Here is a 54,869-nt window from a genome sequence, read left to right as displayed (position 1 = left end):
CCCCCGCTCGACTTGCATGTGTTAGGCACGCCGCCAGCGTTCGTCCTGAGCCAGGATCAAACTCTCAATTTAAAAGTTTGAATCTTTATGCTCATTTTTAATTCAAAAGAATTGCTGGTTTATCTTAATTATTCTCTGTTTAATTTTCAAAGACCAATTATTTTTCGCTGTCATCTGACAGCTTTTTTATTTTATCACTTATTTTATACATTGTCAACATTTTTTCTAAACATGTATTATTAAGTGATATTTTGTCGCTTTCAATCAGCGACGAGTTATATAATATCACATCTATAAAACGATATATTATTTACACTTCTATTTACATGAAAATAATCCGTTATTTCTCTTTATTTCTCTTTATATCTACAATTATAACATATTGATACACCAGGTATAGTTTTAATAGTATTACTTTCATACATATAAACAATAAAATAGATTTTTTAAGCATTATAAAACAAAAAAAATAAAAACGTACATATAACTGTACGTCATAATAAAACATATGCTATTTCCAATTTCTGTCTATAATATCCCACATCATCTTTCCTAGCTTAGATAAAGTTACAATTCCATATACATTGTTAGGAAGAGATTTAGATAAAACCACAAATACAAAATTACCTTTGTCTAGATTCAAAAGTGCAGCATCGTTTTCTATCCCATTCAAGCTTCCAGATATATTTGCAATTTTACTCCATACTCTTTCAGGCATATAGAAAGGCAATTTATCTCTACGTTGAAACTTGTCTAATATATTTATTATAAAATTACTATACTCCCTGTTTAAAAAGCTTCCATAATGAAGAATTTTCAGACATTGAGCCAAATCAAAGCTACTGCTTAGATTCTCAAGTCCTTTTTCCCGAGCAGTGAAATCCCTAAGCTTTCTCTTTAGAAACGTTTCCTTTAATCCCATTTCTTTAAAATATATATTTATTTTTTCCATTCCTAAAATATCAATAATTTTATTAGTTGCAGTACTATCACTTTGAATAAGCATTGCAATCAGCAGTTCCTTTATGGAGTAATCCTTATCATCAAATTCATGCAAAATACCACTGCCATATACTTTATCTTTACATTTTATTAAAACCTTTTCCTGTAAGCTTATATTATTATTTTCAACTTCTTTTAAAAGAGCTATAGCAATGGGTAATTTTATGCAGCTTGCAGCAGGCATTATTGCTCTCTCGTTTAAACTATATGTATAAGAACTATCTATATCTTCAAAATAAAAACTATATTCACCTATTCTTTCATCAAGATACCTTTTTAACTCCTTCATATTATTCCTCCACCTTGAACATTAAAACCCATATATAATATTAAATAGGCATGCAAAAATGCATGCCTAAACTCTAGTCACCAAATGATATTCCTATACTTCTTGCAACTCTCACTAATTCGCCATCAGGATCTACATTTTTATTTTTTCCAATAACATTTTCTAAACTATCATAAGATAACTTATTACCCTTTAGACAAACCATGTTTCCAAATTTACCTTCATGTATCAAATCAATAGCAGCAACACCATATTTTGTTGATAATACTCTATCAAAAGTTGATGTTGTTCCTCCCCTTTGAACATGACCTAAAACCGTACTTCTTATTTCATGATCCTTTATTACTCTCTCTAAATCCATTGCAAGTTTATTAGCAATTCCACCTAATCTTATTGGGTCTGGACTATCCTCAACTATCTTGCTTATAACAACATCTCCATCTTTTGACTTTGCACCTTCTGCTACAACTATAATACTAAATACTTTTCCGTGTTTTTTTCTTTCATAAATTTTTTCAATAACCTTATTAAGATCATATGGAATTTCAGGTATTAATATAACATCAGCAGAACCAGCTATACCAGATTCAAGAGCAATCCAACCTGCATTTCTACCCATAACTTCAAGTATCATTATTCTATGATGTGATTCAGCTGTAGTATGAAGTCTGTCTAATGCCTCAGTAGCTATCCCTACTGCAGTGTTAAATCCAAAAGTTATATCTGTAGATGCCAAATCGTTATCTATAGTCTTAGGTACCCCTATAACCTTTACACCTTTTCTTGCAAAGTCTCTGGCACTAGTTAAGGTTCCATCTCCACCTATAACTACAAGAACATCTACTCCTGCTTCCTTTAAGTTCTCAACTGCTACATCAGATACATCTTTTTTTACTATTTTACCATTTTCTTCAACTTGGTAATCAAAAAGGTTATCTTTGTTAGAACTATATAGTATAGTACCACCTTTATGTAATATACCTGAAACACTATCAAGGTCTAGGCGTATATAATCGTTGTTGTACAGTCCTCTATAACCAAATTTATAACCTATAACTTCATAACCATACTTTAGCATTGCTGTTCGAGTTGCCGCTCTAATTACTGCATTTAATCCAGGACAATCTCCACCGCCTGTTAGTAGAGCAATCTTTTTTATATTGTCTGCCATTTGCATATCCCTCCAAAATACTTTTAGTTCTATTATACAACGTAAAACTCTAAAATCAAACATAATTCTTAATATTTTTTTATTTTTTCTAAATATACATATTTTATCTTAAATATGATAAATATTCCTTAGTAATACTGGCAAATAGTGTATCATAATATTTTTATTGTGCACAATCTTAATTAGTATATATTTATTATTGCCATATTATCTCTAATATACTTAAAAGTAAAAATGAAGACGAAATGAATATTCAATCCCAAAAACTCATTAAATTTAATGATAAAAATTAAAATCTATTCTGCAACAACCTTATTCAATATATCATGCTTAACAGTTTCCATATCTGGCACATAACTCTTTAAAAGCTTAAGCTTACCCTTTATTTCATAATCTCCAAGAGCTGCAGGAATCATAAAACTGTCTCCCTTTTTAATTTTCTCAACTCCTCTTTTATATAAGATTTCTCCTTCTCCTTCTACAGCTGTAAAAATATAAAATCTTTCCCTATCACTGCTCTCCTTGACGCTTTCCTCAACATCATAAAGTTCAAGTGAAAAATGCTCACAAAGACAATAGTAAGTCTTACTGTAACCTTCCTCTTGAACCTTCAATCCTTTGCTCTTTTCTCCAACTAAACTTAAATCAACAACATCTAAAGCTTTTTCTAAATGTAATTCTCTACCTCTATTATAGTCGAATACTCTATAAGTAGTGTCACTGTTTTGCTGTATTTCAGCTATTATTACTCCTTCTCCTATTGCGTGCACCAATCCGCTTTTAACAAAATATACATCGCCTTTTTGTACATATACTTTGTTCATAAATTCATCAAAATGACCTGTTTCTATTGCATTTTTAAACTGCTCTTTTGTACAGTTCTTTGTTCCAACAACTAAATTGGCACCTTCAAAAGCTTCAACTACATACCATACTTCAGTTTTTCCCATTTCTCCTTCTGTTTCTTTGGCATACTTATCCTGAGGATGAACTTGAACTGAAAGCTTTTCCTTTGCATTAATTAATTTTACAAGCAGAGGAAACCTATCTAAAGAAATTTTAGTACCTATTACCTCCGCCCCTTTTAACTTAATAAGTTCATCCAGCTTCATGCCTTTGAATTTACCATTTGCAACTACACTTACACCGTGAGGATGACAAGACACATCCCAGCTTTCTCCTATATTCCCCTCTGGAAGATTATCTCTGAAAAGCTGAAAATCTCTTCCTCCCCAAATTTTATCAAAATATATATTTTCGAATTTTAAAACATACATAATAGAGTCCCCTTTCTTTATATAATCTCCCTTTATTAATGAATATAAGTATAAACAATTTATTACGGGATGAAAATTTATTGTATTTTAATAATTTAATAAAACAAAATAAACTCTGGCATTTTTATTTGATTTCCATTTCCATTATTATATTTGTCTATAAGTTCTTTAGCCTTTCTATAGTTTTCTTTAATAGTATCAGAAGTATATTTATCCGTAGAAGCATTTATTCCTTCTAATGCCTTTCTTAGATTGTATTCACCCTTTACAAAATTTACATCTTGAGTTATATAGTAGCATCCGGCATTATTTAATGTAAGTATATCACTTTCGTCAGAACCATAGGCATATCTTATTTCCTTTATCGCCTCTGCCGCATTACCATTTAATAAATAAATTGTTCCCAAAGTTCTATGATACTTAGCTATATCGTCAGACAATTTAATACATTCTTTAAGTAGTCTTATTGCATCCTCTGTATTATTATTGGATATATTTATTAAAGCCATATTATATTTAATTTCTGGTTCGTCAGGCTTTATGATTTCAGCAAAATTAAAATATTCTAGTGCCTTTACACTATCCTTAGTTGTATTCCAATAATAGTTTGCAGCTGTAAGCATTATATTGTAATTATAAGGTTCCTTATATATTGCTGTTCTAAAATAAGGATCTCCTTCTTTTGTTTTTCCTAATGCTTTAAGTATCTCAGGCATTAAAAATCCATAATTATCACTGTATTCTTTATTTTTCTTAATAGATTCCCTGCAATACTGCATAGCTGTATTTAAGTCTTTTTTATTTAAATAATACCAGCCTGCTGTATGAAATACTCTATAATCTTCCTTATTTTCTTCTATAACTTTTTTAATAAGCTCATCAGCTTTTTCAGACTGTTTAAGACTTTGCAGCACAGCGGCTTCAATAACCTTTACTTCAATACTGCCAACATCTTTTGTTTTTAATTCCTCAACAAGCTTGCTGCCTTGTTCGGCTGTAACTTCATCCGTTGAATATATCTTTGCAAGCCACATTTTATAAGCTAAGTCGTCAGGATTTTTTTCTGAAAGTGCTGTAATATCTTCAAGCAGCTTGTCTTTATTGTAAATTGAACTCTGTGCTAAAACATCATAAATTCTATACTCATCTTTATCTATATCCCAGGCTCTTCTTAATCTTTTATAACCTTCTTCCCAATTGCCATCAGCTATAAGCATTCTTGCATACTCTGCTAAATCACAGGCAGATTTTTCATCTACAGGATAATTGTCAACCAATGCTTTAGCTTTATCTAGCATATTATTAGCCATATAAACTGTAAACATTGTCTTAATTAAACTTTTATCTTTTGGAAATTGACCTAAGGCTTCTTCTCCATGCTGTAAGGCTTCTTTATAATCTTTATTCATTAACTCTGTAAAAACAACATAGTTTAAAACTTCCGCATTTTTACTTCCTAATGCCTTTGCTTTATCTATAAATTTTTTTGAATTTTCTTTATCTCCTTCCACTGAGTATATTTCTCCTATTTTTGCATCCCAAAGACCTTCTTTTAAATCTTTTTCCTGAAGTTTTTTATACTCTTCTATAGCCAGATCATACTGACTATTATAATAATAATCTTCAGCAGTATTACTTTCAAATACATATTTTTTACCTATTGTATCAGCACTTTTAGTATTCCTTAAAACTGTTGCTGTAAAAGCTGAAATTACTATCGCAAAAACAATAAAAGCGATAATATAAACTTTTTTATTTCCTTTAATAATCTCTTTAAAATTTTGAACACCTGTTTTAATCTTTCCCTTTTTAAAATTATATTTAGTTTTATCCAAAATTACTTCAATTTTCAAATGTTTAAATCGTTTTCTGATTTTATTCATTATATTTTTGATATATTTTATCATTTTTATATCTTTCATTATTACACCTCATTAGTCATAATGGTATATTTATAAACATTTTAACAAATGAATTTAAAAAAAGCCACAATAATAACTAATTAAAAACTTTAACTTTTTATTTAATTTGAAACATAAACTCTATTTATGATAAAATAAATATGATTTTGAAAAAAACTTTTAACTTAAAGGGCGTAAAAATTACTAAGAATACAAGGGGGATTAATTTTGAAAAAACAAATTAAAAATACAATCATTATAATTGCTACATTAGGAATATTATCTGTTTCTTCTTTTTCCATAACATATAAAATAGCTGAAAAAATGGATAAACAAACTTTCAATCAGAATACTCAAAAGGAAACCACAAAATTATCAGAGCAAAATTCCGATAATAAAGCTTTAGAAAACAAAGTTGTAACTACTGAAACTTCTAAGACTTTAAAGTTAAGCGAAATTACTTTAAGCAGTACAGGAAATTCTATTATTGGCTGGGATAGTAAGATTTCTTACAATGGTTCTTTAACTCAGGTTTTAGAGAAATATGATAAGGACTACTCCTATATATATAAAAATGTTGCTGATATTTTTAAGGAAGATGATATAACTACAACAAATTTAGAAACAACATTTACAAATGCTACTTTAAAAACTGGAAAGACCCCTATGTTTAAAGCTCCTCCTACTTATGCAAAAGCTTTAAATATAGGAAATATTGAAGCTGTTAATCTTTCAAATAATCATACAAAAGACTATTTAGACAAAGGATTTCAAGATACAAAAAATGCTTTAAAAACAGAAAATATTAACTTTTTCGGCGAAGGCGAAAAATGGGTAACGGAAGTAAAGGGAAATAAATTAGGATTTTTAGGTTATCAAGCTTACACTTATGATAATGCATTTATGTCTAAATTAAAAGAAGACATAGCTTCACTAAAAAGTGAAAATTGTACAGTTATAATAAATTTTCATTGGGGAACAGAGGGTGCTTCAACTCCTAACAATGCTCAAAAAAATTTAGCTCATTATGCTATTGATAATGGTGCAGATCTTATTATAGGTCATCATCCTAATGCAATACAAGGTATTGAAAAATATAAAGGAAAGATTATAGCCTACAGCTTAGGGAATTTTATTTACGGAAACAATAAAAATTTTACAGATAAAGATACTTTTATTCTTCAAACCAATTTTAAATTTGAAAATAATAAGCTTAAATCTTATGGAATAAAAATTATACCCTGCAGCATATCTTCAGTGAGCAATGCTAATGATTATTGTCCAACGCCACTTGAAGGAACTAAAAAGACTGCGTTTTTAACAAGACTGAACAAACTTTCAACAAATCTAGATTTTAAATTAGAGGATGATTTTTTCTATATAGATGTCAATAATAATTAAATGTATATATAATCTTAAACAAGGTGGTGTTTTAAAATTATACTTAAGTCATTTATAAGCATTATAGTTTCAAAAATTATTATAAAACTGTCTAAGTTTTTATTTAAAGGCGGCAGCAATTTCCCAGGAAAAATTGCATTAAAAATAGATAAAGACATATTGTTTAAAGCTGCAAAAGATTATAACGTAATTTTAATAACTGGTACTAATGGAAAAACAACTACTACAAGTTTAATATATAATATAATAAAGAATAATGGAGACTTTGTAATAACCAATAGTACTGGTGCCAATATGTTACCTGGTATTGTATCCTGTTTTATAGAAAATTTTAAATTTAAAAAAAGTCAACAAAGAAAATATGCTGTTATAGAAGTAGATGAAGCTAACTTAACTTTAATTACTGATTATATTAAACCAAAAATAATTACTGTTACAAATTTATTCAGAGACCAGCTTGATAGATACGGTGAAGTTTATACAACTTTAAAAAAGATTCTTTCTGGAATCGAAAAGACTCCTTATTCTACATTAGTACTGAATGGAGATGAATCTCTTCTTGGAGATTTAAGTTTCCCAAATGAAATAGTATATTACGGCTTCAATTCTTCAACTAATGGGAATAAAGCAATAGATATAAATGCAGATGCAAAGTTTTGTAAAAATTGCAAAAACCCCTACAGTTATGAATTTATAACATACAATCACTTAGGAAACTTTTACTGCAAAGAATGTGGCTATAAAAGACCTGAACTGAAATTTTCTGTAGAAAGTATAATCGAACAGACACCTACTTCATCCCTAGTTCAAATAGATGGCAATGAATATTTTATCAATCAGCCAGGAACCTATAATATTTATAATGCACTTTGTGCATATTCTATTGCTAATACCTTAGGTATAAGCAATTCTGTTATATTTAATGTATTAAAGAGTACCTCAAGCAGTTTTGGAAGACAGGAATCTCTAACTATTGATGACAAGGAGGTTAAGATTATACTTGTAAAAAATCCTGCTGGCTTTGATCAAGCAATAAATACTGTAAGCCTTGACACGAGAAAAATAAATACAGCATTTTTACTTAATGATAATTATGCTGACGGCAGAGATGTGTCTTGGATATGGGATGTTAACTTTGAAATGCTTCAAAATTTAGATATAAACAAGGTAATGTTATGCGGAATAAGACTCTATGATATGGCTGTTAGACTAAAGGTTGCAGGGCTTCCACAGGATAGATTCACCATAAATGAAACTTATGATTCTCTTTTACAAGAAATAAAAGACTGTAGTACGCCTACAGTGTATATACTTGCAACCTATACAGCAATGATTAATTTTAGAAAATACCTGCACGGTAAGGGCTACATTAAAAAACTTTGGTAAATCAATAAATGTATTAAACGAAGGTGAAAAATATGGAACTGAATATATGCCACTTATACCCCGACTTATTAAATGTATATGGAGACTATGGAAATATCCTTATCCTTAAATACAGAGCAAAGCAAAGAGGAATTAACGTTAATATTTTCAACGTATCAATGGGAGATGCCTTTGAAGGAAATAAATATGACATAACCTTTTTTGGAGGTGGACAGGATTATGAGCAGTCCATCGTGTCAAAGGATTTGATGGAAATAAAAAAACAAGCAATAACAGACTACGTAGAAGCTGAAAAGGTATTTCTGTGTATATGCGGAGGCTATCAGCTGCTAGGAAAATATTATACTACTCCTAATGGTGAAAAGCTGCAAGGATTAGGTATATTAGATATTTACACTGAAAGCGGAGAAAAAAGGTTTATAGGCAATACCATTATTTATAATGAAGATTTTAATGAGACCTATGTAGGTTTCGAGAACCATTCCGGAAGAACTTATATTGGCAGCTTAAAACCCTTAGGTAAAGTAAAAGTAGGTTATGGAAATAATGGCGAAGATGGTTATGAAGGCTGTATTTACAAAAATACTTACTGTACCTATTTTCACGGTTCTCTGCTTTCAAAAAATCCTGAGCTTGCTGATAGACTGTTAACAGAAGCACTTAGAAAAAAATATGGAAATATAACTTTAAAACCTCTAGATGACTCCTATGAGCTTAAGGCAAAGGAATTTATTATAAATAGAGAAATAAAAAAGATGTAATCTTAAACCTTACATCTTTTTTTCTATTGCCAGAGCTAAATTAAAATATTTAATAGCTTCCCCTACCTGAGATAAATTATAGTACATATATCCCATTTCCATATATCTTTTATATATATCATTTTGAGTTCCAAATTTTAAAAGAACATCTGTAGATAAATTCATGTACATTTCTGCTGAAGTAAAGTTATCTAACCTTTGGAGTATTCGCGCCTTTAGGTAGTAAGCTCTTTCAATATATTTAGCCTCATTTGATTTAATTGCGTAATTTAATACTTCATCGCTTATATCTTTAGCAAATTCTAATTTATTATATTTTATAAATTCATTAGTACAAAGAAGCATAAATCTTACCAATTTTCCTGTTTTACTCTTTGGGTATAATTTTATGGCTTCTTTTATATATTCTATAGCTTTTTCTTCCATACCCACATCAAACATTGCAGATGCATAGTTATAAATTGCTAAAGCCTTACATTCTAAGTTTTCATCATATAACTTATAAGACTTCTTTTCATATTTCTGAAACCTGCCTTTATCCGTGCTGATTGAAAGTATGGCAAGCATTTGATAAGCTTCTGCTTTTTTTATATTAGTATCAAAATACTTTATTAATTCTTCCAGTCTATTTGCTACTTCGTAAGCTCTTTCATAATTTTTCAGCATTATATAACATTCAGCCTCATTATAAGTAGCTTTTGCTAAAATATAAAAATTACTATTTTCTTTTGCTAAATTTCTTACATGATTATAATAATTTGCAGCTTCTAAAAACTCTTTTGTACAATATAAAAACCTTCCTATATCCATAAAATACGTTAAATAATTTTCCTGCTTATAATCTTTAGGACAACATTCATAATACTTGGAAATCATAGCCTGTGCTTTTTCAATTTCTCTTTTATCTAAATAATAATTATAAAGCAAATGATTTAAACTAAAACATAAATCATAATATAAATATTTTTCTGCGAACTTCAAATTATATAAAATTTTTTCTTCATATTTATCAATATCATTATTTTCTTTAATAATTTTTATATTTTCAATTAATTGTTCTCTAATTCCCTTTTTTAAATAATCTATTTCTAATCCTAATATATGTCCTACTTGTTCTAGTATCCAATCTTCAGCTTCTATTTTATCATTTTCAATACAGCTCATTTTAGATACTGAAATTTTATCTCCTGATATGTTTTTTAATGTTAATCCTTTATAAATTCTTGCTCTTTTTATTTTTTCACCAGTTGATAAAATCTCCAAAATCTATCACCGCCTTGTAATGCTTGCACTCCTAGTTAATATCCTCAAAAACACCTAGCTGCTTAAGAGTTTCAACTCCTTCTGAAAGAAACCTAGCAGCTTCCTTATCTTGTCCATTTTCTATATAAAATTTTCCTAATAATAATGATATCTCAGCTTGATGCTTTCTATATCCCATATTGTTTACAAAATTCAGTGCCATAATTAATGTATTCTCTGCCTCTTTTAAATCATTATCGAGAATGCATACTTTATATTTTAGCATGTAGTAATCAATTAAAGCTTCATGATTCCCATTTCCTATAATCTCTATCATTTCTTCCAGAATAACCTTCGCATTATCTGCATCCTTAAGCTTTATATAGTTTTCACATAAGCTAACTAGAGTCTCTGACAGCTTCAAATCCCTGCTATTCTTTCTTAACTCTTTAGATTTATTTAAATGAATAAAAGATTCCTCATAATTTTGGAATTCATAAAATAACTTTCCTAAATTATTCTCTATATCTGCTATATATTCACAATCATTTATTTCTTTGAATATGTTTAAAGTTTTTTTAGAATATTTTATTGCATTATCTATATCTCCATTTTCGCTGTACTGCTTGGCTAAAAGCATAATAGACATTGCATAATCCTTTTTTTCTTCCAACTGTCTAAATTTCTCTTTCGCTAAAAATGCATAATTAATTGCATCTTCATGTTTTTCCAGCCTCTGATAAGTATAAGCCATGTAATAATATATTTTACCTAATAAAAAATCATTTCCTATATTATTATCCATAAATACTTTTTCTGCCTGCTTAAAATAACTATAGGAAGAATGATAAGATTTTGTATTTAAGCTTATAATGCCAAGCTTTAAAAATGTATTTACAATATCCTCAAAACAATTTTCAGTTATAAATATAACATTTGCCGATAAGAAAAACTGCTGTGCTAATCCAATTTCAGATTTTTCCATGTATATAATTCCTCTTAAATATAAATTTTTTGCTTTTCTATATTTAAGATTATATTTTTCGGCATAAAATAGAACCTTTTCAACATATTGTTCTGCTGATAAATAGCTTTTACTTAATATACATGCTTCAGCCATATTTTCATAATAAGTACATATATTTTCAGCTTGTGTTTCTTCCGATTCCATTAAATATTCCACTGTTACATTTAAAGCACTTGCCAAATACTCCAGTAAATCCATACTTGGGTTAGACTTACCAGATTCTACAAGGCTTATTTGACCTGGAGTAATTCTATCACCTGCTAAATCTTTCAAGGTCATATTAAGTTCTTTTCTTCTTCTTTTTAGCTTTTCCCCCAAAGATAATATTTCCATATTTTATCATACCTCGTTAAAATAAAACAATGCTGTGATAAATCTAAATTATACAAAAATATAAAATTTCAAACTAATTATAACATATTTTCACAATTTACGGTGAATTTTTTCAAATTAGTTTTAAATTTTAAGAAAAAAGAAGCTCGAGAAGATAAATTCCCGAACTTTTATAATTAAAAATATTTTTATCTCATTTTTCTCATAACATCATCGTATACATCGCCTATAATACCCATCATCATATCCCCAGATTTTCTAAGTCTTTTTCTTGTATTTCTGTTAAGCTGAGGAGCAATTAACATTCCAGCCGCTGCACCAATTAAAGCACCTGTAGTTATACCTCTAATAAATCCCATATTCTAAACACTCCTTTCCATTTTATATAGTATTAGAATATGCAATTTTTATTTTATTAAACATTGAAATTACTGTTAAGTAATTCATCCATTGCTTCATTAGCCAACTCATCGCATCTATTATTATAAGGATTATCGCTGTGTCCTTTAACCTTTATAAATTCTACCTTATGATATTTCATAAGCTCTATTAATTTCTCCCACAGCTCTTTATTTTTTACAGGTTCTTTTGTAGAACTTTTCCATCCGTTTTTCTGCCAGTTATCTATCCACTTTTGATTAATAGCATTAATTACATAAGCTGAATCACTATAAAGCTTAACATTACACGGTTCTTTAAGCATAGCTAAAGCCTGAATAACGGCACTAAGCTCCATAATATTATTTGTAGTATTTCTAAAAGCTTGTTTTACTTCTTTTTTTACACCATTATACATGAATAGAATTCCAAAGGCACCTATTGAATTTTCTTTTCCGTTTCCTCTGCATGCTCCATCAGTGTATATTGTTACGCTTTTCATTTTGTTTCTCCTCGTTTGTAGCTCTTAAAGATATTTTCTTTATATAATCTAAAAGTTTCCCCACATTTTGACTTCCAACCATTTTACCTATAAAATCTACTCCATCTTTTATAAGCTTAATTATATCCTCTCTACCTATCCAATTAGATAATATAATTTCTTCAGGTATTTCATTTATTAATTTATTCATAGCGAAGAAAACAATTGCTACATCATCTATTCTGCCTATTAGAGGAATAAAATCAGGCAGTATATCAATTGGTGAGGCTAAATAAGCTATAAGTCCTCCTACTAAAATTTTTGTCTTTATATCCACTCTTTTATCCTTAAATAATCTCCAAAGAAGTGCTGCAATATCTGGTATAACCATTGCATACTCTGCTATATTTTTATATTTATCAGGAACTTTCTTTTTTATATCCTCTCTAATCTTTGAATATCCATCCTGAAGCTTATATATTTCTTGATTAAATTCCTGCTTTTTTTTATTAAATTCCATAGTCTCCTTATCAGGAGCATAAAGTATATCTTCAACCTCAACTTCAATAGCATCCTTTAGTAAATCAGCACTTTTCAATTTAAAGTAAACAAATGGTACAAGTTTAGATATAACATTTACATCTACAATTAAATTATCCTTATTAACAGTTATTCCATCTTTATCAAAGTCCTTTAAAAAAGTTTTAAGCGCAAAGTTTTTTATTGAAGGTAGTATTCCCACTTTAAAAGCTTTAAAATCTAGAATTTTAATGGTTATTTTATTATCCTTAATGCTGCCTAATCCTATAGAAGCTCGAAAGGGAATTTCTACCTTTTTTTTATAACTTCCATTCACAGTTATAAGCTCATTTATTTTTATATCTTCTATTTTTAAATTATCAATTTTTATATATTCATTAACTGCCTCTAATATATCTTTAGAAGTTAACCTTATTTTTCCACTGGTAACCTTCATTTACCTTCCCCCTATCCATCCTGTTTCTACGAATATAATTAAAGTATATATCAAAAAAGAATTAATGCAACAACCATTTTATATTTTAACAAAATTTACTTTAGCAAAATTTATGATTTTCATTAGACTAAAATTATAAAATCACTATAATAGGATTATGCAGTAAACAAATATACACATAAATAAAACAATGATATGCAAACATATTATATAGAAAATTTTGGAGGAGGAAATTATGGATAAAAAGAATAAAAAGAATAGTAAATATATGTATATATCTATATTCATTGCTATTTTATCTCTTATAATGCTTATAGTATTCAATTTTAACAATAAGTCTTCTGCTTATAAACTATACGTGGATTTCTTAAAGGACATTCAAAGTAAAAGCGTGTCAACTGTTTATATAACTAATACTCCTAAGATTAAGGTGAAAATGAATGATGGAAACATATATGAAACTGACAACCCAAGGACAAATAATTTTAAAGAAGAGCTTTTAAAACAAGGGGTAAAAGTTTCTGAAAACCTGCCTCTTTCAGCTAAAGAAACCATTCCAACAATACTGCTAAGCGCTTCTTTAGTGTTTATGGCAGTTATGGCAATAAAATCATCAGGTATAAGCTCAAAAAGACTAAAAGGAGTTGACAACCTTGATGTTACAGCTGTATCAAATGTTACCTACAATTTTGACTCTGTGGCAGGTAATGAAGAAGCCAAGGAAAGTGTAAAAGATATAGTAGATTTTCTTAAAAATCCTGAAAAATATAGTGCTTACGGAGCAAGAATGCCTAAGGGAATTATGTTTTACGGTGAGCCTGGAACAGGTAAAACTCTGCTTGCTAAAGCTGTAGCTGGAGAAGCAAATGTACCTTTTTATGCTATATCTGGTTCTGATTTTGTGCAAGTATATGTAGGGGTTGGTGCAAGCAGAGTAAGACAACTATTTAAGAAGGCTAGAAACCATGGAAAAGCTGTTATATTTATTGACGAAATTGATGCAATAGGTAAAAAGAGAGATGGAGGTAAAACTGGAGGTTCTGACGAAAAAGATCAAACTCTTAATGCTCTTCTTACGGAAATGTCTGGTTTTAACGAAAAGGAAGGCATAATAGTTATTGCTGCTACTAACAGACTTGATGTTTTAGATCCTGCTCTTTTAAGACCTGGTAGATTTGACAGACATATTGAAATAACCTTACCTGATTTAGCTGCAAGAGAAAAAATATTAGCTCTTCATTTAAAAAATAAGCCAACTATGGACATAAATATTCATGATTGGGCTCAAAAAACTTCCTATTTTTCAGGAGCAAAACTTGAGAGCTTGGTTAATGAAGCTGCAATATTAGCAGCTAAAGAAGACAGCAAGTTTATTGATAACACACATATGGACAAGGCTTATTCAATAGTCTTAGCTGGTTATGAAAAAATAGAAAGAAATCATATAAAAGATAAAGATAAGAAGATTACCGCTTATCACGAAGCAGGACATGCCCTACTTACATTAAAAGTGCTACCTGATGATAAACTTTCAAAAGTAACTATAATACCTACGAGCAAGGGTGCTGGAGGTTATACCTTAAGCATACCTGAAGATAAACTGTATCAAAACAAGGATTATTTAAAGAAAAGAATTATGGTACTTTTGGCTGGTCGTGCTGCTGAAGAGATAATCTTCGGCAAAGAGTATATAACAACTGGAGCCTATAACGACTTTCAGCAGACAACAAGAATAGTTTCGAGCATGGTTACCCAATATGGAATGGGTGAAACTATAGGACTTTTAAATCTGGAGGAACTATCACACTTAAATTATTCAAATACTGAAGATATAATTAAAGAATGCAAAGAAACTTTAGATTCTTTATATGAAGAGGTAAAATCAATAATTTTGAAAGATAAAATACTTCTAGATAAAATTGCAGAAAACTTAATTCAAAAAGAAACTCTTTTAGAAAAAGATATTAAAGAGCTTATAGCAGCTTAACTTTACGCTGTAACTTATAAAAACAAGTCCAAGCAATAACTGGATCAATTATAAACCGCCTGATAAATCAGGCGGTTTAACATACTATTGATTCAATAACTAAACTCGTATGCTCTAACAAATCTATTTCATAAAAAGGAATTGGAAGTTTAGTTTCTCTATCATATAGTACTCTAATAACAGGCCTGTCTGGAAAGTTTCTATTCTGTCTTATTACATATCCCTCTATAGAATTTGAAAGCTTAACACAGCAGCCTAAAGGATAAACAGCAAAGGTTTCTCTAAAGCTTTTAACTATACTATTGTCAAAAGCTGTTCCGCTTCCTGATAATATTAATTCATATGCTTCGTTTGGGCTGAATTTTTTTCTATAAACCCTATCATTGCTGACTGCATCATATACATCACATATACAAACTATTTTCCCAAACTTAGAAATATCTTCACCGTTAAGATTATATGGATATCCTTTTCCATCAACTCTTTCATGATGCTGTAATACTGCTTTTATTACATTTTCAGATATGCGAATATTTTTACTTAGAATTTCCCCACCGTATATAGGATGTTTTTTTATTTCTTCATATTCTTCGTCAGTTAAGGGGCCTGTTTTATTTATTATTTTATTTGAAATCTTTACTTTACCTATATCATGAAGAATAGCCCCTACAGCTAAGTCTTTAAGTTCTTTTTCGCTAAATCCATATGAAAGACCTAAAAAGGAAGACATTATGCATGTATCTAGAGAGTGAACAAATGTATAGTTATCAAAAGTCTGTATATCATACAGACTTTTGTTTACATCACCCATATCTATTATATAATCTACTAAGTCTTCTATAATCTTCAAAGAGTCTTTTACATCTTTATTATTACAGCTATGAATATTTTTTATAATATTTGACATATTACTTATAGTAGCCTGTTTTAATCTTAAAAGTCTATCATCTTCAATTTTAACATCTTCTAATCTATCATCTTCAATATATACGAAAAATACTCCTAATTCCTTTAGTTTTTCAATATATCTGCTGGTTAATTGTACTCCTGCCCTAAGTAAAATCTTACCATCATTTGTTAATATATTTTTACCTAGGACTTCATTTTCTCTCACTCTATCAATAAATTCCAGCCTCATAGTTCACCTCTGCATATTCTTTTGTTAATTAATTATTATTATACTACAGTATTTTTTACTATTAGTAAAATTTGTACAGAAAACTTCATTACCCGTAATGATTTTTTAACATCCACCTAATTTTATTCTTTATATTCATCTTCCTTATCTTTTATAGCTTCAAATACATTTTTAATTTCTTTATCTATTATTGAACATGCAGTATTTATTCTTTCTTCCATAACATTATGCTCATTATCATAATCAAATTTTATAACCCAAGTTGGATTATACTCCTCTTCCACTTCCTCTATTATGAATCCTTCCTCTTCAAAGGAATTTGTATTAAACAAGTCATAAATAGCATAAAATTCCCATTCTTCAACATCTTTATTTGTATCAAAAAACATATTTACTTTTTTACCATCATAATAGAATTTAGTAACATATATAGCTCCATCTCCTACACTGTAACTACCTAATTCTTTAACTAAATAATTAGTTTCTTTATCTCTTTCCATTAAAACTAGTGATGAAAAGTCCAATTTTATCATCCTTTCTCTCATGCAGTATATCAATATAATATCACATATTTAACATTATTAAACAAAATAAATAGAAAATAAATGAAATATATATGTTACATGTCTTACAACTGTTATAAAAAGTATATTTAATGATATTACACTTTACTCATTTCCAAATATTGTATATCATATTATTATACAATATTTGGAAATGAGGAGTGTATTATGAGAAGAGTAAATATAAAAAAGATTATCACTATTATATTTATAATTATTCTAATCCTTACTACTGCCATACATAAATACAAAGAAACAAACAGTAAATACAAAGATATAAACTACGTTGTAGAAAAATATGTAACTTCCGGTATATTAAACAAATATAAACTTTACAAAATAGATGAAATGAAACTTAGCTTTTCCGATGGAATTATTGCTGTAATAAGTGTTTCTGGTATTGAGGATAAGGCTCCTCACAAAAGTGTAAAATATGATATATTTTTAGAGAAAAATAAAAAAGACATTTGGAAAGTAAAAAAAGTTTACTCAAAATAATTTATTATAAACAGACTAAAAGTCTTCATTCTCATGCCTGCTTTTATATAATCTATTGCAAATAATTTGCATTTGTATATAATTATATTTAGGTTTATTTTTGTTAATAATTACTGTATAAGCAATTAGAATGGAGATATAATATTTATGTTAACAATAAAAAATTTAAACTTTTCATATAACAATGCCCTTCCCTATTTAATTGATAATCTAAACTTACAAATAGAAAGTGGTTCCTATGTCTCTATACTTGGAGAGAACGGCAGTGCGAAAAGTACACTCTTAAAGCTTATTTTAGGTTTTCTTAAGCCAAATGGAGGAACTATTTCTTTAAGTACAAGCAAATTAGGTTATGTACCTCAAAGAGTAGAGAATTTTAATCCACAGTTTCCTATTAGTGTAAATGAAATGCTTCTCTGTCATTTTAAAGTTTTAAAACTAAAAAATAAAGGTCTAATAAATAAAAGCTTAGAAATCGTAAATATGCTTCAATATAAAAACTCACTTATTGGAAATCTTTCTGGTGGACAGCTGCAAAAAGTTTTTATTGCTAGAGCCCTTATGGGAGAGCCTGAGCTTCTCATACTTGATGAACCTTCTACCGGAATTGATATACCTAGCCAGGAAGATATATATAAAATCATAAGCAATCTAAACAAGAAATCAGGTGTAACAGTTATTTCTGTGGAGCATAATCTAAAAGCTGCTTTAAATAATTCCTCTCATATTTTTAAGATTGAAAGAGGAAAAGGTACATTATATACCATATCAGAATATTACAGATTAACCCAATGATTATACTTTATAACGGAGGACACTATGCTACAATATAGTTTTATGCAAAATGCACTAATAGCAGGTTTTTTAATATCTATTCTTTGCCCAATAGTTGGGATTTTTCTAGTACTTAGAAGATATTCTATGATGGGTGATACTTTATCCCATTCCTCACTTGCAGGCATCGCAATTGGACTAGTATTTGGTTTAAATCCGCTGCTTACTGCCTTTATATTCACTTCTCTATGCGGAATACTTATAGAATTTTTAAGGTCATATTACAAACAATACGCCGAGTTAGTTATGTCCATAATACTTACTTTAGGCTTAGGTATTGCAATAATACTTATAAGCACAGGAAAATCTGCTGCAAATATAAATACCTTTTTATTTGGAAGTATACTAACTGTTTCAACTAAAGATTTATATATTATTTTTATACTAAGTTTAATATCAATTTTACTTTTAATTTTTCTGTACAATAAACTTCTTTATATAACCTTTGATGAACAGGGTGCCTACACCTCTGGAGTAAATGTGAAGTTTATAAACTACTTGTTTACTCTTCTTGTGGGAGCAACTATCTCTGTTTCCATAAGAATAATAGGAATACTTGTAATTTCTTCAATGATTGTTATTCCTGTAGCAACTGCACTACAGTTAAATAAAGGTTTTAAGCAGACACTTATATATTCAATCCTGTTTGGCTTTATAGATATTATAATTGGACTTATTGCTTCTTATTATATTAACAGTGCCTCTGGTGGAACTATAGCCTTAGTTTCCGTAATTGTATTAATATTAGTGCTTATTTTAAAAAAGATTAAATTTATAGCAAAATAAAAATGAATAGGTCATAATACCTATTCATTTTTATTTTGCTTAGATGTTTTACATTCATCACATATGCCTTTTATTTTTAAATCATGTTCCATAAGGGTAAAGCCCGTTTTATTCTTTATTATTTCCTCAATCTGAAGCATAGGACAGTCAATTTCTACTTCCTTATGACAAAAGCTGCATTCCAGCCTATGTTTATGATTCTCTTTTCTTATTTTATAATTGTATTTTCCTTCACCTAAGTTAAATTTATCAACAATTTTCTTATTTTCTAATATATCCATAGTTCTGTAAACTGTAGATAAATCTATTAATAATCCTTTCTTTCTGCACTGTTCATATATAAAATCTACAGTTAAGGCATCCTCGCTGTTAAATAGTATTTGAAGTATATTTAGTCTTCCCTTTGTAACCTTAATATTGTTATTTTTCAAATAGATTTCCAAGTCCATCTAATCACCACACTTAATATTATGTTAACATTATATCATAGTAATAAAAAAATCTTAAGTTATTTTATATTTTTTCATAGTAGATTAATCTATATATATATAGTATAATTTATGTAAGCGTTTAGTATTTAAAACTGTTATTTAAAGTCTTTTAGGGGGAAAACTTATGGTAAAACAAAAAAGAAATAATAAATTTTTACTTAAAAATGTATTTACTAATTTAATGTTGAAAAATAGTCTTTTAAGCAGACTTATCTCAACCTCTTCTCTAATAATTATTTTTTCTTTATTAGTTTCCGGAACTATAACTTTTTTTATCACTAAAAACAAAGTAACTGAAGATTTTAAAGCTTCAACTACTCAAATATTAAATCAAAATAAAAACTATGTTAATCTTATAAACGAGACTGTAGAAAGTGTGTCCATGCAAATTTTTGCTAATAAAACATTATCAGATATTTTAAAACAGGGTTATAATGGTGATTTCTATAGTTTTTATAAATCAAGACAGCAGGTAGATGAAATTTTAAGAAATATTACAATAAGCAGCAGTTCTAGTGTTATAAAAAGCATTTATTTATTCAGCGACAATGGCTATTCCTCTGCTACCTCCTCCGATGCATATATGTCTGAAGAAAATACGTTAAAAGCAAAAAAGGAATTCTGGTATGAAACTGCTGTTAAAAACGCTGGTAGAAATGCATGGATTTACCCACATACTGACTTTTTAAATAATAAAAATGAAATGGTAATCAGCAACGTAAGAGTATTAAAAGACGGTACTGATTCTCTTGGTGTTTTAAAAATTAATATTGACCCTGCTCGTATTGGAAATATTCTTAAAGACTCACAAATTGGAAAAAATGGATATATTATTGTAGTAAATAGTGAAGGATACATAATATCTCATAAAGATAAAAACCTTCTCGGCAAAAAAATAGATGAAAACTTTTTTAATAAATTCAAAGAAAATGATTATGGAACCCTGGAACATAAATTAGATAACACTCAAATGTTTGGGGTATATACTACAGGTGAAAGTACAGGCTGGAAATACATAGCTCTTGTACCAAAAGCAGAGCTGTCTTCAACTGCCAATTATATTGGAATATTTATATGCTTAACTGGTATATTCTGTTTAATAATTTGTATTGTTATTTCTTTTTTTACATCTTTACAAATTGCAAAGCCTATTAATGATATAATCTCAATAACAAAAGAACTATCCAGAGGCAATTTAAATTTGCAATCTAAAAAATATAAACTTTATGAACTTAATGAGCTTAGTTCTAACTTTAATAATATGATAAATAATCTAAAGGAGGCTCTTTCCGCTACTGCAGATATGACGGAAGAAACAAGAGCTTCTGCAGCTAATCTGCTTAATATAAGCCAAGGCCTGAATCTATCTACTATAGATATAAGCGGAGCAGCAGAAGAAATTGCTGTGGGCTCAAGCGAACAAACTGAAACAGCTGTTGTATGCGTAGAAATTTCAAACAGTTTTAATATGGAGCTTGAAAATGCCATAAACATATTAAATAATGTTAATAAAGCAACTAGAGACACAAATGAAGTGTTAAACAATAGTGATAAGGTGATAAACAAATTAAAGGAAACTTCACATGATAACTCTGTAGCTATGATGAAGGTTTCAAATACAGTTTCTGATTTAAATAATCATACTAGTGATATATTGAACATTTTAAATAAAATAAATGAAATAACTGCTCAGACAAATCTTCTTTCTCTTAATGCTTCTATTGAAGCAGCACGTGCAGGAGAAGCTGGAAAAGGTTTTTCAGTAGTAGCAAACGAAATAAGAAAGCTTGCCGAAGAATCACAAAAAGCTTCTCAGGAAATAAAAAATATAATAGAGAACGTAAATAACTCTATAAAAACTTCGCTTGATATATCAGCTTCTGCAAAACAAGCCTTTGAAAAGGAGCTAGAGCAAGTAAATACAACTATTACTTCCTTCTCTTCCATAAAGGAAGCTATGAATAGTATTATAGCTTACATGGAAAACGTAATGGAAACTATTAAACTTATAGGCAACGGCAAAGATGTACTTAGCAAGTATATTAATAATATAGCAGAAATATCACAAAAAAATTCTGCAGCCACAGAGGAAGTAACTGCTTCATTACAAAGTCAATCTTTATCAAATGAAGACATGCATAATTTAGCACAAAGTTTAAATGAAAAAGCTAATCATCTTAAAGAGTTAATCAGCAAATTTAAATATTAATTTAAACAGGGGTAGTTTCTCTATCCCTGTTTTTTAACAAGTATCTTTTTTATTCTTTTATTTTCAATTTCTAATATAGTAAATTTATAATTTTCAATAACTATACTTTCTCCTTTTTTAGGAAACCTTCCAAAATAATCCAAAACCAGACCACTTACTGTATCATAATTTTCCGAATAGTTTGAGTCTAAAAGTTCATTAAGCTCCCACATATTTATTCCGCCATCTATTTCAAACTCATCTTCACCCTTTACAGCTATTTCTTCTTCCATCTCATCGTATTCATCATAAATATTCCCGACTATTTCTTCAAGCATATCTTCAATAGTTATGAGCCCAGCTGTAGTTCCATACTCGTCAATAACAATACTAATATGTATGCTTCTTTTTTGCATTTCTTTAAGCAGCATATCTATCTTCATATATTCAGTGACAAAGTAAGGTTCCTTAATAAAATTTTTCAGGTTGAATTCATCATTTTCACAGTTAAAGGCCATATAATCTATAATATCCTTGGTATATAGTATACCGACTATATTGTCTATATTATCTTCATAAACTGGTATTCGTGAATACTTTTCATCTGTTATAACCTTAAGAGTTTCTTTAAAACTGCTTTCTATATTAAGAGTTACCATATCTGGTCTAGGTGTCATGACATCGCTGACAGTAGTATCATCAAACTGAAATATACTGTTTATCATTTCTGTTTCAGCTTTTCTGAAGATGCCTTTTTCTTCTCCAACATTTATCATCATTCTAATTTCTTCTTCAGTTATTTGATCTTCATGTTCATTTTCTGTACCAGTTATAAGATTTACAAAAAAATTTGTAGCCTTTGTTAAAGAAAGAACTAAAGGTTTAGCTATAATATCAATTATTCTTATAACTCCTACTGATTTTGAAGCAATAAGCTCTGATTTTCTTAGAGCAAGCCTTTTAGGTATAAGCTCGCCAAATAAAAGAGAAAGAAAAGATACTAAAATTGTTATTGTTACGAAGGATATTGTTGGAGCAAACATTACAAAAAAACTTATGTTAGAAGATATGATAACCTTTTCTAAAACCTTAGATAACCCCACTGCTGCAGAAGCAGAAGTAAAAAAACTTGCTAAAGTTACACCTACTTGAATAGTAGATAAAAACTTACTAGGCTCTTTTATTATTTCTAATAGCTGTTCAGCCTTTTTATCCCCTTCACTTGCCTTTTTTTCAAGTGATATTTCCCTTAAGGAAACTACACTTATTTCAGCAGCAGCAAAAAAGGCATTTATACCTATTAAAATAATTAATATAATTATTTCTCGAATCATATATTTACCACCTTACAGAAGAAGCTCCATATTTTTCTTTTGAATCATAATGAAATAAATATTCCTATACTATAATATTGCCATTATTTTTATAAATATAAATATAAAAGCCAGGCTTTTTCTAATGCCTGACTTTAGAATTAAATATCTATAATTAAAAAAATATCATCTTTATACCAAAAATAATTAGTATAATTCCCCCAAGATAATCCGCATATTTTCCTATCATATTTATTCTCTTTAAATATCTTGATACTAAAAAAGCTGCAATTGACATTATAAGTGTTACAATACCTATAAAAATGGTATTCTCTAGTAAAACCAATATATTTGCAATATTATGTAGTGCAGTAAAACCTACAACCATTGCGTCTATACTTACAGATATTCCAAGAACAAAATACATGCTTGGCTTAATTAATGGACACTCATTATTATTTTCATATCCTTCTTTAACCATCATAATTCCTACTATGGCTATGATAGTTCCACCAATAACCTCAGGCACTGAAGCTATATATGTATTAAATAAAAATCCCGTATAAGCTCCAACTAATGAAAAGAAAAACTGAAAAAAACCGAAAGAAAGAGCAAACAAAAGCTTGTTATTTCTTTTTACTCCGTTATTCAGCCCTATACATATTGCTGTGCCAAAAGCATCTAAAGATAACCCTAAAGCTATTAAAAATAGTGAATAGAAACTCAATTATAAATACCTCCTTGTGTTCTTAAAAAGCTGCTAATTTTTATAAATAAACAGTTTTAATATTTAACCATATAACAAAATAATACTCTATTTTTATAAACTATTATTTAGTTTTACTAAAAGTATATATAAAATCCCAGCTAAATGTATTACTCTACATTATATAAATATAAAAATTCTAATTATTTTTATGACAAATCTATATTTTATTATGACACCTTCTTAACTATTTCAATTCTATTAGCTTTAAAAAGTCCGCCTTACAGCGGACTGAAATTTATGCAGTTTGCTCATTATTTTTCAACACCTTTTCAAAAACTTTAAGTGCAAACTCAAGCTGTTCTCTTGTATGTGTTGGAGTATAACTTGTTCTAAGCAGAGCACAACCCTTTTCTACAGCTGGTGAAACAGCAGGATTTACGTAAACACCTTCTTCTAAAAGTCTCATAGTTACTTTAAAAGCAGCATAATCATCACCTATAATAATTGGAATTATAGGAGTCTGTGTTGGTCCAACAGAAAGTCCCATAGCTTCGAAGCCTTCTCTCATAAATTTAGCATTATCCCACAGCTTTTTAATTCTCTCAGGTTCAGCTTCTAATATATTTAAAGCTTCCATAGCTGCTGCTGCATTAGCAGGAGGTATAGATGCGCTAAATATAAATGGCCTTGAATGATGCTTTATATAATGAATAACTTCTTCCTTTGCAGCTACAAATCCACCTAAGCTTGCTAAAGATTTACTAAAGGTTCCCATAATTATATCTACTTCATCTTCTAGTCCAAAGTACTCTGCAGTACCTCTTCCATGCTCACCCATTACACCAAGGCCATGAGCATCGTCAACCATAACTCTTGCTCCATACTTCTTTGCCAGCCTAACTATTTCTGGAAGATTTGCAATATCACCTTCCATACTGAATACACCATCAACTACTATTAATTTTCCCTTATCCTCTGGAATAGATTGTAAAATTCTTTCTAAATCCTCCATATCATTATGCTTAAATTTTAATAACTTAGCAAAACTTAATTTGCAGGCATCTACTATACTGGCATGATTTTGCCTGTCTCCAATTATATAGTCATTTCTTCCTGCTACAGCAGAAAGAATACCTAAATTTGTTTGAAATCCTGTACTAAAAACTAATGCAGCTTCTTTTTTTACAAAAGCTGCAAGTCTTTTTTCCAGCTTTATATGTAAATCTAAAGTACCATTAAGAAACCTGGAACCTGAACATCCTGAGCCATATTTTTCTACAGCCTTTATTACAGCTTCTTTTAATCTTGGATCTGAGGTAAGTCCTAAATAATTATTTGAACCAAGCATTATTACTCTTTTTCCGCCCATTATAACTTCAGTATCCTGTCCAGAATCAAGAGCGTGAAAATAGGGATATATTCCAGCTTTTATTGCTTCTTTAGCTTCAGTATAATTATAACATTTTTCGAAAATATCAACCATTGGTTAATTTCTCTCCCTTCGTATAAAAAACAAAAATAATGATTCCAAAAATAATTATAATACTATATTACCACATAAAAGCATTATAACATATATTTTTTATTAAGTATGCCTAGTTTTTACTTTTTAATTCAATTTTGTAATTATACAATTGCATAGCCTAATATGAAACTATATAATAAACATATATAACAAGCTGCTGATTTAAGCAAATCATTAAACACAAGGTTAAACTTTAGGAGTGAATAAAATGAATAACAACTTGAAAGTTGTACTAATAACCGGAGCCTCTTCTGGTATAGGACAAGCAATAGCAAATACACTTATGGAAAAAGGCTATAGAGTTTACGGTACTTCTCGTAATATAAAAGAAGAAAATATCATAAAAGCAAAATCAGGTTCTGGATTTTTAAAAATGATACCTCTTGACGTTCGTTCGGATGAATCAGTTAAAGCTGCAGTAGAATATATTCTTCAAAAAGAAATTACAATTGATATACTTATAAATAATGCAGGCTTTGGTATTGCTGGTTCTGTTGAAGACACCTCTCCAGAAGAAGCTTTAAGCCAATTTGATACAAACTTTTTTGGAGTTCTTAGAATGTGCAGAGCTGTTCTTCCAAAAATGCGAGAACAAAAACAAGGCCTTATTATAAATATAAGCTCCGTAGCAGGACTTATCTCTATTCCTTTTCAATCTATGTACTGTGCTAGCAAATATGCTCTAGAAGCTATGACTGAAGCTTTAAGAATTGAAGCTAAGCCTTTTGGAATTAAAGTATCCTTGGTAGAGCCAGGAGATACTAAAACTGGTTTTACACAAATGCGTCAATACACTGCGGCTTCTTATAACTCAGCCTATAATTTAGCCTTTTTGAAATCTATTAAAAAAATGGAAAAGGACGAGCAAAATGGCCCTACTCCAAAGTTAATAGTTGATGCAGTACTTAAAATTATGAATTCTAAAAATCCTCCAATAAGAATAGTTGCAGGCTTTTCCTATAAGACCTTGGTGTTTTTAAAAAGAATACTGCCTTCAAGATTTGTAGAATTTGTAGTCAGTAGAATTTATTCGTAACTAAATGCCGGGCAGCTTTGTTATAAGGCAAAGCTGCATGGCATGAATTAAATTATTTATCTCTGTTCTTTAATAAGTCCCTTTCTATAAGCATCTAATAGCATTTCTAAATCCTTTATCTGAAGTTTCAGCTCTTCCCCAATATCTGTATCTCCAACTCTTTTTCTTTCAACTCCTGTTTCTAAAACTACTGTAGTTGAAAGAATATCTTTTTCTTCCTCAATAGCTTTATGCGTTGATTCAAAAGGTTCATGAGATACTAACAAAAGTCCGTAAGAGTTATATATAAGAGTATAGCCTGCTATACCTGTCTGACCTTGATAAGCTTTTGAAAAACCTCCATCTATAACCAAAAGTTTTCCGTTTGCTTTTATAGGACTCTCTCCTTTTTTGCTTTTGACAGGTACGTGACCGTTAATAATATGTGATATATTTGGGTTTAGTCCAAATTCTTCAAAAATAGCATTGCATACTTCTTCATTATCTTTAAGCTTAAAATAAGGATTTTTTTTCTCTAAATGAGTTTCTTCATCCTCTATAAAATATCTCTCAAAAGTTGTCATCTTATTTTTTCCAAAGAGTGGAGAATCTGGACCAGTCCATAAATACCAGATTATATCCATACCGTATAACTTTGCTTCAGGATTATTTTTATAAAAATACCCCTCTCTAACTAATATTTCTAACCTATCTAAAAAGGCTTTTCCACTGTACTCATGTCCTGAAGCACCTATTTTTACTTTTTTAAAGCTTCCATCTTCGTTTAAAGGTATACATCCATGATATAATAAATTGGAATTATATTTTAAATACATACTTCCTTTTGCAAACAAAAAACTTACATGCTTTTGAAGCTTTTCACTGTTTAAAAAAGAAGATTTAAGCTTTTCAATCAGGTCAATTTCTTCAGGAATAAGTTCATAAGGATTTTCAGGATTTATTGTTGGAAAATTATTGTCTTTTAGATTATATGTTTTTCCATCTAATTTAATAATACCTTTCTTATAATCTATTTTATTTAATAAAAGTCTATCCTCCATTTGAAAATAAGGGCGTCTTTTAATTATTTCTCCTTCTAATTTAAATTGTATTATAGCTATAGCCTTGTGCATCTGAGCTATAAGCTTTATATCCTTTTCACTATAATCCTTACTGTTTTCTATCTTAGGTTTAAAGCATAAACATTCATCATGCTTGTAAAAATCTATAGCAAAAGTAGCTAAAGGTAGAAGGTTAATTCCATAACCATCTTCAATAGTATCTAGATTTGCATATCTGGCACATATTCTAAGAACTGTTGCAATGCATGCCTCATTTCCTGCCGCAGCTCCCATCCAAAGTATATCGTGGTTTCCCCATTGAATATCTACAGAATGATAATTTATAAGAGTATCCATTACAATATCTGCTCCAGGTCCTCTGTCAAATATGTCTCCTAAAATATGGAGTCTATCAATAACCAATCTTTGAATTAATTTGGATATAGCTATTATAAATTCATTAGCCCTGCCAATTCTAATAATTGTTTTTATAATCTCATTATAATACTCTTCCTTATCAAGTCTGTCAGGCTGTTCATGAAGAAGTTCTTCAATAATATATGAAAAATCTTTTGGAAGAGCTTTTCTCACTTTAGAGCGGGTATATTTTGAAGAAACATATCTGCAAATTTCAATCAATCTATATAAAGTAATTTTATACCAATCTTCAATATTTTTCTCATTTTTTAATGTAAGTTCTAACTTTTGCTCTGGATAATATATAAGAGTAGCTAAACTTTTTATATCATCCTGTCTTAAAGAATTTCCAAAAATATCATATATTTTACGTTTTATAACACCGGAAGCATTTCTTAATACATGATTAAATGCTTCATATTCTCCATGAATATCAGTCAAAAAGTGTTCAGTACCTTTAGGCAAATTTAAAATCGCCTGCAAATTTATTATTTCAGTACAGGCTGCAGCTATTGTTGGATATTGATTTGATAAAAGTTTTAAATATTTTAACTCATTTTCAAATTCTTGAGTTAAATTTTCCTCTATAAAAGACATAAAACTCCTCCCACTCATTACATAAAATTATCATAGCTAAACATATACGTTATAACATATAATATTAGTATAGCATATTTATCTATGCAATAACATATTTACCCTATAATGGAAATGTAAAAATTATCTATCAATCTTATAAATCTTCTCCATTACATTTATTTATAAATTGTAAAAGGTTTTAAATATCCTATTACACTTTTTGATTATAATAAAAATATTAAATTAAAACATACTAAATTATTATAATTATTTTTTTATTATATAATGCTATACTATAAATAATTATTGTAGTTGTATTGAGGTGCTGCATATGAAGATAAAATTAAATGAAGATGTATCCTACATTTTAGATAAACTAAATTCAAAAGGATATGAAGCTTATATAGTCGGCGGCTGTGTAAGAGACAGCTTGCTTGACAGAACAATAAAAGATTGGGATTTAGCTACTAATGCTCTGCCTGAAGACATAATGACTTTATTTGAACATACGGTTCCTACAGGAATTAAGCACGGTACAATAACTGTGGTGATAAATAATAATAACTACGAAGTAACTACCTATAGAATAGATGGTGAGTATAAAGACAACCGCCATCCAGATAAAGTTATTTTTACAACTTCTTTAAAGGAAGATTTAAGCAGAAGAGACTTTACTATTAATGCTTTAGCTTACAATCCTAAAGTTTCCTTAATTGATATGTTTAATGGAACTGAGGATTTAAATAATAAACTTATAAAATGTGTTGGAGATGCCCATAAAAGATTTAATGAAGATGCTCTTAGAATGCTCAGAGCTGTTAGATTTGCCTGTCAGCTAAACTTTAATATCGAATCAAATACTTATAAGGCCATACATAATAACTATACTCTTTTGCAGAAAGTTAGTAATGAAAGGATAAGGGATGAATTAGTTAAAATACTTATGAGTGATTTCCCAAGCCGTGGAATAAGAATGCTGCAGGAAACATCCCTATTAAATTATATAATCCCGGAACTAAACGAAAGCGTTGGTTTCGATCAAAAAAGTCCACATCATGATAAAACTGTTTTTGATCATATAATGTCTGTTTTAGATAATTCAACTTCAAATATTGCAGTAAGATTAGGGGCACTGTTTCATGATATTGGAAAACCAAGAACTTTTACTATAGACAAAAAAGGTATCGGCCACTTTTATGGTCATAATATTGTAAGTGCTGAAATGGCTGAAATTATACTTAAAAGATTAAAGTTTGATAATGCTACTATTAAAAAAGTAATTATCCTTATTAAAGAACATATGTCAGCTTACAATGTTATGAAAAATAAAGCTTTGAAGAAGTTTATAGCCAGAGTTGGTATTGACAATATTGATGAGTTGTTCGAGCTTCAGATTGCAGACAGCAAAGGTCATACAAAAGATGCAGACTACAGCCCCATATTAAAAAGAAGAGAAGAAGTTAGAAAGATATTAGAAAATAAAGAAGCCTTTACTGTAAATCAGCTAAAAATAAATGGTGATGATTTAATCAAACTTGGCTTTAAGCCTGGAAAAGAAATAGGCATAATTTTAAACAATCTCTTAGACACAGTTATGGAGAGACCTGAGTTAAACAATAAAGAAACTTTAATAAATATTGTTAAAAGTAAAAAGCATGGATAACCCATGCTTTTTACACTATGATACTACAATCTTCATAAAGTGAGTTTTTTTTGCTTTTGGTTTAATATAAGATATGTTTCTTGCATTGTAAGTGTTTTGAGATATTAACGGCACCTTTATTCCTCTGTCTATAGTGAAAGCTGTAACTATTGCTGAATGATATATTATTTCTTTATAATCCTCATATTGAATTAAATCTCCCAAACTTAAGCTTTCTATACTTGGTACTTCAAAAGCTTTTAACCCCTTCATTTTCTTCTTTGCTCTTACCTTCAAAGTCCAATAAAGTGCATGAGCTACAGCCCAGGATACAGACCAAGTATTTCCTTTATACCACCAGGGCGATGAATCATAGGCAAAAGGAGCGCCTCCAGCTTTTAAGCATTGAGATACAAAATTTGAACAATTTCCTCCACCTTCTCCATGAGAAGAAAAATACTTATACTCAGGATTAGGATTAAGAGCATACGTTAATGCATACCTTACAGCATTTTCTCCATTATAGCCGTTAACCTTATAAAAATTACCATAATACTCCATAAAATTCTCCAATTAAAATATTATTGATAATATTTTATGCAAAAGATTTAGAAAAGTTTTTTTATTTTATAAAAATTAAAGGACTTAAGCACTGCCTAAGTCCTGAATTTCTCTATATTATTTTTTTGCTCTTCTAATTATTCTTATCACAGGGATAATAATAATAACAGCAATTAACATTTCCGGTATTCCATTTGTAAGAGCTATTCCATAGATTACCTTTGCTATTGAAGCTGCACTTGCCTTAAATACTACTGCTACCTTTTCCCTATAAAGCAGATATATCATCGTAAGCACGCCAAAAGTATTAGTAGCAGTTCCCACAGCAGCTGCAACACCAATTTTAAGGCTTTCGCTTTTACCTATCATGTACTTATAGGTATAAAAAGCTGTAATAGGTATTAACACTCTCGGCAAAACAGATACAAGAGGATTTTGAAAAGCAAAAAACAGCGCACTGGAAGGTGCAACATAATTTTGCACTAAACTAAAGCCCCCAAACATTAATCCAATAAGCATTCCCACAACAGGTCCTTCAACTAAAGCTCCTATAATAACAGGAATGTGCATTAATGTAGCTCTTGCCATTGGCAGTTGTATAAACCCAAGAGGTGTCAACGCCATTATAATAGAAATAGCTGACAGCATACCTACAATAGTAAGCTGCCTTGTACCAAGCTTTCTGCTGGTACTAGTTGTTGATACATTTTGATTCATTTTACCCCTCCGTTCTTACTCCCCTAAAGGATATAAGTCGAAATTTAAATTTATAATACTTTGTTCGGTTTCTTAAGAATACCGACATAGTTATTTTATCACTTTCTTAATAATTTTTCCAGATATAGCTGTAAAGTTTTAATACTTAATCTGGTCAAAAAACAATCCTATTAACAATATTTTTATCTACTAAGAGAGTATTATGAAGCTCATCTAAATATAATACATATTATATTCTTCATCAAATTTATTATACTCTTCAATTAATTGATATAATGTTATAGAGTCTACTATTTTATTTATACTGTTATTCATCTTGTTCCAAACATTTATATTTAAAATTCTATCGATTTTTTCTTCTTCTTGCTTATCCTGTGAAATAACGCATAAATCCCCTTCTAAAGCTCTTAATATATCCCCAACGGTTGTACTATTTCCTTTATCACCTAAAGAATACCCACCCTGAGCCCCTTTTTTACTCTTTATTATTTTTTTCTTAGAAAGAATAGAAAATATTTGTTCAAGATAGCTTTCTGATATATTCTGTCTTTCTGATATACTTTTTATAGTTATACTTTCATTTACTGAATTTAAGGCTAAGTCCACCATAGCTTTTAGTCCATATATACCTTTTGTGGATATTTTCACAGTAAATCACCTCATTTTCTTAGTAACCCTATTAATCTACTAGGATTGTATTATATCTTTTTAATTATGTCAACTTTACAAAATAAAACCTCTTCTTTTGAAGAGGTTTTATTACTATATGGATTTTAATAATCCCAGCTTTGCCAGACTGTAAATGGAGTCTTTTTCTTCTTTTATTACAATGCTTTCCACAATACTCTTTCTATCTTCTGAAAGCTTAAATAAGAAAGGGGCAATATCTCTTAATTTAAGTCTTTCACTAGAACTTAACAAACGTTCACGCACACTGCTGTTATATAATGACATACTTATTTGTGATATCTCATTTTTACACTGTTCTTCTAATTGTTCTTTTAAAATACCCTTATCCATGCAGGATTTAAGTGCTAAACCAATTTTAACCAAAAGTTTTTCGTCAATCCAATTCTTATTTTCATCTAAAGCTTTTAATAAAAATTTTACAGATTTAGTTAGCTGGTTCATATATATACCTATATCATCTTTACCCATAGTAAAAGCTAAAAGCACCATTGCTGTAGTCTCAAGCTTTGAATACATTGTATCTTTGCTTATGTCAGCAAAACTGCCATCTGCAAACTGATTTTTTGCTAATACTATAAGTATAGTTCTTCTTGGATAATTTAAATCCAGTATATAATTATCACTTTTTTCTGCAGCTTCTTTATTTGATGCAGCTGAAGCTGGACTATACACAAAGGTAGGTACATCTAAAAAATTTGCACGTGCTATATTTTGTCTTGCTTCTTCAGACACATTAAGCGGAACTATATGGGTTATAGGCATGCCTAATACTGGATCTTCTATTATTTCAAGCATTATGAAAGAAGTTTCAGGACTTACAATAGAGGCTTCCTTCGATATTTCAATTACTTTTTTTCTCATTGAATCATAAATTTCTCCTCTTTCAGTTTTCATCCTCTCTTCTATGGACTCTATTCTCTTTCTGCTCCAAACCTTTTGTATAAGCTCAGCATTTTCGTTTAAATCCAAGGTATCTAAATCAATTGTTTTTATATAATCTTTATCTCCAACCTTACCTTTAATAGTTATCTTTCCTTCTATTTCCCCTGCAACTCTGGCAAATATAGAAAAAGGCTCTCTGTCATACAGATAGTCAATAGTTCTTGGATAGGTTTTTTCTACTATCATACTTCCCCAATCTATTTCTTGAATATCTACCTGTGGATTTTCAATTCTTCTGAATTGTTTTAACACAACATCCTCTATTCTCTCACCTTCATAAATAAATTCTGCCTTTCCGTAACCTAACTGTGCAAGCTTATTTATCACATAACTATTTGCAGAGGTATCTACGCCAAAAGTAAATATTCTATTATCCCCTATATTATCTCTTACATATTGAAGTACAGCTTCCTCTTGTTCTATTACATCATCTGTGAAAAGGAGAATAGTGCTGCAGCCTGTATCATTTTTTTCTGAAAGAGCATATTTTAAAGCTTCAAATATCTGTGCACCTTTTTTATCTTGCAGACTGTTAATCCATTCAGTTGCTTTTCTTAAATTGTCATCATTAAAAGGTACTTTACCTGAATCTGAAAAGAAGTGGAGACTGCTTTCAAATGCTACAATATTAAAACTGTCTCCTTCTGAAAGATTTCTTATACAAAGCTGAAGAGCATTTTTAGCCTGTTCTAATTTAGTACCTTTCATAGAATGAGAAATATCAATTAAAAATATGTAGTTATTAGTTTTTTCCTCTTCATTGCTTTCCAGCTTGGGTAAAACTCTAAGGTACAGTATTCCCTTATCTTGTTCATAAGCTTCATACTTATAAATCATGCCAGCAGCTTCTTCAGGCTTTTCTTCTTTTAAAACAAGTACAAAATCCCTATCAAGTTTAGTATTATACTTATTAAAAGTTACCTTGGCAAGATTATTTCCTTCTTCCCACTCAACATTAATCTTATGTGAAGGAGATTGTATATTAACTTTACTGAGTGGTTCAATAAGCAGGTTTAAGCTTGATTTATAGTTTTCTGATGATTCTATCGAAGCGTTTCTCTCATCAGAGTCTGCTAGTCTAGGGTATAATATAGATGGTATTGTCAACATTAAACTATTATCTTCATATGTCAGTGAATCCATATAAGAAAATTTTATTTTAACAGATTCCCCAGGCAATATTTGACCTATACTAAATTGAAAAACATTAGGATTAGGCTGATCTAAAGAGAGTACATTAACTTTAGTCTCATTGGATTCTTCATATATTCTCTTAGCTTCTTCCTTATCTTCTACAACTGCTTTTAATGTTCTTTCTCCTAAAGCAGCCTCAAAACCAGTAATAACAGCTGTATCTGGTATTGGGAAAGTGTATGTGCAATTTATATTATTATCTCCATTATTTATATATACTTGATTGATTGAAATCTCAACAAATTCTCCACACAAGTTCCCAGTAATACTTACTTCCTTTAAACTTACATTTCCCTGTAGCGCTTTGCTGTCTTTAAGACCATAACCTAACATATAGTTCCTCCCACAAATAAATCTTTAATCTTACAACATACTATTTATATTTTCCATATAGAAAATATTTATTAAAAAAATTATATTTCTTTTTTATAAATCCTGTAAGTTCTATAGTTTATAGCTCCAAGCTTCTCTATATCTGTTCTCATAGCTATATTTGTTTCTCCTATAGTAGAACCTTCAGCATAGTTATAACCATTTTTGATTCCATTTATATAAAGCTTATTAAGCATAGTGCCGCTGACAGCCTTTTTTCTAAACTCTGGGATAACAAAAAGTACGAAAACTCTAAACCAATCTATCTTTTTTCTGTACCAAAGAAATTTTAAAAAACCAAAAGGCAGCAATTTTCCATCCATTTTTTTAAGTACTTGATTATAATCAGGCAAAGCTATACCAAACCCTATAGGCTTTCCTTCGCTTCTTGCTATAACGATAAGGTTCTTATCTGCCATAGGCTTAAGCTTTGCACCTTCCGCCCTGATTTCTTCCTTAGTAGGAGGAATTAATTCTTCCCATTCTTCAGGCATAGATATATCAAGAACCTTTTTAATATCCTCCATTTCCTTATCCATATCTTTAAGATTAATCTCATCTACAGTAAAGTTATATTTTTTCATAGCATAATCCGCTATTTTTGAATACCTGTCCATGTTAATAGTATGTAAATTATGATAATATGCATATAAATCCAAATGCTTAACAAATCCATAGTCTTCAAAAAAATTTATATAATACTCTGGATTATAAGAATTCATAAGAACTGGAGAGCCGTCAAAACCTTTAATTAATAATCCTTTATAATCATCTCCGTTAGTTGGAGAAATAGGGCCTTTAACCAGCTTTTGTCTTCTACCTCTTAACCATTCTATTGCTTTATCAAAAAGAGCAAAAGCCACCTCTTTATTTTCAATACTCTCAAATAAAGTAATATATCCTTCTTTTACATTTTTCTTTTCATTTAAATTTTTATTTATTCCTACACATATTCTTCCTGCAGCCTCTCCATTAAGATAAGCCATGAAAAAAGCATGTTCTCCACTCATAAAAAGAGGATTATCTTTCCCTAAAAGAGTATTCAAAAGATCCCTTTTTAAAGGTGGAACCCAAAACTTATCATTCTTATATATAAACCAAGATAACTCAATAAATTTCTTTAATTCTGCCTTGTCTTTAATCTCGATTATTTCAATCATTATTATTCATCCCCCTGTTTATTTAAAGCTTAGTGAGATAATGGAGCATTAAGCCTTGCGTCAACGTCAAAATTTTCACCTAATTCATAATCAAATTTGTGTCCCCATAGCATTATTTCCTTTAAAAGTTCTTTTTTATCTTCATAAGTACTATTATTGTACTTAGCTAACAATTTTTCTATGTTGTTTTGATACAATCTCTTATTGCCTAATATGTCCTCTAAAGCTTCAACAACTTCCGATTTATTATCTGCTACTTTACCTATATTGTACTTTTCTATCATAGTTAGAGTGCCTCTATCGTTAGAGGTTGCTTTTCTAAAAGTAATTTCTGGGGTTTTATTTAATAAGCTTTCAATAAAAATTCCTGCTGAAGGTCTGCCAATAATACAGTCTGCAGCAGCTAAAATTTCATCGAATTTTTCTATATACTTAAAAGTAATTAAATTTATATGGAAGCTTATTCCATCAAAATTATTTAATTTATTATAAATATTTTCATCCCTACCACATATCACAATTAAATTCAACGGCTTATCATAATTTTTATATATTATCTTAACCATATCTAAAAGTAAAGATCCACCTATACTTCCACTGGCTAATATTACAGTATCCATACCATTATTAATTTTGTACTTTTCTTTTATAGCTTCTATATCCTTTTCAGTAAAATGCTTTCTCTCAGCTAAAGGACCAACAACTATATATTTAGCTTCATTATTTTGCTCTAACTTTCTATCTGGATTTTTATAAATAAAATTTTTATATCCAAAAAAAACAAAATCTTTATAGTACTTTAAAATATACTTAACTTTCTCTAAAAAAGTAGTATTTCTGTTTAATTTATAAGAATAATAGGTTTTACTGAAATCATAGTTCCTTATTGCTTCTCCTGTTTCATTAAAATAACATATATGAGTTGCATAAGGATTAACTAAATCAATAAATATAGAAATTTCCGTTATAAAAATATAAAATGGTATTCCTTTTTCCTGTGCATAGCTTCCTATTGCTTTATTAAAGCCATCTGCTGTACATACTATAATATCTGGGTTTATTTCTTCAAGCTTTTCATGATAAAGCCCTGTACTTGACACTTCAATGAAAGGAAGTATAAAAATTCTTAATATAAAATTCAAAAGCACGTCCACAGTTTTAATTAAATTCTTTTTTATGCAAAAATTCCACATTTTAACTATAATATTAATACTGCTGTCTCCAATCATTTCACTGCCTGCATATTTTACTATCTCTACATCTTCTTCTTTAAGCATATCTTCCAATATGCTAGCCATTCTTAAATGACCCATTCCCATCTTCTCATAGACTATTAAAATTTTTTTTGCCATTAAATTAAACCTGCCTTCCTAGGATTTCATTTGTTTATAAACTGTAGATGTGCAAATAAAAAACTATATAAAATAATTATACTACAAGCCTTGATAAAACAAAATAGAAGTTCTGCTTAAAACAAAACCTGAGAACTAAATCTCAGGTTATATCAGTCCCTTCAGCATAAGTCCAGCAGCTGCCAAAGCTGCCTTCTCCTTCATTGAAGCATAGCCTTCAATATTAAATAATATAGCTCCATCATTTTCTTTTCCTTCCCTTATAAAAAGTCCATCAATATTAGCTATTATATTTCCTTCTGAATCTTTTCCTTCTCTTATATAATATCCATCCAAATTTGCAATTATTTCTCCATTAACTCCGCTGCCCTCTCTTATATACTTACCATCTAAGTAAGCTATAATATTAGAGCTTACTTCTTCACTTATCTTTACATAATTTCCATCTAAACAAGCCACTATTTTCCCTTTATCAGAATAACCTTCTCTTATATACCCCATTTTATATTCCCCTTTTATCTGTTTTTTATAATGCAATCTCCCTATTAAAGTTTATGTTTTTAAAAAAATAACTATTACAATAAATGTAATTTTAAGTTTAATGTATAAAACATAATGGTATGACTATACTTATAAATAAAACATAATTAATATGAAAAAGAGGATTTCTATGAGATATTTAATAGTTTGTTTAATAAAAGGAGAAGCTTTAGTGTTTCATGAAAAACTGGTTGAAGATGTATGCAGTAAGTTCCAGGTAAAAAGACAAAGACTTCCAGCACATTTTACTATTAAAGCTCCCTTTGAAACAGAAAATATACATGAGGTTGAAAAGCTTACGGAGGAATTTTGTAAGAATACAAAGGCTTTCGAAATATTAGTAGAAGATTTCGGCCATTTTGGCAATGCTGTGGTATATATGGATGTAAAGCCTTCGAAAAATGCAGTTAAGGTTCATGATGATTATATTGATGTACTGAAAAATATAGCTTGGCTTGACTGGAAACAAAATGAAGGTAAAGGAAGAGTATTTCACTGTACTGTAGTTTCTAAACTTCCTTCTTATAAATTTCAAAGTATCTGGCAATATGTTTCCAGATTTCAGTTTCATTTCTCTACATATTTTAATAATATATCTATACTTTTATGGGAAAAAAATAAGTGGATTACCTATAGAGAATTTGAATTAAAAAAGTAATTTTTATCTTTGGTGATATTGCAAACAAGGTTTAATCTTAGGTGGGCAAAAACCCACCTTAAATCATCTCTTCCGTTAAAAATTCCGTTAAAAACTGAATTCTTTTAATAAATTCCTCAACTAAGCTCTCAAGTTCTTCTAAGTCATTAGACTCTGCATAAATCCTGCACAACGGTTCTTCTGAATCTGGAAGAACAAGTACCCAACTATGTTCAAAATTAAACTTAACTCCCTCAATTAAATCCACAGATTTAGAATTATTCTCTTCTATCAAATTTCTTAAAACTCTTCCTTTCAAATTCCACGGACAGCTTATTTCCTTACTTTTGCAGTAGTATTTTGGAATATTTGCCATAATACTTGATAAAGGAATATTTGCTTCTGCCATCATATTTAATGTATAGATAAACATTGCAACGCAATCTAAACTCATTAAATAGTAATTTGTAATCTCTTTTTTACTTATTTTTTTCTCATTTTTAATATAATTTTCTAATATACTTTTTTGAGTTGTTTTTGTCTTTATAAATTTTGCACCATTAGCCTTTGCTATTTCTGCCATGACTTCTGAACCTGTAACAGATGCTACTAAAGTATTAAACTTTGTAGACTTTAAAAAAACTAATGCATTTAGAGCTTCATAAAGATTATCCTTAACTATATTTCCTTTTTCATCAACTATTACAGCATATTCTCCTTCATCTTTTATGTAGATCCCTAAATTTGCTTCGCTTTTCACAACTTCTCTACTTAAACCTAAAAGATCATTAAACTCATTATAAAGCTTGAAATTTATTCTAAGTTCAGAAAATATATTTTGTATAACAGAAAGTAATATAGGGTTTCTTACACTTAAAATAATCTTATATCTTTGGTTTCTTATACTATCTACTCCTACCCTATTTATTATTTGTCTAATATAATATTCTGATGTTTCAGATAGATGAATTATTCGTTTGAAAGCATCAGTTTTTGCTCTTCTAAAATCCTCTTTAATAAAACTATTTTGGATTTTTCTTTCCATCGCTTTATCAATATTACAACCATTTGCATCCATAAATAATATATTTACCTTTTCAGGATTTTCATTATCTATTGAAACATGGATTGCTCCCTGTATTCCAAAGAAAAACGTTATAAATCTTGTCATAGGAGTAGCCATTTTTTTTAAATCATATACTTCTATTCCCATAGATAAAAGTCCTGTAGCAAGGGCATATTTCAGCATCTGAGCTGCCCCACTGTCACTGCAACTTAAAGCTACCTTTGATTCACTCTTTAGTAAAGAACCATAAGCTGACCCTAATTTACACACAAATTCAGGAGTTATATCAACATTAACTTCTCCACTAACTCCACTTTTACCAAACAATGTGCGTGAGAGCTTGCCACCCCATATTATATTTTCTTTAACCACAGTACTTCTCTCTATATCCTTGTTAGGCCAAATTCTAACTCCTGGTTTTACTACGGTTCTCTCTCCAATTAATGTTTCGTCACCAATAACACAATCTTCAAATATAGATGCTTTAGACTCAAGCTGAACATTATTACATACTACAGCCCCTTTTATCTCTGCTCCACTTCCTACATAGCAATTATTGAGAAGAATACTTCTTTTTATCTTAACACCATTTGATATAATATTACATTTTCCTAGTACACTAAATGCACCAATATCTGCACCATTATATATTTTGCACCCACTCCCTATAAATGCAGGTGCTTCAATGTTAGCATTTGGCGAAACTTCACAATTGTCACCTATCCATATTCCATCCTTAAATTTTTCTCCCTTTATTTTAACTTTTACAAATCCTTTTAATATGTCAAAATGACAATGGATATACTGTTCTAAGTTTCCTATATCACACCAATAGCCTTTTGCTGTATACCCATACATAGGCCTATCCTCTTGCAATAATATAGGAAATAAATCATTACTAAAATCAAATTTTTGATCTTTGGAATAATAGGAAAATATCTCTGGTTCCAAAATATATATGCCTGTGTTAGCCTTATCACTAAAAACCTCTCCCCAGCTAGGCTTTTCTAGAAATCCCTTTATTCTATCTTCTTTATCTGTCACAACCACTCCATATTCTAAAGGTACAGCTACCTCTTTTAATACTAAAGTTGCAACTGCACCCTTTTCCTTATGGAAATCTATGGCTTTTGATATATCGATATCCGTTATGGAATCTCCACTGATTACTATAAAAGTATCGTCTAAAAAATTTTCACCATTTTTTACACTTCCTGCAGTTCCTAAAGGAGATTTTTCAATAAAATATCTAATATTTACTCCAAATTCTTTTCCATCCCCAAAATAATTCATTATTTCATCTGGTAAATACTGAAGTGTAACTGCTATGTCAGTAATATCATTCTTTTTTAAAAGTTCTATAGCATACTGCATAACTGGCTTTTCTAATATTGGCATCATTGGTTTAGGAATGTTGCAGGTAAGCGGTCTGAGTCTGCTCCCTTCCCCACCTGCCATAATAACCGCCTTCATAATTCTCTACCCCTCCACCTCATATTCCCTGCTATTTTTATCTCATAGAACAATTATTATCTGTAGTCCCTTTTTCCATTATAATTTAAATAATTTGTTTCTTTCTTGTTCTTTTTACTTTTGTTTCCTTCTCATCTTTTTCCTTTAGTTTATCATTCTTAACTTTGCTCTTTTCCTCCTCTTCACCTTTTTTCTTTTTTGTACTGCCTGCTCTCTTTTTCTTTGGTTTTTCTTCTTTAATTTCCCATTCACTGTTCTTAGCCTCATTTTTAACTTTTTCATATAAGTTTACAGTACTTTGAGCAATTTTATCCCATGTATATTTTTCTGCTGCTAGATTATACCCGTTTTTACTTATAACTTTTCTTAATTCTTCATCTTTAAGTACATCTATAATATTTTCTTTCAAGCTGTCCTTTGAGCCATTTAAAACTTTAATTCCATTGACCTTATGTTCTATTATTTCTTTAAGCCCCCCAACTTCTGATACTACTACAGGACATCCGGCAGCCATTGCCTCCAAAGCAACTATGCCAAAGGGTTCGTAAATCGATGGAAAAACAGCTAGATCCGATACCTTGTACATTTTTCTCTTTTGTTCTTCATCCATATAGCCTGTAAATATTACTTTACTCTGAAGTCCTAATTGTTTAGTTCTCTCCATAAGTTCATCAGTCATAGGACCCTTACCTGCTATTATAAATTTAACATCTTTATAACTGTTTATTATATCTGGTGCAGCTTCAATCAAAAGCTGTATTCCTTTTTCGTATACATGCCTTCCAATATAAAATATTATTTTTTCTTCATCTAATGCATATTTTCGTCTAAATTCAATACTATCAAAATCAATATTAAAATTCTCTAAGCTTATGCCATTTGGAATTACTGAAAACTTGTCATCTGGAATATTGAAAATATTTTTTACCTCATCCTTCATAAATTCACTGCAGGTAATTACTTTCCAGCTTTCATAAGTAAGCATCCATTCTGCAGAAGATATGTATCTTTGCATATCAGTTCTTATTCCACCGTTTCTGCCATGTTCAGTAGCATGCATTGTACATACAACAGGTATGTTATAAGACCATTTTAATAGTTTTGCACTATATAAAGCCAGCCAATCATGTACATGAATAATATGAAACTTACCTGTATTATTAATAAGTCTTACTGCCTCTTCAGCCATAGCAAAGTTTAAATGCATAACCCATTTTGTAAAATCTTCTGTGTCTATGCTGTAAGGAACGACCCTATGTACAAAAACACCATTATCATCTTCATAAATAGAAGCATCCCCCTCAATGCAAGTAATTACATGAACCTCGTGACCTAAATTCTTTAAACTTTTTGATAAAAAGTAAACATGGTTTGAAATACCTCCTATATTTTTAGGCGGATATTCCCAAGACAACATTAGTATTTTCATAATAATTCCTCCTAATATTAGTATATGCTTGTACCAAATGACAAAATCTTAATTTTACAAATTTAATTTATATTTTAAAATTTATACTATATTACCAATTATAAACAATTGTTTTTTTATTTCAAGTCCAAAACATTTATTTTGATTGTATGTAAACGGTTAATTTAAATTTTTTTAACTTCAGATTGTAATTAGCACTACACTTTGAATTTATATGCTTTACTAGAAAATTCACTTTTTTTTACCTACTTCATATTATGTAGTGAAAGCTGATAAGCTTATTAACATAAAGAGAATGAGGTGGGTTTTTATGAGAAAATGTTACAACTGTAACGGGAAAACATTAGGTTATGTAAAAGGAAACACAATATATGATGCCTTTGATAATGAGGTAGGTTTTTTTGATGGAAATTCTCTATATGATAGATTAGGTTACCGTATAGCTTATTATAACAATAACAAATTTTATGATAATTATGGAGGGTATGCTGGATATCTATACGGAAACAGTATTTATAATTCTTCAAATTATTATGTAGGATATACAAATACTGCTTTTGATTTTCTGCTAGCCTTAGCCTTATTATTTTTATTGTTATAATTAAAAGGCTGCTACACAACTAAATTTAAATACTTAGCTGTGCAGCAGCTTATTTTTATTTATATAATATTCAAACTAATCCTGATTATCATTACTGTTATTTATCTTTGGAATTGGCATTCGAAATAAAATATGTGACAAAGGCTTCCACTCGAAAGGAATAAGAGGCCAAGTATACTTCTTTCCATTCTTAAAGGAATTTGTTTTATAAGTAATTATAAAGATTATAATAAGTGCTGCAGTAAATCCATAGATATTAAACAACCCTGTCATTATCAGTAATAGTAATCTAAAAATACGTATAGCCATAGCAAATTCAACACTTGGCGTAGCAAAAGTTCCTATTCCTGCAAGTGCCATATAAAGTACAGTCTCAGGTACAAATAAACCTATTTTTACAGCAAATTCACTTAACATCAAACCTCCAATTATGCCTAAAGAAGTAGATAGTGCATTTGGAGTATGAATAGATGATATCCTCAATAAATCCAGTCCAAATTCAAGTATAATAAATTGAACAAATAAAGGTATATTGCTAGACTCTTTAGGTCCAAGAAACTGCAAAAAACCTGGAAGAAACTGCTTATTATTCACTAATAAAAGCCATAATGGAAGTATCACAAAAGCTGAAAGCATTCCTAAAAAGCGCACCCATCGTATATAAGTACCTACAGCTATGTTTTGATAGTAATCTTCTGCATGCTGTGTAAAATGAAACATTGTAACAGGAAGCAGCATAACACTAGGAGAAGTATCCACAATGACTGCAATATGCCCCTCCATCAGGTGCGCAGCTACAACGTCTGGCCTTTCTGTAAATTTAACCTGAGGAAGAGGATTATACCAATGTTTTTTTATTATTAACTCTTCTAAGGTTTTTTCTGCCATTACCAAGGCTCCGACATCTATCTTATTTATTTTATCTTTAATTTCTTTTATAAGTTTCTCATCAGCTAAATCCTTTAGATAGGCAATAACCACATCAGTTTTAGAACGTTTTCCTACACTATTAATCTCAAATATAAGATTAGGATCTCTAAGCCTTCTTCGTATGAGAGAAGTATTAAATATAATTGTTTCTACTAATCCGTCTCGAGAACCCCTTGTAACCTTTTCTAAATCAGGCTCCTCAGGACTTCTCACTGGATACTCTCTTGCATCAATAATAATTCCTTCCTCTTGACCATCAATTATTAGTGCAACTGCTCCAGCTAATACTGAATCTGTCAATTGCTTTATATGTGAAAAACTCTCTACTTCGATATATCCTATTTTATTTTTCATTAAAGTATTAATAGTATCCTTTGATATATCTTCTTTTTTTACAGGCTGAAGAACTTCTAAAATTCTAAGCATAATATCATCTTTTGCAAAACCATCAATAAAAACCATATAAGCTTCTATTTGTCCAATTTCTATCTCTCTGCCAATGATATCAAAACTTTTTTCAATTGGGAGGCTTTGCTTTATAATTTCTATATTTTTTTTAATATTTTTAGTTAGTTTAATATTATCTGAACTATTCATATTCTCAATCCTTTTCAAATACCATTAACATTTTTATTATTTGTATAAAAAAGTTTTTTATACTAGCCATATTAAAAATCAAAGCTGAAATATAAAACGACCTCTTAATTATTAATTAAAGAAGTCGTTTTATATTATTCTAATTTAAATTATATGTTTTCATTATTATAAACCTGTTATCTCCATATCATTACAAATGTACCGGCAGTAATTAATATTCCTGCTATTAAAGTTTTTGTAGTAAATTGTTCTCCTAAAATAAAAAACGATAAAATTAAAGTTAAAACAATACTTGATTTATCTATAGGTGCAACCTGGGATACATTCCCAAGAGCTATAGCCTTATAATAAAATATCCATGATAAGCCTGTAGTCAATCCAGATAAAATTAAAAATATCCAGTTACGTTTTGTTAAACCCATAATGCTGCTCTGCGCTCCGGTGGCAAAAACAATTCCCCATGCTAAAACAATAATTACAACCGTTCTAATAGCAGTAGCCAGATTTGAATCCACACCTTTTATACCTATTTTAGCAAGGACTGAAGTTAAAGCAGCAAATACTGCCGATAAAATTGCAAATAGCTTCCACATATTTTATAACTTTCCTTTACTTATATTTTGAAGTTTTCATTATTTATTCCATAGCCCAGCTGCCTCTAAAATTGCTCCTGCCATAGGATTATTGCCCAATTCTAAAAAACATCATTTTAACATATGCTGGGAATAATGGAAAACCTGCAAAAAGTAATTAGATTATTTTATAGAAATCCTGATTATTTTTTTAGCATTTCTCCTATAGCTGCTATATTTCCAAAAGTCGATAACGTTTCATTAGGTAATATTAACTTATTAGCAGGATTTTTAGCCATCTCCTGTAAAGCTTCTATTTGCTTTAATGCTATTACTGTTTCGTTTGTACCAGACTCAATTATTGCTTTATTAACCTGTTCTATAGCCTTTGCCTGTGCCTCTGCTATAGCTTCAATAGCCTTTGCTTTACCTTCAGCCTCTAAAAGCTGAGATTCTTTCAAACCTTCTGCCCGTCTAATAGCAGCTTCCTTTTCAGCTTCAGCTGCAAGAATCTTAGCCTGCTTTTCACCTTCTGCTCTAGCAATTTCACTTTGCTTTTGACCTTCTGCTTGAAGTATTGTTGCTCTCTTGTCTCTTTCAGCCTTCATTTGCTTTTCCATTGCCTGCTGTATTTCAGCTGGAGGTATTATATTTTTAATTTCAACAGAAAGTATTTTTATACCATAAGCATCAGTTATTTCATCTACAACTTTAAGAAGATCTGAATTAATTTTATCTCTTCCAGATAAAACCTCATCAAGAGTCATGTTACCAACTATATTCCTCATATTAGTTATAGTTGAATAAACAATACCTGATTTATAGTTTTCAATATTGTAAACAGCATCTTTAGCATTCATTACTTTATAGAATATGACATTATCAATACTAATCTTAACATTATCTTTAGTTATAACATTTTGTGGTTCAATATCTAATATTTGCTGCTTAGTTGAAATCTTTTTTCTTACAAAGTCAATAAAAGGAATCACAAAATGCCAGCCTGGCTCTAAAACTCTATGAAACTGACCTAACCTTTCAACTACATATAAACTACCTGTATTTACAATTTTTATTGATGACAATACTAAAATTAGCAAAATAAGAAATATTACAAATGAAAATAATAATCCTGCGTTATTCATTATTTATTTTCCCCCTCTATTTTTAATTCTTTAACATATTTTTTTACTGTAAGCTTGTTGCCTTCAATACCTGTAATTATTATCCTGTCACCTTTTTTAACAGGATCTCCGATATTTTTTATAGTCCAATAAATACCGTCTAATTTTACCATTGCTTTTTCAACTAAATCTTCATCTACAGTTAATTCTCTTCCCACATAGCTTTCTTCCATAGTTGCTGTTTTCTTAACTGTGCCTTTAAGTGTATTTTTCATCATTGGATATCCTACAGCCATAGAAATTGCACTGACAGCAATAAAGGTTATTATCTGCACTCCTATAGAGGCATTAAAAATTAATGCAATTATAGCTGCAATACCTCCAACTGTAAACCACAAAAACAAAAAAGCACTAGTAGCTATATCTATAACTAAAGCTAAAACAGAAATAATTATCCATAGCATTAAAGAACCCATTACACTCCCCCCTTGTATTCATTTTTCTGAACATAAGCATTTTCACCCTCTTGACCTCTAACTTAAATTATATAACAGATAAAATTAAATTAACATGTTTTTTTAATTCTCTATTATTATTTATATTGTTTTTCCACAGTTATATAGTACAACTTAAAAACGAATTTTTAAAGTTTAGTATAACACTGTTATAAGTTATTTTTTAACCTTTTTTATAATTAAAAATACCTAAAACAATTATTCTCATTCTAGCTTCTTTTTTCTTTAAAATAGATATATTTTTGTTTTACTAAATAAAAATATAAAATTTAAAAATTAGATATCTATACTTAACTATAAATGGTATAATAATAGTGATTTTGAAAAATATATAAACTGAGCACTGTAGATGAATTGGAGTGAAATACATGAATTTTATAAAAGTTACAGCTGCTTGTCCTTTAACAAAGGTAGCTGATGTAGAATTTAATTTAGAAAATATAAAAATTTGTATTGAAAACGCATTAAAACTAAATTCAAAACTTATTGTTTTTCCTGAACTATGCATCACTTCCTATACTTGCGGAGATCTTTTTCTCCAAAATCAACTTTATAAAAAAGCTATAAAAGCAGTAGAAGATTTGTGCAACTTTTCACAAAACAAAGATATACTTATAGCAATAGGGGCACCGCTTATATTTAATAACAGTATGTATAATTGTGCTTATATAATATTTAAAGGTAAAATCTTAGGTATTGTGCCTAAAAGCTATATACCAAACTATACTGAGTTTTACGAGAAAAGATGGTTTACCCCAGGTCTGGGCTTAGTTGATAAGACTGTAAATTTATGCTTTCAAAAGGGCATACCATTTGGCACAAATCTAATATTTACTTCCGAAGAATTTAAATTCGGCTTTGAAATCTGTGAAGATATTTGGGTAACAATACCTCCAAGCTCTTACTTATCCTTAGCTGGTGCCAATATAATTGGGAATCTTTCTGCTTCAAACGAAATAGTAAGCAAGGCTGATTATAGACGAAGCCTTATTGAAGGTCAAAGTGCAAGATGCATATGTTCCTATGTATATGCTTCTTCTGGTGTATTCGAATCCTCCACTGATTTAGTATTTAGCGGTCATCTATTAATCAGTGAAAATGGAAGTATATTAAATGAAAACCAGCGTTTTCAAAGAGAAAATCAAATTGTAACCTCAATTATTGATGTAGACAGATTAAACAGCGACAGACGTAGAAATGTGAGCTTCAGAGATAATGCAAAGATATCACCCATTGAAGCGAAAGAGATCTCTTTCTTCTTTGATGATACAACTATAAAAAGCTTTGATAGATTTATACATAAACATCCTTTTGTTCCTTTAAATGAAAAATTAAGAGAAGAACGCTGCAGCGAAATATTTAATATACAAACTTCAGCTCTGGCAAAAAGACTCACTCATACAAATCTAAAAAAAGCTGTTATCGGTATTTCCGGAGGACTAGACTCTACCCTGGCACTTTTAGTTACAATCAAAACCTTTGATATGCTGAAGTTTCCTAGAAAAAATATAATAACTATAACTATGCCAGGCTTTGGTACAACAGACAGAACATATACAAATGCAGTAAATCTCTGCAAAAATTTAGGTACGGACTTAAGAGAAGTTGATATAGTTCCTGCATGCCTTCAGCATTTTGAAGACATCAATCACAATCCAGATGTTCATGATGTAACCTATGAAAATGTTCAGGCAAGAGAAAGAACTCAAATACTTATGGACGTATCTAACAAAGAAGGTGGAATACTAGTTGGAACAGGTGATTTATCGGAGCTGGCACTTGGCTGGGCAACCTACAACGGAGATCACATGTCCATGTATTCTGTTAACTGCTCCATCCCTAAAACACTAGTAAGATATCTTGTAAGATATGTGGCTAATAAAGAAATGGATGAACAAACTTCAGATATTCTTTTAGATATTTTAGATACTCCTGTAAGTCCTGAACTTCTGCCAAAAACTAAAAATGGAGAGATATCACAAAAAACCGAAGATATAGTAGGTCCTTACGAGCTTCACGACTTTTTCTTATACTACTTTGTAAGGCAAGGAGCTTCCTGTGAAAAGATTTTATTCCTAGCTAATCAAGCCTTTAAAGAAGATTATGACGAAGATACTATAAAAAAATGGTTTGATAAATTCACAAAACGATTCTTTACACAACAGTTTAAACGCTCTGCTCTTCCAGATGGTCCAAAGGTAGGTACCGTTAGTTTATCACCTAGAGGAGATTGGAGAATGCCTTCAGATGCTAGTTATAATTCCTTTATATAAATAAAAATAACGCTTAAGCGTTATTTTTATTTATATATATCCACAACAAGTCCAGTTATATCATCTATAGTTGCTGCAATCTTAAAATTATCCTTCTCCTCTGAAAGAAGCAGCTCTGTAAGCTCTCTAAGCTTTTCATCGATAACATCCACCGTCATAAAATACTGTGTCTGCCAAAAACTTATATCCTTTTTTACATCATACATATAAGACAATATAGATTTTAAATATTCCTGAATAGATTTTTTATAGGAATATACATCTGAATAACATTTTGTAATAGCAAGTCTATTACCTTTTTTCTTTATGTCCTCAATCATATGCTTAAGCTGTTCTTCATTTTTTCTGTCTCTTGCAAAGTTAAAACTTTGTGAGAAGTCCTTCTTTGCTCCAATACCTTTTTTATCCTCAGAAACAATTGGTGTATTCCTTTTTACTCTGGATATTTCCAAATCCTCACCCCTAGAACAATAATTATTTTATAATTATTATATCGGATATAACATAAAAATATAAAGAACTAAATTTTTATTATGCTTACTATTTTCATAATTAAAACCTATACCCAAACTCTATTCTTTGTTTATATCATTATTTTCTTTATTTTGTAAATATTTTATAAGCTTTTGTTCAACTAAATAAGATTTTCTGTTTTCATTTGCCTCCAGTTTAGAATTTTCTTCTGCTATTTTTATTTTTTCAAACATATAACTGTATACTATATTAAAACATATACCACAAAGCATAACAAAAATCAGTGCTGCTATAACAATCCTTGAAAATGCCTTAATAAATAAAAAATTATTTTTGTTATCTCTCACATCTTCAACTAAATCATAATTTTCTCTCACAACATTTCCTCCTTAACATCTTCCTGCAGACCGTACTTATTACATATCTCATAATTTAAACAGTGTTTTTAATATTTTAATTAACGTGTAAATTATCTATATAATATATGAATGCTCAACAATCTATATGCTAATTATTAACATAAAACCAGTAAAAATTACACTACCATATATTGAGTTTTTAAAAACCATATGATATAATCTTCTAGAAGGGGAGTAGCTGGAGCATGTAAGCTTTTTAATTATTCGTCATTACGGCGTAAGCCCGGATAATTAACTCTTAACGAGAAGCAAGACCTTTGTCTTATAAAAAGACAAAGGTCTTTTTTTTGTTAATTTCATAATGTAAAAATTTTTGTTAATAATATGAAAGAGGTGAATATTATGTGGTTTGTAAAAAACAAAGACGAAGTTATTAATGAACTTCAGACAAATGCTCTTCAAGGACTTACCTCTGAAGAAGCAAAACAAAGGCTAGCTAAATATGGTGAAAATAAGCTGGCAGCTAAAAAAAGCAAAAGTTTAATTCAATTATTTTTTGCTCAGCTAAACGATGCAATGATTTACATTTTGCTAGGTGCAGCTCTTATCTCTGGTATACTAGGAGAAATCAGCGATTCTATTATCATTGCTCTCGTTATACTAATTAATGCCATAGTTGGACTTATACAAGAATCTAAGGCAGAAAAGGCTCTAGAAGCCCTAAAAAAGCTTTCAACTCCTAAAGCTATTGTTAAAAGAGATGGCGAATTAAAGGAAATTGCTTCTGAAGAAGTAGTTCCTGGTGATCTAGTCATAATTGATGCTGGAAGATATATTCCCTGCGATTTAAGACTTATCGAAACTGCTAACCTTCAAATTGAAGAATCTGCTCTTACTGGAGAATCAGTACCTGTAGACAAAAATTCAGACCTGATTTTAGAAGCATCTAATACTCCTCTTGGGGATCAGAAAAATATGGCCTTCATGTCAACTCTTGCTACTTATGGCAGAGGTGTGGGCATAGCCGTAGGTACTGGAATGGACACAGAAATAGGCAAAATCGCCAAAATGCTTGAAGAAGGTGATTCAGAACAAACTCCTCTGCAAAAGAAGCTTGCTGAGCTAGGAAAAATACTCGGCTTTGCAGCTCTTGGAATTTGTGCAGTCATGTTCTTAGTTGGAGTTTTTCAAGGCAGACCATTATTTGAAATGTTCTTTACAGCTATAAGTCTTGCTGTTGCTGCTATTCCAGAAGGACTTCCTGCAATAGTTACAATTGTTCTAGCTATGGGAGTTCAGAGAATGATAAAGGAACATGCTATAGTTAGAAAACTTCCTGCAGTTGAAACTCTTGGTTCTGTAAATATTATATGCTCTGATAAAACGGGTACCTTGACACAAAATAAAATGACAGTTGTTAAATTCTATGCTGATAATGCTTTTGGTGAATTATCTTCATTAAATATAAATGAACCAGAACATAAATTACTTCTTGAAAATCTTGTATTATGCAACGACGCAACTTATACAGAAGAATCAAAAACTGGTGATCCAACAGAGATTGCTCTGCTTGAAGCAGGAGCCAAATTTAATATTTTCAAAGCTGAGCTTGAAAAACAACATCAAAGAATAAATGAAATTCCTTTTGATTCAGACAGAAAACTTATGACAACTGTTAACAAATACGATAATGAGTATTATGTATTTACAAAGGGTGCTACAGACAATCTTCTTAAAATATGTAACAATGTATATGTTAATGGTGAGATTGTGCCATTAACTGAAGAAATTAAAAATGACATAATGAATAAAGCAAATTCAATGTCTGACGATGCTCTTAGAGTTTTAGGCGCAGCTTTCAAGAAAATATCTTCACCTCATGTGGCTATTGACAGCTTGGAAACTGATTTAGTATTTATAGGCTTAATTGGAATGATTGATCCACCACGACTTGAGGTTAAAGATTCAATAGCTTTATGTAAAAAATCTGGTATAAAGACTATAATGATAACTGGTGACCACAAAAACACAGCCTTTGCTATTGCTAAAGAACTTGGTATTGCTGAAGATCCATCACAGGCAATCTTTGGTGCTGAGTTAGATAAGCTTTCAGAAGAAGAATTATACAGCAGAATTGACAATCTAAGAGTATTTGCAAGAGTTTCTCCTGAACATAAAGTAAAAATTGTAAAAGCTTTCAAAGCAAAAGGAAATATAGTTTCAATGACCGGTGACGGAGTAAATGATGCTCCTTCACTTAAAGCTGCTGATATCGGAGTTGCTATGGGTATTACAGGAACAGATGTTGCAAAAGGCGCATCTGATATGATATTAACAGATGACAACTTTAAAACTATTGTTTCTGCAATAGAAGAAGGAAGAAATATATATAATAATATTAAAAAATCAATTATATTCCTATTGTCCTGCAACACTGGTGAAATTATTTCTCTATTCTTTGCAATACTATTAGGCTGGGCTTCACCACTTAAACCGATACACATACTCTGGGTAAACTTAGTAACTGATACTCTTCCTGCACTATCACTTGGTGTTGACCCAGGTGACCCAAATGTTATGGAAGAAAAGCCTCGTAATCCAAAACAAACCTTATTTGCTGAAGGTGCTGGTGTAAGCTTAATACTAAATGGTATATTGATTGGTCTATTAACACTGGCTGCCTTTGTTATCGGAGCAAGAGTTTACACAGGTACTACATCCTTATTCCCAATATTCCCTGAAAATATTTCAGAGGAAGCCTTAACTCATGCTCAGACTATGGCATTTGTAGTTCTAAGTGTATCTCAGTTAGTACATTCATTAAATATGAGACACTCAAGCAAGTCCATATTCCAAGTTGGCTGGTTTACAAACAAATATTTAATTGCATCTGTTTTATTTGGAATATTCCTTCAGGATGTTGTTATTACAGTTCCATTCCTAAGAGATGTATTTAAAGTGTTTGACTTAAATCCAAAAGATTGGTTATTTGTAGGACTTTTATCCATAGTACCACTTATTGTTAATGAGATAGCAAAGATATTTATAAGAATGAAAAAAACTAATAATTAAACTATTTAATTAAAAATTTAAGTTCTTACGATATAAGGATTATTTAACCTCATATCGTAAGAACTTTTTATACTTCTTCCCAATTAATATATTTATTTAATATTTCAACACACTTTACTAAGTAAGTTTCCTCAAGCTCAGTAAAGCGATCCAGCTCTGGGCTGTCTAAATCCAATACTCCATAAACTTTATCGTTTTTAATTATTGGAATTACAAGTTCAGAATTTGAAGCAGAATCACAGGCAATATGTCCTGGAAAATCATGAACGTTTGCAACTCTCAATACCTTTCTTTCTGCAACCGCTGTTCCACAAACTCCCTTTCCTATTCTAATTCTATTGCAGGCTGGCATACCTTGAAAAGGACCAAGTACCAGTTCATCATCTCTCATTATATAAAAACCAGCCCAGTTTAATCTATCTATACATGCATTTATAATAGCACTAGCATTACTTAAATTTGCAAGAGCATTCTTTTCATAGCTGCACTGATCTTCTATGAAAATTAACATATATTTATATTTTTCTTCAACTGACATCTTGTTTAAAACATCTAACTTAAACATAATATAAACCCTCCTTTGTTTAAACAATAAATATTATTTTGTAAATTATTATATCAAATACTGCTTTAATACACAAAGAAACCTTTACTCATTAAGTAAGCAAAGGTTTCTTTAAACGACTATGCTGCTACAACCCTGGATACAATTATTGCAATTCCTATTAATAAGCCTGCTATAAGTACACCTACTGACAAATTCCCTTTTTCCAGTTCCTTATTAAAGTCTAAAGGGATCATTTTATCAAATATTACATAGCCAATTGCCATAATTAATATTCCAACAATTCCAAACAATACACTGAGTCCTAAATTAGTCAATATTTCCACAGTTTACCTCCTCACTTACACAATAATAAATATTTTATTAAAAAACCTATTTATAATAATTATTTCATAGAATTGGGATTTATTCAAGTTTTTTATATACAATTAAAGGTTGTATTTTTTGCTAAGTTCTATTTAATTTTCAGCTTATTTTTTTAAAGTACCTTAACTTCCTATATAAGCTTAAATTATATTTATTATTACTAAAAAGTCATTATCACAAACTTTATATATTGTCAATAATTTAGCTGAAAATAAAATCATTGAATTACATGGAAAAATATCATATAATATTTTTCGTAACACCACATATAGTGGTTAAATTTGAATATAATACTATATATAGATAGTGTTGTATGTTATTGGAGGTATAGACGTGGAAAATACTATAAAAACTCTCTTTAAAAGAGTATATACTAAAGAATTAGAAAATGATAAAAACAAAACAGTATATGATTTATTCAACTGGAAAACAGTAGATGTTTTTTTGCAAGATTACAAAACTTCAAAAGTTATTGTTGACATGAAAAACTTAGAGTTTCCTGAACACTACTCTCAAAATGCATGTAATATCATAGCTTCTAAATATTTTAGAAGAGCAGGAATTCCAAACGGTTTAGGTTATGAAAACAGCATGAAGATGGTAGCTCATAGATTAGTAAACTTTTGGACAGAAGCTCTTATAGATGAAGGAATTATAGATTCAGAAGAAGAAAGAAGCATTTTTTATGATGAAATGGTATTTGGACTTTTAAATCAAATGTACGCTCCAAATTCGCCTCAATGGTTTAATACCGGCCTTGCTCAATCCTATAATATTAAAGGCAATAAGCAAGGAAATTTCTATTACAATGAAACTTTAGAAAAAGTTGTTGAATGTGAAGATAACTATTCAAGAACTCAAGCTTCTGCTTGTTTCATAGTATCTATAGAAGATAAGCTTCTGGGGCCTCATTCTAT

Annotated in this window: 48 protein-coding genes and 1 rRNA gene (1 of these 49 only partly in view); 15 read left to right on the top strand and 34 right to left on the bottom strand. The window is 29.8% G+C overall.

Annotated elements, in window-relative coordinates; genetic code table 11:
- The 5 genes from M2651_RS09055 to M2651_RS09035 all read right to left on the bottom strand — a co-directional run.
- Nucleotides 1-72 (bottom strand): 16S ribosomal RNA (locus M2651_RS09055); the annotation flags it as partial.
- 439 nt (nucleotides 73-511) lie between these two features.
- Nucleotides 512-1,291: a serine hydrolase gene (locus tag M2651_RS09050; protein WP_252132027.1), complete on the bottom strand. Its 780-nt coding sequence runs from the start codon at nucleotides 1,289-1,291 to the stop codon at nucleotides 512-514.
- A gap of 73 nt (nucleotides 1,292-1,364) precedes the next feature.
- Nucleotides 1,365-2,462, bottom strand: coding sequence for a 6-phosphofructokinase (locus tag M2651_RS09045; RefSeq protein ID WP_252132026.1), 1,098 nt, complete (start codon nucleotides 2,460-2,462; stop codon nucleotides 1,365-1,367).
- A 296-nt stretch (nucleotides 2,463-2,758) separates the two neighbouring features.
- Complete coding sequence (locus tag M2651_RS09040; protein ID WP_252132025.1) at nucleotides 2,759-3,739, bottom strand: type I phosphomannose isomerase catalytic subunit; 981 nt, start codon at nucleotides 3,737-3,739, stop codon at nucleotides 2,759-2,761.
- A 95-nt stretch (nucleotides 3,740-3,834) separates the two neighbouring features.
- Entirely contained in the window at nucleotides 3,835-5,661 is a 1,827-nt protein-coding gene (locus M2651_RS09035) for a tetratricopeptide repeat protein (protein ID WP_252132024.1), read from the bottom strand.
- Nucleotides 5,662-5,868: 207 nt separating this feature from the next.
- On the opposite strand from M2651_RS09035, the gene M2651_RS09030 reads away from it, so the two are divergent.
- The 3 genes from M2651_RS09030 to M2651_RS09020 are packed head-to-tail and all read left to right on the top strand — an operon-like array spanning nucleotide 5,869 to nucleotide 9,188.
- Nucleotides 5,869-7,041, top strand: a complete 1,173-nt coding sequence (locus tag M2651_RS09030; RefSeq protein WP_252132023.1) for a CapA family protein — start codon at nucleotides 5,869-5,871, stop codon at nucleotides 7,039-7,041.
- A 36-nt stretch (nucleotides 7,042-7,077) separates the two neighbouring features.
- Nucleotides 7,078-8,427: a MurT ligase domain-containing protein gene (locus M2651_RS09025; RefSeq protein WP_252132031.1), complete on the top strand. Its 1,350-nt coding sequence runs from the start codon at nucleotides 7,078-7,080 to the stop codon at nucleotides 8,425-8,427.
- Between the two features lie 32 nt (nucleotides 8,428-8,459).
- Nucleotides 8,460-9,188 (top strand): type 1 glutamine amidotransferase, encoded by a 729-nt coding sequence (locus tag M2651_RS09020; protein WP_252132022.1) that lies wholly within the window; start codon nucleotides 8,460-8,462, stop codon nucleotides 9,186-9,188.
- Between the two features lie 9 nt (nucleotides 9,189-9,197).
- On the opposite strand, the gene M2651_RS09015 is transcribed toward M2651_RS09020, so the two are convergent.
- From M2651_RS09015 to M2651_RS08995, 5 genes are all read right to left on the bottom strand, one after another.
- Nucleotides 9,198-10,451, bottom strand: a complete 1,254-nt coding sequence (locus M2651_RS09015; protein ID WP_252132021.1) for a helix-turn-helix domain-containing protein — start codon at nucleotides 10,449-10,451, stop codon at nucleotides 9,198-9,200.
- 31 nt (nucleotides 10,452-10,482) lie between these two features.
- Nucleotides 10,483-11,790, bottom strand: a complete 1,308-nt coding sequence (locus M2651_RS09010) for a helix-turn-helix domain-containing protein (protein ID WP_252132020.1) — start codon at nucleotides 11,788-11,790, stop codon at nucleotides 10,483-10,485.
- 188 nt (nucleotides 11,791-11,978) lie between these two features.
- On the bottom strand, nucleotides 11,979-12,149 hold the full coding sequence (locus M2651_RS09005) for a YtxH domain-containing protein (protein WP_252132019.1): 171 nt from the start codon (nucleotides 12,147-12,149) through the stop codon (nucleotides 11,979-11,981).
- 56 nt (nucleotides 12,150-12,205) lie between these two features.
- Entirely contained in the window at nucleotides 12,206-12,670 is a 465-nt protein-coding gene (gene rnhA, locus M2651_RS09000) for a ribonuclease HI (RefSeq protein ID WP_252132018.1), read from the bottom strand.
- Nucleotides 12,645-13,625, bottom strand: coding sequence for a YkvA family protein (locus tag M2651_RS08995; protein WP_252132017.1), 981 nt, complete (start codon nucleotides 13,623-13,625; stop codon nucleotides 12,645-12,647). The genes rnhA and M2651_RS08995 overlap by 26 nt, the downstream gene beginning before the upstream one ends.
- 235 nt (nucleotides 13,626-13,860) lie before the next feature.
- On the opposite strand from M2651_RS08995, the gene M2651_RS08990 reads away from it, so the two are divergent.
- Nucleotides 13,861-15,612, top strand: a complete 1,752-nt coding sequence (locus tag M2651_RS08990) for an ATP-dependent metallopeptidase FtsH/Yme1/Tma family protein (RefSeq protein WP_252132016.1) — start codon at nucleotides 13,861-13,863, stop codon at nucleotides 15,610-15,612.
- Between the two features lie 76 nt (nucleotides 15,613-15,688).
- Here M2651_RS08990 and M2651_RS08985 read toward each other — a convergent pair whose 3' ends face one another.
- Together M2651_RS08985 and M2651_RS08980 are read right to left on the bottom strand one after the other, a co-directional pair.
- Entirely contained in the window at nucleotides 15,689-16,750 is a 1,062-nt protein-coding gene (locus tag M2651_RS08985) for an HD-GYP domain-containing protein (protein ID WP_252132015.1), read from the bottom strand.
- A gap of 122 nt (nucleotides 16,751-16,872) precedes the next feature.
- On the bottom strand, nucleotides 16,873-17,274 hold the full coding sequence (locus M2651_RS08980) for a DUF6762 family protein (RefSeq protein ID WP_252132014.1): 402 nt from the start codon (nucleotides 17,272-17,274) through the stop codon (nucleotides 16,873-16,875).
- A gap of 207 nt (nucleotides 17,275-17,481) precedes the next feature.
- Between M2651_RS08980 and M2651_RS08975 the strand changes: the two genes are divergently transcribed.
- From M2651_RS08975 to M2651_RS08965, 3 genes are all read left to right on the top strand, one after another.
- A complete protein-coding gene (locus M2651_RS08975) occupies nucleotides 17,482-17,811 on the top strand; it encodes a hypothetical protein (protein WP_252132013.1) in 330 nt (109 codons plus the stop codon).
- 147 nt (nucleotides 17,812-17,958) lie between these two features.
- Nucleotides 17,959-18,606, top strand: a complete 648-nt coding sequence (locus tag M2651_RS08970; RefSeq protein WP_252132012.1) for a metal ABC transporter ATP-binding protein — start codon at nucleotides 17,959-17,961, stop codon at nucleotides 18,604-18,606.
- A 24-nt stretch (nucleotides 18,607-18,630) separates the two neighbouring features.
- Nucleotides 18,631-19,431 (top strand): metal ABC transporter permease, encoded by an 801-nt coding sequence (locus M2651_RS08965; RefSeq protein ID WP_252132011.1) that lies wholly within the window; start codon nucleotides 18,631-18,633, stop codon nucleotides 19,429-19,431.
- A gap of 20 nt (nucleotides 19,432-19,451) precedes the next feature.
- On the opposite strand, the gene M2651_RS08960 is transcribed toward M2651_RS08965, so the two are convergent.
- Nucleotides 19,452-19,880: a Fur family transcriptional regulator gene (locus M2651_RS08960; protein ID WP_252132010.1), complete on the bottom strand. Its 429-nt coding sequence runs from the start codon at nucleotides 19,878-19,880 to the stop codon at nucleotides 19,452-19,454.
- 166 nt (nucleotides 19,881-20,046) lie between these two features.
- On the opposite strand from M2651_RS08960, the gene M2651_RS08955 reads away from it, so the two are divergent.
- Nucleotides 20,047-22,131 (top strand): methyl-accepting chemotaxis protein, encoded by a 2,085-nt coding sequence (locus tag M2651_RS08955; RefSeq protein ID WP_252132009.1) that lies wholly within the window; start codon nucleotides 20,047-20,049, stop codon nucleotides 22,129-22,131.
- A 20-nt stretch (nucleotides 22,132-22,151) separates the two neighbouring features.
- On the opposite strand, the gene M2651_RS08950 is transcribed toward M2651_RS08955, so the two are convergent.
- From M2651_RS08950 to M2651_RS08940, 3 genes are all read right to left on the bottom strand, one after another.
- The gene (locus M2651_RS08950; protein WP_252132008.1) at nucleotides 22,152-23,444 is read right to left on the bottom strand and encodes a hemolysin family protein; all 1,293 of its coding nucleotides are present in this window, start codon (nucleotides 23,442-23,444) and stop codon (nucleotides 22,152-22,154) included.
- 154 nt (nucleotides 23,445-23,598) lie between these two features.
- Entirely contained in the window at nucleotides 23,599-24,150 is a 552-nt protein-coding gene (locus M2651_RS08945; RefSeq protein WP_252132007.1) for a manganese efflux pump MntP, read from the bottom strand.
- Between the two features lie 277 nt (nucleotides 24,151-24,427).
- Nucleotides 24,428-25,615, bottom strand: coding sequence for an aminotransferase class I/II-fold pyridoxal phosphate-dependent enzyme (locus tag M2651_RS08940; RefSeq protein WP_252132006.1), 1,188 nt, complete (start codon nucleotides 25,613-25,615; stop codon nucleotides 24,428-24,430).
- A 250-nt stretch (nucleotides 25,616-25,865) separates the two neighbouring features.
- Here M2651_RS08940 and M2651_RS08935 point away from each other — a divergent pair, with 250 nt between their 5' ends.
- Nucleotides 25,866-26,693 (top strand): SDR family oxidoreductase, encoded by an 828-nt coding sequence (locus M2651_RS08935; protein ID WP_252132005.1) that lies wholly within the window; start codon nucleotides 25,866-25,868, stop codon nucleotides 26,691-26,693.
- A 56-nt stretch (nucleotides 26,694-26,749) separates the two neighbouring features.
- On the opposite strand, the gene M2651_RS08930 is transcribed toward M2651_RS08935, so the two are convergent.
- Nucleotides 26,750-28,747: a fructose-1,6-bisphosphatase gene (locus M2651_RS08930; protein WP_252132004.1), complete on the bottom strand. Its 1,998-nt coding sequence runs from the start codon at nucleotides 28,745-28,747 to the stop codon at nucleotides 26,750-26,752.
- 313 nt (nucleotides 28,748-29,060) lie between these two features.
- On the opposite strand from M2651_RS08930, the gene M2651_RS08925 reads away from it, so the two are divergent.
- Nucleotides 29,061-30,392, top strand: coding sequence for a CCA tRNA nucleotidyltransferase (locus M2651_RS08925; RefSeq protein WP_286207965.1), 1,332 nt, complete (start codon nucleotides 29,061-29,063; stop codon nucleotides 30,390-30,392).
- 15 nt (nucleotides 30,393-30,407) lie between these two features.
- On the opposite strand, the gene M2651_RS08920 is transcribed toward M2651_RS08925, so the two are convergent.
- From M2651_RS08920 to M2651_RS08890, 7 genes are all read right to left on the bottom strand, one after another.
- A complete protein-coding gene (locus M2651_RS08920; protein WP_252132003.1) occupies nucleotides 30,408-30,932 on the bottom strand; it encodes an amidase domain-containing protein in 525 nt (174 codons plus the stop codon).
- A gap of 117 nt (nucleotides 30,933-31,049) precedes the next feature.
- Nucleotides 31,050-31,649 carry an ECF transporter S component gene (locus M2651_RS08915; RefSeq protein ID WP_252132002.1) on the bottom strand — a complete coding sequence of 200 codons (600 nt, stop codon included), beginning with the start codon at nucleotides 31,647-31,649 and terminating at the stop codon, nucleotides 31,050-31,052.
- Nucleotides 31,650-31,862: 213 nt separating this feature from the next.
- On the bottom strand, nucleotides 31,863-32,297 hold the full coding sequence (locus tag M2651_RS08910; protein WP_252132001.1) for an RrF2 family transcriptional regulator: 435 nt from the start codon (nucleotides 32,295-32,297) through the stop codon (nucleotides 31,863-31,865).
- A gap of 114 nt (nucleotides 32,298-32,411) precedes the next feature.
- Complete coding sequence (locus M2651_RS08905) at nucleotides 32,412-34,808, bottom strand: VIT domain-containing protein (RefSeq protein ID WP_252132000.1); 2,397 nt, start codon at nucleotides 34,806-34,808, stop codon at nucleotides 32,412-32,414.
- Nucleotides 34,809-34,888: 80 nt separating this feature from the next.
- Nucleotides 34,889-36,007, bottom strand: a complete 1,119-nt coding sequence (locus M2651_RS08900; RefSeq protein WP_252131999.1) for a hypothetical protein — start codon at nucleotides 36,005-36,007, stop codon at nucleotides 34,889-34,891.
- Nucleotides 36,008-36,036: 29 nt separating this feature from the next.
- Nucleotides 36,037-37,359 carry a glycosyltransferase gene (locus M2651_RS08895; protein ID WP_252131998.1) on the bottom strand — a complete coding sequence of 441 codons (1,323 nt, stop codon included), beginning with the start codon at nucleotides 37,357-37,359 and terminating at the stop codon, nucleotides 36,037-36,039.
- 147 nt (nucleotides 37,360-37,506) lie between these two features.
- Nucleotides 37,507-37,860, bottom strand: a complete 354-nt coding sequence (locus M2651_RS08890; protein WP_252131997.1) for a hypothetical protein — start codon at nucleotides 37,858-37,860, stop codon at nucleotides 37,507-37,509.
- A 169-nt stretch (nucleotides 37,861-38,029) separates the two neighbouring features.
- Here M2651_RS08890 and M2651_RS08885 point away from each other — a divergent pair, with 169 nt between their 5' ends.
- On the top strand, nucleotides 38,030-38,557 hold the full coding sequence (locus M2651_RS08885) for a 2'-5' RNA ligase family protein (protein ID WP_252131996.1): 528 nt from the start codon (nucleotides 38,030-38,032) through the stop codon (nucleotides 38,555-38,557).
- A gap of 58 nt (nucleotides 38,558-38,615) precedes the next feature.
- On the opposite strand, the gene M2651_RS08880 is transcribed toward M2651_RS08885, so the two are convergent.
- Both M2651_RS08880 and M2651_RS08875 read right to left on the bottom strand, forming a co-directional pair.
- A complete protein-coding gene (locus M2651_RS08880) occupies nucleotides 38,616-41,075 on the bottom strand; it encodes a sugar phosphate nucleotidyltransferase (RefSeq protein WP_252131995.1) in 2,460 nt (819 codons plus the stop codon).
- Nucleotides 41,076-41,160: 85 nt separating this feature from the next.
- Complete coding sequence (locus tag M2651_RS08875) at nucleotides 41,161-42,504, bottom strand: glycosyltransferase family 4 protein (protein WP_252131994.1); 1,344 nt, start codon at nucleotides 42,502-42,504, stop codon at nucleotides 41,161-41,163.
- Nucleotides 42,505-42,814: 310 nt separating this feature from the next.
- Here M2651_RS08875 and M2651_RS08870 point away from each other — a divergent pair, with 310 nt between their 5' ends.
- Nucleotides 42,815-43,105 (top strand): 5-fold beta-flower protein, encoded by a 291-nt coding sequence (locus M2651_RS08870; RefSeq protein ID WP_252131993.1) that lies wholly within the window; start codon nucleotides 42,815-42,817, stop codon nucleotides 43,103-43,105.
- Nucleotides 43,106-43,180: 75 nt separating this feature from the next.
- On the opposite strand, the gene M2651_RS08865 is transcribed toward M2651_RS08870, so the two are convergent.
- From M2651_RS08865 to M2651_RS08850, 4 genes are all read right to left on the bottom strand, one after another.
- The gene (locus M2651_RS08865) at nucleotides 43,181-44,632 is read right to left on the bottom strand and encodes a spore germination protein (protein ID WP_252131992.1); all 1,452 of its coding nucleotides are present in this window, start codon (nucleotides 44,630-44,632) and stop codon (nucleotides 43,181-43,183) included.
- Between the two features lie 176 nt (nucleotides 44,633-44,808).
- A complete protein-coding gene (locus M2651_RS08860; protein ID WP_252131991.1) occupies nucleotides 44,809-45,225 on the bottom strand; it encodes an EamA family transporter in 417 nt (138 codons plus the stop codon).
- 182 nt (nucleotides 45,226-45,407) lie between these two features.
- Entirely contained in the window at nucleotides 45,408-46,349 is a 942-nt protein-coding gene (locus M2651_RS08855) for an SPFH domain-containing protein (protein WP_252131990.1), read from the bottom strand.
- Nucleotides 46,349-46,804: an NfeD family protein gene (locus M2651_RS08850; protein WP_252131989.1), complete on the bottom strand. Its 456-nt coding sequence runs from the start codon at nucleotides 46,802-46,804 to the stop codon at nucleotides 46,349-46,351. The genes M2651_RS08855 and M2651_RS08850 overlap by 1 nt, the downstream gene beginning before the upstream one ends.
- Before the next feature lie 407 nt (nucleotides 46,805-47,211).
- Here M2651_RS08850 and M2651_RS08845 point away from each other — a divergent pair, with 407 nt between their 5' ends.
- Nucleotides 47,212-49,116 carry an NAD(+) synthase gene (locus tag M2651_RS08845; protein ID WP_252131988.1) on the top strand — a complete coding sequence of 635 codons (1,905 nt, stop codon included), beginning with the start codon at nucleotides 47,212-47,214 and terminating at the stop codon, nucleotides 49,114-49,116.
- 26 nt (nucleotides 49,117-49,142) lie between these two features.
- Here M2651_RS08845 and M2651_RS08840 read toward each other — a convergent pair whose 3' ends face one another.
- On the bottom strand, nucleotides 49,143-49,568 hold the full coding sequence (locus M2651_RS08840) for a YaaR family protein (RefSeq protein ID WP_252131987.1): 426 nt from the start codon (nucleotides 49,566-49,568) through the stop codon (nucleotides 49,143-49,145).
- 120 nt (nucleotides 49,569-49,688) lie between these two features.
- On the bottom strand, nucleotides 49,689-49,967 hold the full coding sequence (locus tag M2651_RS08835) for a hypothetical protein (protein WP_252131986.1): 279 nt from the start codon (nucleotides 49,965-49,967) through the stop codon (nucleotides 49,689-49,691).
- A 384-nt stretch (nucleotides 49,968-50,351) separates the two neighbouring features.
- Between M2651_RS08835 and M2651_RS08830 the strand changes: the two genes are divergently transcribed.
- Nucleotides 50,352-53,021 (top strand): calcium-transporting P-type ATPase, PMR1-type, encoded by a 2,670-nt coding sequence (locus M2651_RS08830; protein WP_252131985.1) that lies wholly within the window; start codon nucleotides 50,352-50,354, stop codon nucleotides 53,019-53,021.
- A 67-nt stretch (nucleotides 53,022-53,088) separates the two neighbouring features.
- Here the strand turns inward: M2651_RS08830 and M2651_RS08825 are convergent, their stop codons facing one another.
- Both M2651_RS08825 and M2651_RS08820 read right to left on the bottom strand, forming a co-directional pair.
- Entirely contained in the window at nucleotides 53,089-53,586 is a 498-nt protein-coding gene (locus tag M2651_RS08825; protein WP_252131984.1) for a GAF domain-containing protein, read from the bottom strand.
- 119 nt (nucleotides 53,587-53,705) lie between these two features.
- Nucleotides 53,706-53,912: a DUF350 domain-containing protein gene (locus tag M2651_RS08820; RefSeq protein WP_252131983.1), complete on the bottom strand. Its 207-nt coding sequence runs from the start codon at nucleotides 53,910-53,912 to the stop codon at nucleotides 53,706-53,708.
- 373 nt (nucleotides 53,913-54,285) lie between these two features.
- On the opposite strand from M2651_RS08820, the gene M2651_RS08815 reads away from it, so the two are divergent.
- A protein-coding gene (locus tag M2651_RS08815) for a vitamin B12-dependent ribonucleotide reductase (RefSeq protein WP_252131982.1) crosses the window boundary here: on the top strand, nucleotides 54,286-54,869 show its start. 2,446 nt of this gene lie beyond the right edge of the window; the window shows 584 of its 3,030 coding nt (coding positions 1-584); its start codon is at nucleotides 54,286-54,288; its stop codon lies off the right edge, out of view.

This window comes from Clostridium caldaquaticum, assembly GCF_023806125.1.
GTDB lineage: Bacteria > Bacillota > Clostridia > Clostridiales > Clostridiaceae > Clostridium_AT > Clostridium_AT caldaquaticum.
This window is presented reverse-complemented; position numbering and strand designations above follow the sequence as displayed.

Coding starts and splice junctions, on each gene's coding strand:
- M2651_RS09050 (WP_252132027.1), bottom strand. CDS start 1,291: ATGAAGGAGTTAAAAAGGTATCTTGATGAAAGAATAGGTGAATATAGT.
- M2651_RS09045 (WP_252132026.1), bottom strand. CDS start 2,462: ATGGCAGACAATATAAAAAAGATTGCTCTACTAACAGGCGGTGGAGAT.
- M2651_RS09040 (WP_252132025.1), bottom strand. CDS start 3,739: ATGTATGTTTTAAAATTCGAAAATATATATTTTGATAAAATTTGGGGA.
- M2651_RS09035 (WP_252132024.1), bottom strand. CDS start 5,661: ATGAAAGATATAAAAATGATAAAATATATCAAAAATATAATGAATAAA.
- M2651_RS09020 (WP_252132022.1), top strand. CDS start 8,460: ATGGAACTGAATATATGCCACTTATACCCCGACTTATTAAATGTATAT.
- M2651_RS09010 (WP_252132020.1), bottom strand. CDS start 11,790: ATGGAAATATTATCTTTGGGGGAAAAGCTAAAAAGAAGAAGAAAAGAA.
- M2651_RS09005 (WP_252132019.1), bottom strand. CDS start 12,149: ATGGGATTTATTAGAGGTATAACTACAGGTGCTTTAATTGGTGCAGCG.
- rnhA (WP_252132018.1), bottom strand. CDS start 12,670: ATGAAAAGCGTAACAATATACACTGATGGAGCATGCAGAGGAAACGGA.
- M2651_RS08995 (WP_252132017.1), bottom strand. CDS start 13,625: ATGAAGGTTACCAGTGGAAAAATAAGGTTAACTTCTAAAGATATATTA.
- M2651_RS08990 (WP_252132016.1), top strand. CDS start 13,861: ATGGATAAAAAGAATAAAAAGAATAGTAAATATATGTATATATCTATA.
- M2651_RS08985 (WP_252132015.1), bottom strand. CDS start 16,750: ATGAGGCTGGAATTTATTGATAGAGTGAGAGAAAATGAAGTCCTAGGT.
- M2651_RS08975 (WP_252132013.1), top strand. CDS start 17,482: ATGAGAAGAGTAAATATAAAAAAGATTATCACTATTATATTTATAATT.
- M2651_RS08970 (WP_252132012.1), top strand. CDS start 17,959: ATGTTAACAATAAAAAATTTAAACTTTTCATATAACAATGCCCTTCCC.
- M2651_RS08965 (WP_252132011.1), top strand. CDS start 18,631: ATGCTACAATATAGTTTTATGCAAAATGCACTAATAGCAGGTTTTTTA.
- M2651_RS08960 (WP_252132010.1), bottom strand. CDS start 19,880: ATGGACTTGGAAATCTATTTGAAAAATAACAATATTAAGGTTACAAAG.
- M2651_RS08955 (WP_252132009.1), top strand. CDS start 20,047: ATGGTAAAACAAAAAAGAAATAATAAATTTTTACTTAAAAATGTATTT.
- M2651_RS08950 (WP_252132008.1), bottom strand. CDS start 23,444: ATGATTCGAGAAATAATTATATTAATTATTTTAATAGGTATAAATGCC.
- M2651_RS08940 (WP_252132006.1), bottom strand. CDS start 25,615: ATGGTTGATATTTTCGAAAAATGTTATAATTATACTGAAGCTAAAGAA.
- M2651_RS08935 (WP_252132005.1), top strand. CDS start 25,866: ATGAATAACAACTTGAAAGTTGTACTAATAACCGGAGCCTCTTCTGGT.
- M2651_RS08930 (WP_252132004.1), bottom strand. CDS start 28,747: ATGTCTTTTATAGAGGAAAATTTAACTCAAGAATTTGAAAATGAGTTA.
- M2651_RS08925 (WP_286207965.1), top strand. CDS start 29,061: ATGAAGATAAAATTAAATGAAGATGTATCCTACATTTTAGATAAACTA.
- M2651_RS08920 (WP_252132003.1), bottom strand. CDS start 30,932: ATGGAGTATTATGGTAATTTTTATAAGGTTAACGGCTATAATGGAGAA.
- M2651_RS08915 (WP_252132002.1), bottom strand. CDS start 31,649: ATGAATCAAAATGTATCAACAACTAGTACCAGCAGAAAGCTTGGTACA.
- M2651_RS08905 (WP_252132000.1), bottom strand. CDS start 34,808: ATGTTAGGTTATGGTCTTAAAGACAGCAAAGCGCTACAGGGAAATGTA.
- M2651_RS08900 (WP_252131999.1), bottom strand. CDS start 36,007: ATGATTGAAATAATCGAGATTAAAGACAAGGCAGAATTAAAGAAATTT.
- M2651_RS08895 (WP_252131998.1), bottom strand. CDS start 37,359: ATGGCAAAAAAAATTTTAATAGTCTATGAGAAGATGGGAATGGGTCAT.
- M2651_RS08890 (WP_252131997.1), bottom strand. CDS start 37,860: ATGGGGTATATAAGAGAAGGTTATTCTGATAAAGGGAAAATAGTGGCT.
- M2651_RS08885 (WP_252131996.1), top strand. CDS start 38,030: ATGAGATATTTAATAGTTTGTTTAATAAAAGGAGAAGCTTTAGTGTTT.
- M2651_RS08880 (WP_252131995.1), bottom strand. CDS start 41,075: ATGAAGGCGGTTATTATGGCAGGTGGGGAAGGGAGCAGACTCAGACCG.
- M2651_RS08875 (WP_252131994.1), bottom strand. CDS start 42,504: ATGAAAATACTAATGTTGTCTTGGGAATATCCGCCTAAAAATATAGGA.
- M2651_RS08870 (WP_252131993.1), top strand. CDS start 42,815: ATGAGAAAATGTTACAACTGTAACGGGAAAACATTAGGTTATGTAAAA.
- M2651_RS08865 (WP_252131992.1), bottom strand. CDS start 44,632: ATGAATAGTTCAGATAATATTAAACTAACTAAAAATATTAAAAAAAAT.
- M2651_RS08860 (WP_252131991.1), bottom strand. CDS start 45,225: ATGTGGAAGCTATTTGCAATTTTATCGGCAGTATTTGCTGCTTTAACT.
- M2651_RS08855 (WP_252131990.1), bottom strand. CDS start 46,349: ATGAATAACGCAGGATTATTATTTTCATTTGTAATATTTCTTATTTTG.
- M2651_RS08850 (WP_252131989.1), bottom strand. CDS start 46,804: ATGGGTTCTTTAATGCTATGGATAATTATTTCTGTTTTAGCTTTAGTT.
- M2651_RS08845 (WP_252131988.1), top strand. CDS start 47,212: ATGAATTTTATAAAAGTTACAGCTGCTTGTCCTTTAACAAAGGTAGCT.
- M2651_RS08830 (WP_252131985.1), top strand. CDS start 50,352: ATGTGGTTTGTAAAAAACAAAGACGAAGTTATTAATGAACTTCAGACA.
- M2651_RS08825 (WP_252131984.1), bottom strand. CDS start 53,586: ATGTTTAAGTTAGATGTTTTAAACAAGATGTCAGTTGAAGAAAAATAT.